General features: G+C 41.9%; 36 protein-coding genes and 1 tRNA gene. 20 read left to right on the top strand and 17 right to left on the bottom strand.

What is annotated here, in order from left to right; translation table 11 throughout:
- Positions 1 to 344: 344 nt before the first annotated feature.
- Positions 345 to 683, bottom strand: coding sequence for a hypothetical protein (locus tag MHN81_RS12030; RefSeq protein ID WP_023401356.1), 339 nt, complete (start codon positions 681 to 683; stop codon positions 345 to 347).
- Positions 684 to 1,090: 407 nt separating this feature from the next.
- Here MHN81_RS12030 and MHN81_RS12025 point away from each other — a divergent pair, with 407 nt between their 5' ends.
- Positions 1,091 to 2,029: a DMT family transporter gene (locus MHN81_RS12025; RefSeq protein ID WP_023401355.1), complete on the top strand. Its 939-nt coding sequence runs from the start codon at positions 1,091 to 1,093 to the stop codon at positions 2,027 to 2,029.
- Here MHN81_RS12025 and MHN81_RS12020 read toward each other — a convergent pair.
- From MHN81_RS12020 to MHN81_RS11980, 9 genes are all read right to left on the bottom strand, one after another.
- Entirely contained in the window at positions 2,022 to 2,327 is a 306-nt protein-coding gene (locus MHN81_RS12020; RefSeq protein WP_023401354.1) for a DUF962 domain-containing protein, read from the bottom strand. The genes MHN81_RS12025 and MHN81_RS12020 overlap by 8 nt on opposite strands.
- A 54-nt stretch (positions 2,328 to 2,381) precedes the next feature.
- On the bottom strand, positions 2,382 to 5,531 hold the full coding sequence (locus tag MHN81_RS12015) for a CusA/CzcA family heavy metal efflux RND transporter (RefSeq protein WP_239425816.1): 3,150 nt from the start codon (positions 5,529 to 5,531) through the stop codon (positions 2,382 to 2,384).
- Positions 5,532 to 5,542: 11 nt separating this feature from the next.
- Positions 5,543 to 6,736 carry an efflux RND transporter periplasmic adaptor subunit gene (locus MHN81_RS12010; RefSeq protein ID WP_239425815.1) on the bottom strand — a complete coding sequence of 398 codons (1,194 nt, stop codon included), beginning with the start codon at positions 6,734 to 6,736 and terminating at the stop codon, positions 5,543 to 5,545.
- A gap of 267 nt (positions 6,737 to 7,003) precedes the next feature.
- Complete coding sequence (locus MHN81_RS12005) at positions 7,004 to 7,357, bottom strand: hypothetical protein (protein ID WP_023401351.1); 354 nt, start codon at positions 7,355 to 7,357, stop codon at positions 7,004 to 7,006.
- Between the two features lie 162 nt (positions 7,358 to 7,519).
- A complete protein-coding gene (locus tag MHN81_RS12000; RefSeq protein WP_023401350.1) occupies positions 7,520 to 7,939 on the bottom strand; it encodes a fosfomycin resistance glutathione transferase in 420 nt (139 codons plus the stop codon).
- Between the two features lie 8 nt (positions 7,940 to 7,947).
- Complete coding sequence (locus MHN81_RS11995; RefSeq protein ID WP_023401349.1) at positions 7,948 to 8,421, bottom strand: GNAT family N-acetyltransferase; 474 nt, start codon at positions 8,419 to 8,421, stop codon at positions 7,948 to 7,950.
- A gap of 19 nt (positions 8,422 to 8,440) precedes the next feature.
- Positions 8,441 to 8,923 (bottom strand): GNAT family N-acetyltransferase, encoded by a 483-nt coding sequence (locus MHN81_RS11990; RefSeq protein WP_023401348.1) that lies wholly within the window; start codon positions 8,921 to 8,923, stop codon positions 8,441 to 8,443.
- 172 nt (positions 8,924 to 9,095) lie between these two features.
- Complete coding sequence (locus tag MHN81_RS11985; protein WP_023401347.1) at positions 9,096 to 9,554, bottom strand: YaiI/YqxD family protein; 459 nt, start codon at positions 9,552 to 9,554, stop codon at positions 9,096 to 9,098.
- An 80-nt stretch (positions 9,555 to 9,634) separates the two neighbouring features.
- On the bottom strand, positions 9,635 to 11,518 hold the full coding sequence (locus tag MHN81_RS11980) for a methyl-accepting chemotaxis protein (protein WP_239425814.1): 1,884 nt from the start codon (positions 11,516 to 11,518) through the stop codon (positions 9,635 to 9,637).
- Positions 11,519 to 11,600: 82 nt separating this feature from the next.
- On the opposite strand from MHN81_RS11980, the gene MHN81_RS11975 reads away from it, so the two are divergent.
- Together MHN81_RS11975 and nfi are read left to right on the top strand one after the other, a co-directional pair.
- Positions 11,601 to 12,743, top strand: coding sequence for a porin (locus MHN81_RS11975; protein WP_239425813.1), 1,143 nt, complete (start codon positions 11,601 to 11,603; stop codon positions 12,741 to 12,743).
- A gap of 142 nt (positions 12,744 to 12,885) precedes the next feature.
- Positions 12,886 to 13,557: a deoxyribonuclease V gene (nfi, locus tag MHN81_RS11970; protein ID WP_023401344.1), complete on the top strand. Its 672-nt coding sequence runs from the start codon at positions 12,886 to 12,888 to the stop codon at positions 13,555 to 13,557.
- A gap of 468 nt (positions 13,558 to 14,025) precedes the next feature.
- On the opposite strand, the gene MHN81_RS28245 is transcribed toward nfi, so the two are convergent.
- The 3 genes from MHN81_RS28245 to MHN81_RS28240 all read right to left on the bottom strand — a co-directional run bounded on the left by MHN81_RS28245 (position 14,026) and on the right by MHN81_RS28240 (position 20,146).
- Entirely contained in the window at positions 14,026 to 18,675 is a 4,650-nt protein-coding gene (locus MHN81_RS28245; RefSeq protein WP_239425812.1) for an RHS repeat-associated core domain-containing protein, read from the bottom strand.
- Positions 18,672 to 19,112 (bottom strand): hypothetical protein, encoded by a 441-nt coding sequence (locus tag MHN81_RS11960; protein WP_239425811.1) that lies wholly within the window; start codon positions 19,110 to 19,112, stop codon positions 18,672 to 18,674. Before MHN81_RS11960 ends, MHN81_RS28245 begins: the two co-directional genes overlap by 4 nt.
- 248 nt (positions 19,113 to 19,360) lie before the next feature.
- Positions 19,361 to 20,146 (bottom strand): AraC family transcriptional regulator, encoded by a 786-nt coding sequence (locus MHN81_RS28240; protein WP_239425810.1) that lies wholly within the window; start codon positions 20,144 to 20,146, stop codon positions 19,361 to 19,363.
- Positions 20,147 to 20,272: 126 nt separating this feature from the next.
- Between MHN81_RS28240 and MHN81_RS11950 the strand changes: the two genes are divergently transcribed.
- The 6 genes from MHN81_RS11950 to MHN81_RS11925 all read left to right on the top strand — a co-directional run bounded on the left by MHN81_RS11950 (position 20,273) and on the right by MHN81_RS11925 (position 27,882).
- A complete protein-coding gene (locus tag MHN81_RS11950) occupies positions 20,273 to 20,677 on the top strand; it encodes a hypothetical protein (protein WP_023401338.1) in 405 nt (134 codons plus the stop codon).
- A gap of 73 nt (positions 20,678 to 20,750) precedes the next feature.
- The gene (locus MHN81_RS11945) at positions 20,751 to 21,260 is read left to right on the top strand and encodes a GNAT family N-acetyltransferase (RefSeq protein ID WP_239425809.1); all 510 of its coding nucleotides are present in this window, start codon (positions 20,751 to 20,753) and stop codon (positions 21,258 to 21,260) included.
- A gap of 74 nt (positions 21,261 to 21,334) precedes the next feature.
- Entirely contained in the window at positions 21,335 to 25,552 is a 4,218-nt protein-coding gene (locus MHN81_RS11940; protein WP_239425808.1) for a DEAD/DEAH box helicase, read from the top strand.
- Positions 25,553 to 25,723: 171 nt separating this feature from the next.
- Positions 25,724 to 26,044 carry a hypothetical protein gene (locus tag MHN81_RS11935; protein WP_063383401.1) on the top strand — a complete coding sequence of 107 codons (321 nt, stop codon included), beginning with the start codon at positions 25,724 to 25,726 and terminating at the stop codon, positions 26,042 to 26,044.
- Complete coding sequence (locus MHN81_RS11930) at positions 26,034 to 26,282, top strand: hypothetical protein (protein WP_023401334.1); 249 nt, start codon at positions 26,034 to 26,036, stop codon at positions 26,280 to 26,282. Before MHN81_RS11935 ends, MHN81_RS11930 begins: the two co-directional genes overlap by 11 nt.
- Before the next feature lie 4 nt (positions 26,283 to 26,286).
- Positions 26,287 to 27,882: a PepSY-associated TM helix domain-containing protein gene (locus MHN81_RS11925; protein WP_239425807.1), complete on the top strand. Its 1,596-nt coding sequence runs from the start codon at positions 26,287 to 26,289 to the stop codon at positions 27,880 to 27,882.
- Between the two features lie 92 nt (positions 27,883 to 27,974).
- Here the strand turns inward: MHN81_RS11925 and MHN81_RS11920 are convergent, their stop codons facing one another.
- Positions 27,975 to 28,511 (bottom strand): hypothetical protein, encoded by a 537-nt coding sequence (locus MHN81_RS11920; protein ID WP_023401332.1) that lies wholly within the window; start codon positions 28,509 to 28,511, stop codon positions 27,975 to 27,977.
- Positions 28,512 to 28,657: 146 nt separating this feature from the next.
- Complete coding sequence (locus MHN81_RS11915) at positions 28,658 to 30,478, bottom strand: cytochrome c peroxidase (protein WP_239425806.1); 1,821 nt, start codon at positions 30,476 to 30,478, stop codon at positions 28,658 to 28,660.
- A 350-nt stretch (positions 30,479 to 30,828) separates the two neighbouring features.
- On the opposite strand from MHN81_RS11915, the gene MHN81_RS11910 reads away from it, so the two are divergent.
- The 8 genes from MHN81_RS11910 to MHN81_RS11875 all read left to right on the top strand — a co-directional run bounded on the left by MHN81_RS11910 (position 30,829) and on the right by MHN81_RS11875 (position 39,925).
- A complete protein-coding gene (locus MHN81_RS11910; protein ID WP_036977152.1) occupies positions 30,829 to 31,173 on the top strand; it encodes a hypothetical protein in 345 nt (114 codons plus the stop codon).
- A gap of 331 nt (positions 31,174 to 31,504) precedes the next feature.
- The gene (locus MHN81_RS11905; RefSeq protein ID WP_023401329.1) at positions 31,505 to 32,773 is read left to right on the top strand and encodes an HlyD family efflux transporter periplasmic adaptor subunit; all 1,269 of its coding nucleotides are present in this window, start codon (positions 31,505 to 31,507) and stop codon (positions 32,771 to 32,773) included.
- A gap of 16 nt (positions 32,774 to 32,789) precedes the next feature.
- Positions 32,790 to 33,485, top strand: a complete 696-nt coding sequence (locus MHN81_RS11900; RefSeq protein WP_023401328.1) for an ABC transporter ATP-binding protein — start codon at positions 32,790 to 32,792, stop codon at positions 33,483 to 33,485.
- An 8-nt stretch (positions 33,486 to 33,493) separates the two neighbouring features.
- The gene (locus tag MHN81_RS11895; RefSeq protein ID WP_239425805.1) at positions 33,494 to 34,861 is read left to right on the top strand and encodes an ABC transporter permease; all 1,368 of its coding nucleotides are present in this window, start codon (positions 33,494 to 33,496) and stop codon (positions 34,859 to 34,861) included.
- Between the two features lie 4 nt (positions 34,862 to 34,865).
- Positions 34,866 to 36,089 (top strand): FtsX-like permease family protein, encoded by a 1,224-nt coding sequence (locus tag MHN81_RS11890; RefSeq protein ID WP_239425804.1) that lies wholly within the window; start codon positions 34,866 to 34,868, stop codon positions 36,087 to 36,089.
- A 45-nt stretch (positions 36,090 to 36,134) separates the two neighbouring features.
- Positions 36,135 to 37,469, top strand: coding sequence for a sigma-54 dependent transcriptional regulator (locus tag MHN81_RS11885; protein ID WP_023401325.1), 1,335 nt, complete (start codon positions 36,135 to 36,137; stop codon positions 37,467 to 37,469).
- The gene (locus MHN81_RS11880; RefSeq protein ID WP_023401324.1) at positions 37,469 to 38,791 is read left to right on the top strand and encodes an ATP-binding protein; all 1,323 of its coding nucleotides are present in this window, start codon (positions 37,469 to 37,471) and stop codon (positions 38,789 to 38,791) included. The genes MHN81_RS11885 and MHN81_RS11880 overlap by 1 nt, the downstream gene beginning before the upstream one ends.
- Positions 38,792 to 38,851: 60 nt before the next feature.
- Positions 38,852 to 39,925: a hypothetical protein gene (locus MHN81_RS11875; RefSeq protein WP_023401323.1), complete on the top strand. Its 1,074-nt coding sequence runs from the start codon at positions 38,852 to 38,854 to the stop codon at positions 39,923 to 39,925.
- Positions 39,926 to 39,998: 73 nt separating this feature from the next.
- On the opposite strand, the gene MHN81_RS11870 is transcribed toward MHN81_RS11875, so the two are convergent.
- A complete protein-coding gene (locus tag MHN81_RS11870; protein ID WP_239425803.1) occupies positions 39,999 to 41,873 on the bottom strand; it encodes a S8 family serine peptidase in 1,875 nt (624 codons plus the stop codon).
- A 728-nt stretch (positions 41,874 to 42,601) separates the two neighbouring features.
- On the opposite strand from MHN81_RS11870, the gene MHN81_RS11865 reads away from it, so the two are divergent.
- The 3 genes from MHN81_RS11865 (at position 42,602) to MHN81_RS11855 (ending at position 47,645) form a co-directional block, all read left to right on the top strand.
- Positions 42,602 to 46,159: a hypothetical protein gene (locus MHN81_RS11865; RefSeq protein WP_239425802.1), complete on the top strand. Its 3,558-nt coding sequence runs from the start codon at positions 42,602 to 42,604 to the stop codon at positions 46,157 to 46,159.
- Positions 46,160 to 46,320: 161 nt separating this feature from the next.
- Complete coding sequence (locus MHN81_RS11860) at positions 46,321 to 47,082, top strand: hypothetical protein (RefSeq protein WP_023401320.1); 762 nt, start codon at positions 46,321 to 46,323, stop codon at positions 47,080 to 47,082.
- Positions 47,079 to 47,645 carry a hypothetical protein gene (locus MHN81_RS11855; RefSeq protein WP_023401319.1) on the top strand — a complete coding sequence of 189 codons (567 nt, stop codon included), beginning with the start codon at positions 47,079 to 47,081 and terminating at the stop codon, positions 47,643 to 47,645. The genes MHN81_RS11860 and MHN81_RS11855 overlap by 4 nt, the downstream gene beginning before the upstream one ends.
- Positions 47,646 to 47,896: 251 nt before the next feature.
- On the opposite strand, the gene MHN81_RS11850 is transcribed toward MHN81_RS11855, so the two are convergent.
- Positions 47,897 to 47,983: transfer RNA gene (locus MHN81_RS11850), tRNA-Leu, on the bottom strand.
- Positions 47,984 to 47,991 lie beyond the last annotated feature (8 nt).

The raw sequence follows: 47,991 nt of genomic DNA, 5'->3' as shown, positions 1-47,991 counted from the left end.
GCTGCGAAGTGGAGCGCCATATTAACTGCTTCACTTTTAAAGTCAACTAGAAAATTTAATTTTTCTTAATTAAGCTTTCCGTTTAACTTTGACCTTCACCTTGGTTTGCGTTTTCTCTCGCAGCCCGCCGTGTCAGTGGATGCGCATTATAGGGAGATCCAAATTTGGATCAAGTGTTTTTTATAAAAAATGTAATTTAATAGATAAATATCAAAAAGAAAGTGGAAAGGTTAAAGAGATATTGATGTTATGCAGTAGGTTCTTTGAACGCAGATAAAGAGTTACTACTTTAATCTACGCTCTACTAAGTAATGGTTTAAAAAAGCTTTTGATATCAAAACTGACTAATGGCCAATTGCCACATCATAGAAATAATGTTTACGCTTTAATTTCAGATCACCGTTTGTAACTATTTCCATTGCTCCTTCACGGTCTAGGGTAACATTAAAGTCGGTTATGCCTCTTTTAACATTTAATTGCATTTCAAGTTCAGCTTCTGACCAAGAATTTCCAAATCCAACTCGTAGGTCATCGAAACAATCAACTTCTTCAGATAATCTATATGCAGAGCCCGGAAAAATCTGCGTAAGGGTCAATGCAAGTATCTGGTTTTCTTGGCATAAGAACGCAAACATTGGTGTATCTGTTTTATTAATAAATGTAACGGTTACCTTAGCAGACATAGCGTTTCCCTCAAACTGGATAATCTATGTGCAACTATAGGGATATTAGGATTAAATGCAATTACGGGGCATTACAGCATGCGTGTAACAAGTGTTTTTATAGTTTTAACGGATATCATTTTCAGTTTATAGAAGTACGTTTTATACAATGTACCTAGCAATCCGATATTTAGTTCTAAATTACTTTAATGGCAAGTTTCCATATCGTACTTAATTAAATAATCATGCGTAGCTAGCATATACTACCAATGCTATTGTTAAATACATTAATTAAATAAAGTATACAATTTCGTCGATTAATGTAAGTTTTTTAGAAAAGCAGTGTTACTCTAGCGCCACATCAATCCTATCAACCTTAAATCAACCGCGAACATTTAAGCCTGATCTTTCGATTTGCGAGGAAAATAATGTCCACAACCGTATTAGACACTTCATCAAAGGACACGAGCGTCATATTTGCCCTGATAACAGCGATGCTGATATGGGGTTCGAGCTGGATATCGGGCAAAATTATTGCAGATATGGCTCCTGCAAAAGTCACTGTTTTTTATCGTATTGCACTTGCCACACTCAGTATGCTGCCCATTCTTTTGTTTGTAAGAAAAGCCAAGTTACAAAAATTATTTTGCTCTAAAAAAGCCATCTTGTGGTCATTACCAGCAGGCACCCTAATGGCGATGTATAACCAGTTTTTCTTCCTCGGCTTGCTCGACGGATTACCTGGTAAAGGCGGCATGCTAGTTACAACTACCAATCCAATATTTACGATTATTCTTAGCACTATGATTTTACGTATTGCTTTATCTACTAAGCAGGTGTTGGGATGTATGTTAGGCTTAGTTGGTGGCTTATTCATGATTGAAGTGTGGCACTTCGATACCGCACAAATACTGGCATCCGGTAATGCTTACTTTTTACTTGCATCATTAACTTGGGCCTTCTTAACGCTTATCAGCAAGCAAGGTACAAAATTTTGCGATTTTCTTACCTTCAGCACGTTAATGTATTTTTGGGCAACTCTGTTAAGTTATATTTTTGCTTATGATCTGTCACCGATACAAAATATCACGAGTTACTCTGCCACCTATTGGTATCATATGTTTTACCTGTCGATTATTGTTGTCAGTATTGCCACCAGCATTTTCTTTTTGGCAACACAGCAACTTGGCCCAAGCCGATCAAGTTCATTTATTTTTATCGTACCAGTAACAGCTATGGGTATGTCCATTTGGTATTTTAACGAGTCACTCAGTTTAACAATGTTTCTTGGTGGGGCCTTCGCACTATGTGCAGTCTATCTTCTTAACCAGCCAGTAAAGACAGAGCCAAATACAATAACTAAATAGTTACTTTTCGGGTGATGATATCTTTAAACATCACCCAATCAGCTAACAAGCTATAAAATGGGTAAGTAAAAGTTGCGGGCCTATTACCTTCGAAAAAAAAGTGCCCAAACCACGCAAAGCCATAACCAAAAAGAGGGAGAAGTATCAGCAACGCCCATAGCTGCAAGATGATGCTCACAAAGAGTGTAACAAGCACTAGAGCTGAGCCGATAAAGTGCATTCGTCGACAGTTTTTATTGCTATGCTCCGTCAGGTAGAATTGATAAAACTCGTTAAAACTCGCAAATTGCCGTACCATTTTAATACACTCCAAATATTAGGCCCTTGAAAGAGCCTAATATATGATTGCATGCTAATTCAATTCAGATTTATCACACCCTCTTTTCGGTGTAAATACAGGATAAAAGCTTGGCAGCACAAATAAAGTCAACAATGTCGAGCTAACTAAACCGCCAACCACTACTATCGCAATGGGTTTTTGCAGCTCCGCTCCAACACCTTGCGACAATATCATAGGTATCAAACCCAATGCAGATGTCGTTGCAGTCATAAGTACCGGTCGTAATCTAGATGTTGCTCCATCTAAAACAGCCAACAGCTGCTTCTGACTATTGCACCTCGCATTGATGCTTTCGATCATCACCACGCCATTTAAAATCGCAACCCCAAATAACGTAATAAAGCCAACAGAGCTGGCAACTGATAAATATAAACCAGAAAAATAGAGCGCAATAATTCCCCCGGCAATCGCTAGTGGAATATTAATTAAGATAAGGACAACTTGCCTCACAGAATTAAATGCTAGGAACAACATCAATGCAATAAGCAATATCGACAAGGGAACTATCACTTGCAAACGGTGCTGCGCACGTTGTTGACTTTCAAATTGTCCTCCTATCGACACGGTATACCCTGCAGGCAGATCGACTTTTGATGCAATTTGCTGTCGAACATTGGCCACAACACTCCCCATATCCTGCCCTTGCACATTCGCTTGTATGACTACACGCCGTTGCACATCATCACGTCTAATTTGTACTGCGCCAGAACTCAGCTCAATATTTGCTACATCACCCAACCTGATCCATTCTCCCTGCGGAGACAGTAAGGTCATCTCGGCAATGGCCTGTGCATTTTTACGAAATTGTGATTCCAACCGTATATAAATATCGTAACGCTCGTTACCATTGACGATCTGGCCGCCCCTCTTCCCTCCAACACCATCATTGATAATTGACATCACATCTGAAACTGACAGACCATATCTTGATAAAGCCTGCCTTTTAGGGGTTATCAATAACTGCGCTTCACCGGTAATTTGTTCCATGGCCACATCAGTAGTCCCCTCCACTTGACTGATTGCTCGTTCGAGTTCAGCTCCTTTTGCAGCCAAAACCTCAAGGTCAGGGCCAAATAGCTTAATTGCCAGCTGTGCTTTAACACCAGAAAGTAATTCATCAACGCGCGTTGCAATTGGTTGTGAGAAATTAAGTAATACCCCAGGGAACACTTCGAGCTTCTCTTTCATCAGAGCCTGTAATTCTGTGCGACTATGAGCACTTTGCCACTGCTCAATTGGCTTTAACCCAATATAAATTTCTATATTATTAACTGGCTCCGGATCCCCACCAATTTCCGCACGCCCTATCCTGCTCAGCGCGTAAGTGACTTCAGGAAATGCCAATAACCTTTCTTCTATTTTGGGCGCCACGCTCAGCGCAGTATCTAAACTAGCAGATGAGGCCAGCGTCACACGTAAATTTATGGTCCCTTCTTCTAGTTCCGGCATAAACTCAGTACCTATCTTTGATGCTAGAAAAGCACTGAGGCCGATTAAAACAACCAAGGCCGCTAACAATACTCGCTTGCTAGACATAACTCCTAACAAACTTGCTCGATAAACTGTCTCTAAACGTGTAAATAATTGATGAGTTCGGGGCTTAAAATTTAGCCGATAAGCAATGCAAGCCAATGCAGGAACAATCATTAAAGCCACTATGATCGCAAAAACAATCGCGAGCATAATGCTCGTGGCCATAGGTTCAAACATTTTAGCTTCAACTCCTTCGAAACTAAATAGAGGCAAAAACACAATTAAAATGACCAAAGACGCAAAAAAGATCGAACGTGCAACTTCCTGAGCAGCATTACTTACCAAGGTAGTTATACTCTCTTGGTTTTCCTTCGCTTTGCCTGCTCGTATATTAAGCTTTCGCACAATATTTTCGATCATGACAACAGATCCATCTACCAACATACCGATTGCAATGGCAACGCCGCCCAGTGACATTAAATTGGCTGACACTCCCATCCAAGTCATGGTCATCATCGCCAACCCAATAGACAATGGGATAGAGATAAGAACCAATAGTGTTGCTCTTATATTCAATAAAAATAGCGACAATATAAATGTGATGAAAACAAACGCTAACCCAAGTGCTTTGACGACAGTTGTTACGGCTTGCTCTACTAAATCAGCTTGATCGTAAAAAGGAATTAGTTTTACCCCCTTGGGCAGCGCTTGCTGTATGTAATCAAGCCTTTGGTGGATCGCGTCTATCGTATCTTTGCTGTTTGCACCACTTCGTTTAAGTACGATGCCAGAGACCACTTCCCCCATAGCACGCATATCTCCAGAGCTATCACGGCGTGTCATGGTAACAGCACCTTGACGTATCTCTGTACCAAACCCAACACTTGCTACATCGGCAATTGTAATCACTGTACCATCGACTACCTTAACGGGTACCTGCTCAATCTGTGCAATACCTTGCTCTCCACTGGCATACCAACCTGCGCCCCTGATCACTAACTGCTCCTGCCCTCGGTTTATATACCAGCCACCCGCATTCACATTGTTTTCATCCAACGCAGTGTTTACATCTGACTGACTCAACTGATATGCCAATAACTTTTTGGGATTTAAATTGACTTGATACTGTCGAACTTCACCACCAAATGACAGTACATCCGTTACACCATCAACTGGCATCAGTAACAATTTTACAAGCCAATCATTGAGACTTCTCAATGCCATTTTGTCAAAGCCAGCCCCCTCTTCTGAAACTAGGAGATACTGAAATACTTGTCCTAAACCAGAAGTATTTGGCCCCATCTTTGGTGTGCCAGCCCCTGTAGGGATCAATTCTTTGGCATCTTGCAGACGTTCAAATACTAATTGTCTGGCGAAATAAATATCCACGCCTTCATTGAACACAACAGTAACCCCAGACAGCCCTGTTTTAGAGATAGATCTCACCTCTTCTACATCTGGCAATGCATACATCACGGCCTCTATCGGAAAGGTGATCAATTGCTCAACTTCTTGCGCGGCAAGCCCTGGGGCTTCTGTATTGACAACAACCTGTGTGCTAGTTACGTCAGGAAAGGCATCTAAGTTTATTTTCTGAACTGAAAAAATACTCGCAACCATGAGTATGATAACCGCAATAAGGACTAGATATCGATTATTGACCGCCCATAAAATAGTATTATTTAGCATCATCTTTACCCTCAATGGTTATGCGGATCAAAGCCACTTTTAGCGAGCTCTGAAGCAATAAAAAATGCGCCCTTAACTGCAATACGGCTACCACTTGGCAAGCCAAACACAATACGCTCTTCATTAATTTGAGAACCTAAACGTATTTCGGTTGGTAAAAACGACGCGTCGGGCTGTTCAACAAAAACAACCCAATTTTGCTCTTCATTGCGCATTACAGCCGATTCAGGCACTAACATTGCTTTTTGCGCAGAGGGAACAAGAAAGTTCACATCGACAAACATGCCTGCATGCAATACATCGTCTTTATTTTCGACTGAAAGCCGAATGATTTTAGTCCGTGTTTTGGTATCTATGGTGTGTGTTTGCTGGATCACTTTGGCAACGTATTCGTAGTTTTTGAAAGAAACTAAAGCAGTCGCTATAGTTTTTGGTTCAAGTTCCGCTTCAACAGACAACTTGGCCTCAACCCAAAGTGTGCTTTCATCCGCCAATAACATCAGTGCGCTTCCAGCAGAAATTCTTTGTCCCTGAGAAAACTCATCCTTCAACACAATGCCTGCTTGTTGCGCAACAAGCGAGTATTGTCCCAGCGTATCACTGGCTGAGGATTGTAGTGACTTTATTGCCAAGTCACTCAGTCCTAATGCAACAAGTTGTCCGTACGCCGCGCTGTATTTGGTTTTCACGGCAACTCGTTCACTCTCACTGATAGCATTACTCGCCAGTTTTTCTACTCGCTGCCAATCACTTTTTGCCAGCAAGTAGTTAGCCTGAGCTTGCGCCATGTCATGGCTAAACAAGGTAACTAACTTTTGCCCTTTTTTAACTTTTTCACCCAATATTACATGACGGCTCACCACCACTGACTCTGTTCTTGGAGACACTATGTAGCTGGTATAGCCATTCGCTTTTACTTCTGCAGGTGCGTAATAACTCTGGTGAAACTCTTTTGGGTAAATATCAGCTACTTCAATGCCAGCTAAAAGACGCTGTGCTTTAGTTAGAGCAACAGTGTTTATTTCATCTTCCAACCTAGTGCCATGTTTATGCGTTTCTTCATGTTGATGATCATTCGTAGCATCACCATGACTATCCACTTGTGCCGAGTGACCATGCTCCGACGACGCGGCTAATATACTTTGGCTGTGTATACCAAAAAGGAAAAGCATGAGTTGCAAGTATCGTTTTGTCTTAATATTCATTAATAAAACCTCCAGTTGCCAACCTCAGGCTAAGTTACATAATTCATGAGCCCGGGTGGCAAAGTCATGCACAAAATAACACCACCTCCATTGACATATGGAAGTGTTGTCGGCATGACAAAACCACGTGAATAAACATTCACGTATTTCTTTACTTAGTCTTTGCTGCCAGATCTGGCTTGGGGTATAGCTCTCACTAAGCGTTTAATTTATACGCTCGCCGTATTTATGCTGTAGGCAACGCTAGACGAGCTAAAAGTTAAAAGCTTATGATAAAATGGGAGGTTTATATTTTGACTCGACTCTTTTACGTATCTGCGCGTCAGGGACTGTAAAAGTACTTAAAGTAGTTTTTAAAATGGTATTTGTCGAAGGTTGAACGGTTACCCAAGAAGTGTGACTTCCTGAACAGTGACCGCAATGGTGGCAATCTTGAATGGCGTGTCCATGCTCATCTAGTTCAACCACAGTAGTTACACGTTCATCATGCTGATGAAGGTGGGTGGTTTGCAAATGCTGTGCGTCAACTAAATGGAGATCTGACAACGAAGCAACCGAAGATACTGACTGCAAAGCAATCACTATCATAAGCATAACGTTGACAATTATTCTGACACTCAAGGTAGCACCTTAGCATTATAAATGAGCTGATAATATAATTAGTGCAAGTCATAATGTCAATTTTAGAATTTGAAAAAACCCTGTAAACCATTGTTATGTAATAACATTAACAACAATCCGTTGCCAAATTTAAAACAGTGCTAACGCTTTATCATGGTTCAATTAATGTTCTTCATACCATACCAACTCGTTGTAGGGATTAGCTTTTAAACTGTTTAAGCGGCTTTGCATTGAGCCCACGTGCACTTCCAATTTATGACCATCAGGGTCAAGAATGTAAAGAGACTCACCTTCACTTCTATTTTGCTGCCAGTGTTGTAATTCCAGACGTTCAACCTTTTGCCGATATTCGATGAAATTCTCTGGCTCAATGTTCAATGCAAAATGTGTATAGTCTTCTTGTGCGTTTAATTTACTACTGGGCTGTTCACAAATACTAAGACACAGCCACAATTCCCCAAAAGATAAATATGCGCCACTTTGCCAACGTACATGTGCAATCGCCCCCAAGTTTTGATAAAACTCTATGGAACGCATCAAATTGCTCACTGACAGCGTAATATGATTAATGCCCGTGATCATCTCACCCCTTATAACTCTTTGCTCATAACCAATACCTGATAGCCTTTTGATTCGGTCTCAAATAGAGGCTTAAACCCCAGCTCACAATACAAACCTCCTTGCAAATGCTCGGTTTGCAAATAAAGCGTCTCGATGTTCGCCATTTTAGCTTTATCCAAAAGATAACTAACCAATGCAGTGGCCAATTGCTTGCCTCTCGCTTCGGGGGCAACATATACCCCACCTAACCAATGTTCGTATTGCGGATACGCTTCCATTTCTCGAAGCTTTAGTTCAGCAGCTGCAACCAGCTCATCATTTTTAAGTGCAATGATACTTAGGGGTAACTCGCTTTTATTTAAAGACTTTTCTAGCTTTTCAGTTAATTCAGATAAGGAATAGCGGCCACTGTGCTCACACCATTCTTTATAGTACCAAGCAGCCACAGTCGGTAAATACTCTGGTTTATCTGCTAAATAGTAAAATGCCAAATCCTTGTTCATATTGACGCCTTTTTATTTTTTACTCTAGCCACTTATACATTATGTAACTGTCAACCAAACCTAAGTGGCGGTGTCGATAAGCTTTGGGGATAGTTCCAATGATCTCGTAACCTAGCTTTTTCCAAAGTGCGACAGCAATTTGATTGCTTGACACCACAGAATTAAACTGCATGGCTCGAAACCCCAGTAATCGTGCCTGTTGTTGTGAATGTTCACATAACTTTCTTGCCACTCCCTTCCCACGCGCCTGCGGCGAGACCATATAGCCGCAATTACAGATGTGGTCACTCGGACCCATCGCATTTGCTTTGAGGTAGTAGCTCCCAATCACTTGTCCATTGTCTTCGTAGATAAAAGCTTTGAGCGGTTCTTCGCACCAAATCTGATATGCAAGGTCTTCATCCATTTTAGGGTCAAAGGCATAGGTTTCTTGCTGTAATATAACATCTTTAAATACTGGCCAGAATTCTCTAAAGTCTTGTTTTGTCATCGCTCTTATCAATTGAATACTCCTTAACGGTTAGACAGCTTTACACCGTCATCTCAAGTTTCAGACAGAATAATAATGTCCATAAACTCGATACAATCGCAAGGGATAAATCAATAAATAATATTTAGCAATAGGTAGGTAAGTGCACAGCCAATTTTGCCGAAGAAGGCTGTGCACATTGAAGTTAAGCTTGATTTGTTTTGTGCTGCTGCAACCATCTATCTAGACAATTTGCAAATTGTTGCTTTTCGCTTTGGCTCAATGGTGGTGGTCCCCCAGTTTGCACGCCACTACTTCTTAGAGTATCCATGAAGTCACGCATATTTAAGCGAGCACGAATATTTTCTGTGGTATACATTTCCCCTCGAGTGCTTAGCGCCAGTCCACCTTTTTCAATAACTTCTGCTGCCAGAGGAATATCACTGGTTATCACCAAATCACCCGCAGACATGCGTTTTACAATTTCATTGTCAGCCACATCAAAACCCGCACTCACTTGCAGTTTACAAATATACGGAGAAGGGGGTGTCTTTAAATACTGATTGGCAACCAAGGTCACAGTAACCTGTGTCCGTACAGCGGCACGAAACAAAATTTCTCTAATTACGACAGGACAGGCATCTGCATCAACCCATATGGCCATAAACTCTTCCTCAAACACAGGTGTTTTCATTAAACTAAAATGATACGTGCTTTTTAATCGACTGAAAACACCTAGCTATGTCAAAGAGTGAACTTTGAAAGTAGTACTTCTTGTTCGTGAGATTGTTGCGCAAGCTCTTGGCTCGCTTCATATTGCTGGCTCGAGAAACTATCTACTTCTACACTGATATCATTAATATTGGCGGTATTTTTATTGATCTCTTCAATGACCACACTTTGTTCTTCAATGGCCGTTGCAATTTGAATATTACGATCCATGATATCTTTCACCGATTCGGAAATCTCGTTCAGCATTTGTGTCGCATGCTCTGTTTGTTCAACACATAGTAACGTTTTGTCCCGACTTGCTCCCATCGCGTTTTGCACTTGGTTTGAAGATACCTGAATTTGCTCAATCATACTTTTGATTTCGGTTGTGGACTCTTGGGTTTTTGTCGCCAAAGACCTAACCTCATCTGCTACCACAGCAAATCCACGCCCCTGCTCACCCGCTCTCGCGGCCTCAATTGCTGCATTTAATGCAAGTAAATTGGTCTGCTCTGCAATCCCATTGATCACCGATAGGATGTTCTCGATGCTATGGCTATATTCGGCTAGCTGCGTACTCATAGCGTGAGATTCATTAATCTCTTCAGACAGTGCCGATATTTCCTTTTTCGTTTCTAAGAAAACCTGCTGCCCATCGCGCGTTTTGTCATTTACTGTTGTAATAGAACTGGCTGCATTTTGCGCACTGCCTGCGATCTCGCTAGAAGTCGTACTCATTTCATGCATGGCGGTTGCCAAACTTTCCACTAAACCAACTTGCTCCTGCAAACGAGAACTAGACTGTGTCGCCAACTCTCTAGCCGCGTCACTACTTGATACCACAATGTCCGTACCATGTTTCACTTGCGATACAAGTTGATGTAATGAGCCTAAGAATATATTAAATTGCTGTGCCACCTTGCCGCACTCATCGTCATTTTTTATCGTCAAACGCTGCGTAAGGTCGCCACTGCCTGAAGCTATATTTGTTATCGCAGCCTCAAGCTCTTTTAATGGTTTCAACAAATGAATAGCCAATGTTCTAATCGTTAAAGAACCTAGCACAATGGCAATGACCGCAATAATAAATGTATTGACCGTCATTTGGTTTAACACTTGATAAACTTTATCTTTATCAAGCATCACCGCCAGATACCACACGTTTCCATATTGATCATCCAAAGGGTAGTAATACACAATATGCTCTTTCCCGCGAACCTCTACCTCAAGCACTGATTGCATTTTGGACAGAGACAAGTTTGGGGAGATATCCCGCAATGTTTTACCATTCAGTTCTGTTTGTTGATGCGAAATAATCTCGCCTTCTTTATCAACTAAAAATGCGAAACCAGTATTGTCAAAATCGACTGCATTGATACTGTTGGCAATCGCCGTCAAACTTAAATCACCGCCAATTACCCCTTTAAATTGCCCTTGATAGTTAACCGGTGACACCACTGAAAGTAGCAATTCGCCCGTCGCGGCATCAACATAAGGGCTAGTAAACACTGTTTTACCTTGCTGTTTAGCCAGCGTGTACCAAGCGCGCTGCCTAAAGTCGACACCAGGTGGATTTTGACGATTTGGATTATTTGATCTGAGTCCAGTTTCTGTTTCAACCGTACCAAATGCCAATAAAAATGAGCTACTAAAATAGGGAGTGTTCAATGCCTTTTGAAAATTTTCTACGCTAAAATCAACGTCTAATTGCGTTTTAACTAAATGTACTTGCGCAGCCTTTTGAGACAGCCAGTTATTAATACTTATTGCGAGCAGTTGCGTCGTATCCGCTACATAAGCTGCTGTTTTTTGCTTCATTGAATTGTTGATAAACCAGTATGTGGAGCCACTGAACACTAGGATAATAATAAACACCACCAGCGCAGAAGCGACTGAAAACTTGGTTCTAATCTTCATAGTTGTTCGCCAAAAAAAATCAGTCATCATCGAAAAGTGTTGTCTATAATTCGCTTTATCGCAACTAATTGGTTTAAACACTATGAAAACAGCGAGCGGCTCTCCTTTTGTTCTTATACTCCTTTGCTCTTCATTTGCTTACCCGGTTTTTGCAAATGATAACCGACCTGTCACAATGGAAGACATTAAAGCGCTAGAAGCCCAGCTGGCTGAGCTGAAACGACGATTTATAAACCAAAATCCCCAACCTAAAGATGTGGCGAAGACTGAGACACCTGCGCCAAAGGTTAACAAAGAGGCCAAAACTCACACCCTTGATGTATATGCAACCATGCGCCCAACGTTTGGCCGAATTGAAGATAGAGGTGAAGAGCAATACGATGTACGTGATGCCCTGTCTCATGCTGGCGTTAAGGCCACCCATAGGTTTAATGATGACTGGGCCGCAGAACTGCATGGCGAATGGAGTATTGATGTTCAAAATACCGGAGAGTTTGGCCGTTCACGCCGTGCTTACACGGCCCTTGTTACGCCTGTAGGACGCTTTGGCATCGGTAAGCAACGCCCTGCGCAATACCTGTTTATTGCCGAGTACGTCGACATATTTAATCATGCAAATAGCCCCTTTGCGTACGATGTTGAAAGCCTCTTTTTTGTCGATAATCTAATTAGTTATCGCCTTGATACAGGTCCTATTACTTTTGTTGCTGTCGGCCAATTTGATGGCGATAACAATGACAATAACAATGACTTATTTAATGCGGGTGTCAGTTATAACAAAGACGGTTTACACGCTGCGATTACCTATCAAATGAATGATGTATACGACCAACAAGTACGACTCGGCGAAAATTCTCTGTGGGCGGGGTCTTTGGCATATGAGTTTACCGATAGGTTTTATGCCGCAGTGTCTTATCAAGATAAAACCTATGAAAGAGAAAATGTTGAAGATAGAGATGGCTCAACGCTAGATTTGTCATTTGCCTACAAATTGAATAAGTACTACAAGCTTAAAACTGGCTACTTTGATTTTGACGATGGTTATAATAATAGCGATCCAAGCAATCAAAGCTATGACGGGTACAACGTAACTTTGGAGTGGCTACCCACCCCACCACTGCGCGTACACTTTGAATACCTAACTAAATCTTACACCAACAACCAAGATTTTGACTCGCTGTCTGTTGGTTTTAGGTATGACTTTAGAACCTCAATCAACTATTGAAATTGCTAGTGCCTTTACACTTTTACGCAATATGTAAAGGTACTTACACTCTCAAACGTGCCCTTTTGAAGCACAATACCATTGAATTTAGATTTTTAATCTCTATTCTATTGGTCACTCTTGTCCATTATTAGTAGTCAGCATGATCCAATACGATGCACCACAAACCGAAGAACAAGCAATAGAGATCCAGACATCCTTCGCCGACAAAGTCATTACCTCTGATAAATTGGCGCATATAGACACAATTGCTGGTGTCGATGTTGCTTATGATGAAGACAGTAACCAAGTTGTCGGTGCCGCTGTACTCTTAGATGCAAAAACGCTTAAAGTGATTGAATCCTGTAGTGTTGTAGAGTCGATAAGTTTTCCTTATATTCCAGGGCTTTTTTCTTTTCGAGAAATACCACCACTTCTCAGTGCTATCAACAGGCTTTCTGTATCGCCCGATTTAATTGTCTGCGATGGTCACGGCATAGCACACCCAAAGCGCTTTGGTATGGCGAGCCATTTAGGCGTTCTACTTGATATACCAACCATAGGGTGTGGTAAAACCAAATTAGTAGGTGAATATCAGATGCCAGATAGCCAAAAAGGCAGCTGCGCGGATCTAATAGATGCTCAAACATGTATTGGAAAAGTGTTGAGAACACAAGACGGTGTTAAGCCTGTATTTGTTTCAATTGGTCACAGGGTAAGCATAGATACAGCGATAGAATGGATAAATAAACTCACTCCCAAATATCGCCTCCCGGAAACCACACGACAAGCCGACCAGCTAGTTAACCGCTGCCTAAAAGATTTGCTTAGCTAAAGCATCAAAAAAGGCCATGATATCATCATGGCCTTAGCGTTTTTGATTATAGCTTTGAGTCTGTTTATTAAGGTTATTGCCAAACGGCGGTTACTCTCACCATAAGTAAATGCCAATAACCCATTGATATATAATTTGTTAGGAAAATCCTAACTTTAAATTAAGCCCACCAAGTTAATAACTTGCCAAGCTCTTCTCCTCTTTGTTTACTGCTTAACTTCGCTAGTTCCTCCAAGCCCTGCTTTCTTTTTACGAGTGGAAAAAGTATCAAAGTAAGCACAGTAAATATAAATAGAAAAATCATAGCTGAAATAACAGACAAATATATTTTCTTAAATAAGAGCTCATCTTTAAAAACAGTACTGCTTGCTGATAGCAGCAAAATAAATAGCCAGAGTTTCACCACGAAATATCTTATCATTGACCCCAAAACAATAGGGTTCAAGACATTAGATTTTAAGTAATTTACTACCATAACTCTCTGAGCCACTCATGAAGCTGATCTGCTACAGGAACAGGTGAAGCGGTATCAATAACATTTTTAACGGCAGTTGTTAACGGATCCTCTTCAGTCAGACCGCCTTTAATTGCACCTGCGTAGCCGGTTTGCGCGGCTCCTGTCACCCCCATGGAAATCCTAGCACCGACCGAATCAATCTTGCCAACACTGTTTGCGCCGGAAATCGCCGTCGCCAACATTTTGGCTCCATTAGCGCCGACCGCCCCTACTAAACCTTCTACTGCAACTTCCGTAAATTTAACTTCACCGTAAATTGCATCGGAGAAAGACATCTCTTGGCTTGCGAGGTTCTTTGCCACTTGCTGACCATAATTAATGGCCGCAGCGCCAAGTCCAGCTCCTACCCAAAGTGGTAGTTCACCATCTGGATCAGTAAATTTATATGGATTGTTGTTTGCATAAGAAAAACGATTAAATCCTTGTACAATATTACCAATACCAAGATGCCCTGCAGCATCTACAGGATCATTAGAATAAAAGCGACCAATCACGGGATCATAGTAGCGAGCTTGTGCATAGTTGAGCCCCAAAGATTTATCGTACATATGACCTGTGTAGCCTACTTCATCCTCTTGCGAGTTCAAGGGTTCACCAAAAGGCATATGACGCTTCACTCCAGATTTAACTTTCGTGAGATCTACGCTGCCATATTTTGCCACCAGTAAATTATCAAAATAAACATAGTTAGTCCCAGCACCATCTAACGAGCCTTTTTCACTAAAAACCAACCTACCGTGAGCATTGTAAAAACTAAAACTTTCTTTACCATTTGCAGTGGTTTTAACACGCTTTCCATGGCCGTCATATACAAAGCTAGTGCCGTTTGCAGTGATCATACGACCAGCCGCATCATAGGTCATATTATATGCGCCGTTATATAGAGTGTTGCCTCTCGAGTCATACCTAAAACTGCCATAGCGGCCGCTCACACCAGTTACCTTAGATAGGCGATTATTTGATGCATATGTGTAATTGAGATTTCGTCGACTACTCGAATAATGAGAAATATTACCTAAGTAGTCATAGTCTACGTCGATATTACCTAGTGCTGAGCCGCCTCGGGCATAAGTCAAGCGGCCTTCGCTGTCATAATTCATACCTGAGATAGTAAAACGACCATCTACATAGTCTTTAATCGACTGAATATTATGCTGATCGTTGTAGCCATATTGATAGCTAACAAGCGCTCGACTTCCCTGCTTATAACTCAAGCCTTTCGGTAAACCAATATCTGTGTGCAAAGACAAGTCGTACTTAACCCCGTTTGCATACTCAAATTGTCTGGGTATACCATTGGCGTGATAGTAGATATTCTTAATTACGGCCTGTTCCAGCTTACCTTGTTGGTCATATATATTGATTGACTTTGGCGAGCCTGTTCCACTTAGAGCGTACTTTACAACCGAACCATCTGGGTATACCAATGACTCTAGATAGCCAGATTTATTATACTCGTAGTCTAAAAATAGTGGCGTTTCACCCTCGATATAAAGTTGCTCATCTTCCGCTAAATGCATTGAATTGTAATTATATCGCTGTGTTACTGAGCCTTGACGAATAGATAGTGTATTGCCTGCAGCATCGCGCTCAAAGTGCACATCATGTGTTCCCGATGGGTAATCGATCAGCTTTAAGTTTCCGGCATTATCGTACTTGTACTGTGTCGCACCAGACGGCATAGCTGTCACACAACTCGTATTAGCAACACCTTTTTTAGACCATAGTTTTTTACCCGTCACATCATATTTTAATAATTCGTTGCCAGTATCTGCTCGACGAATTAAACACAAAGTGCCATCAAAACTGCTGTATAATCTGCGTTCTATAAATGACTTACTACCATGAGACTTTTGAATATAATTAATACGTCCAGCGGCATCCTTGTCAATGTTTGTCGTTGACTCTTTAGTAACAACTTTTAGAAGCTCGTCATAGGAAGGCTTCCCAAACGGCTTATACCAGCGACTAACCTCAAGCTCCGTCCCACCATTCTCGGTAACTTTATTTCCTTGTTCATAAGCAAATAACCTTAGTCCTTCTTGGCGTGTTTTACTAAAATATAAGCGTCCGAGGTGGTCGTATTTAAATACATCTCCATCGTTCTCATTATTAGAGAAGCTAGGCAGGGAAGAGAAGATCTGTCTATTGTCTGAATCATATTTATAGGATTGATAAATATCTTTGGAGCCACCTAACATACTGGGGTCAGTTAGTTTCGTATGTACCAAACGGTCATATGTATCATAGTGCTCTTGCACTTTTAAGCTATAACCACCATTACATTTTTTCGTGTATGTATTCAAATCACAGTTATAAATGGTACGGCTGTTTGAGTTATTGTTCCACGCAATACTCATATCTTGCCAACTGCCATTTATTTGGTCTACTGGAAACTCAATACCTACTACCCTATTTTCACCATCATAGTAATATTTACTAGTATTGCCGTTAAAGTCCGTCGCTGACGTTATATTTCCCATTACATCAGCAGTGTAATGCTCATCAACCAAAGAAGTACTGTATGGCGCATAGCGACTAACTTTTTGAGCGATACCCGATTTATAATCACTTAGCTTTTCAATATATTGACGTCCAGTATAAGAGTTTGATGAATGGGTAACTTGCGTTAAATTGCCTTCATCGTTATAACTGTTAAACCGTTTGACCACGCGGCGATATTTATTTTCGTACGCAGGCAATAGCATGTTTGACCACCTCCCACCGTCTGATGAAAAGCGCCTAAATTCAATATAACTTAGGTTATGATAATTATATCCGTCTTCAGACACTTCATAGCTTTTATGCTGCTTCAAATGCCATTTTGCAATATCATGATTATACAATCGTTTAACATAGTGGGTCTTTTTATTATTCAATAAATACTCTTGCTTTTTTGATGTACCAAAGCTATCAAAATCTGAGTATTGTATTTTATAGATATCAGAGTTAGTTTCAGTTACCTCTTCTTTGATATGTGCCATTCGAGTTGTTTGCTCAAAATTTGCATTGCGATCGTAGTTGATTGAGCCTAGTTGATCTGAGCTCCAATAATCAAATTTTTTGGTACTCAACAAGCGATTATTGGACTTTTTACGCGTCTCAATGGCGAATGTTCTATTTTGAAAGGGACTTTTGTTATCTCGGTTTATAAAGTACTTCTTATAGTAGTCTTCAGGTCCATCCACTCTAGTCCACTTAAAGTAGAGTTTATCAATATTACTAGGCGCTGATCCCTCAAAAATATTCGAACCGTCTCTTGAATTTAAGCCAGAAGCTTCGGAATAGGTGTAGTTCCATACATAATTTTCAATACCTCCATTTAAGTTAGCATTGATAATCTTCACTTCTTTACTTTTAATACTCAGCCGAGAGATACAACGCGGGGTGCTACCTTCGATATTACCAGGTGCATTAAATATAGAGTCACCTCGTTCGCTCATAATAAATTTAGCAGACGATTTATTCGGATGCTGCACTGTCATTACAGTTTCATGAGTAGCGTGGTAACACCCGATTGGTGAAACAGGCGTTCCACCTGCAATGATTAAATCAGCAGCCTCCGCATCTATATAATCTGTTGTATAATGCCATGATCGGCCACTTGGGCGTATCAGCTCAATACTTAACGGGCTATTCCAGTTCTTTTGCTTATAGCGAACAATTGTCCACTTACGCTTGTCGCTCGGATTCTTTTGATTATACCCTTCAATGGTGAAAGCACCACTGTAACCACTGCGCTGATGCCCCCCCAAACCGGACTTTACTTCCAGCACACGCCCATCACTGGCAATGGTTTTACCTTTTTCATATTTCACCCAGTTGCCAAACTTATCGACTATTTTCGATAACCTAAGCTCAACTCGATTTAAATATGCCGGGTAGTCATCTATATTATAAATGGCAGTTCCCCACTCATTTAAGGTCGTCGTATGTTCCACCTGATTAAAATAGTATTTATCGCCATTAGGTGCATGCGCAATAAACCCTTCTTTGCCACTTTCTGTGTAACAAGAGACTAACCAATTATCATTGGTAAAATAGCGATAAGAAGATTTTGCTTCTGCCCAGCCGCCTTTATTCGCTATTAACCTAGACTGTGTGCGACCTGGAACATAGAGTTCAAACGCCCCTGTCATTGAGTGAACAATTCGCTCTTTAGTTTCTGTTCTGTTCTTTACAATATCTTGTGAACAATACTTTCCGTTTTGCCATGATATTGGCATGGTCGTAAAGTCCTTACTGGACATGTAAGTGAAAGATATTCTAGCTACATCTCGGTACCAGCTTCGGTGGTAGGGATAATTGGTATCATATCTATATCGATAATCTACAGGTAAATCAAAGTTGCCGGGCAAGCTAATATCCGTATTGATAAATGACACTGTACCTGCACCCGTGTCAATTTTATCTGTGAACATATCGTGATTTAATTGCTCTACCTTTAAAACATTGCTTAAATCATTACCCGTCATAGCACTGGAGAATTGGCTAAGTCTAACCCCCTGTACTTCAAAAAGATCTTCAGTTGTAAGTGCACTTAACGTTGTTGCTGTAACAATAGAGCCCACAACTAAACTATAATTTATAAATTGCTTCACAGCGTACTCTCCGCAACTGGACTGCCTAATATATCTGGATGAACAAATATAATTGATTTTTTAAACGTTAAGCTTGAGCTGGCAAGGCCTGTATTTTTACAGGAAATATAGTTGCAAGCTGAGATGCGAACTTGATGATACTGCTTAAACTCATTACCTAATATAAGCTCAGTACCTTCAACTATTTTTATGTCAATCCAATCACCTGATGTATTTTTTGCCTGTATTAAAAATTTACTCGCATGCTCTACATCATTCCAAGACACTTTAATACCGCTGCTTAACTGCTGTTTTTTTAAACCTGTTGGCGCTTCAAAAACACCTTTTGGTATCAGAGGAATGACGGTAAAAACTTTACCTGAGTGTATGGGGATCCAAGTTGTTTTCGCATTTACAAATGGACTTAGAAAAAATATTAACAGTAGAAAAAACTTCAACCAATATTACTCCTTAAAATTAAAAAGCGAATAATAATGATTTTTTTCTACGCGTCAAAAAAGCGAAAACTCGTTAAAAAACAAATGTTATAAACAAATTAACAACACTATCAAAACAACTAATATGAATTATCAATTTCATCGAACCACAATTAAACAACTTGATTTTTACGCAGTTTAAAAATAGATAAATAGCGCATTTTAATGTAAATAAAAAATATAAATTAAGTGGTTTTTAAACAATAAAACTACTTTTTATTTTCTTTACGCCACGCGGCTGGCGTTTGACCTAGATGCTTTTTAAACTGGCGAATAAAATGTGTGGTGTCACTCCAGCCTAATGTTTCAGCCAACTGACTTACAGGTAAAGCGGTATGTAATAGCTGAGTACAGGCTTGGGCCAATCGTTTTTCAGTGATCCATTGTCCTACTGTATAGCCTGTTTCTCGCTTAAATAGGGTCGCAAGATATGGCGGGCTAACATGCACAGCTGTACTCACTTCGTTTAACCCAATAGGTTGTAGAAAATTAGCTTGAATATAAACCAGTGCGCTTTCAACCTTTGCATTATATTGGGTTTGGTTTGGCGCCAATGCGCCTGCCTGATTAAGCTCATTTAATAATAGAATGACAAAGCTGCGCTGGACTTCTAAAGTGAGCTTTCGTTGCTGTGCCACCATTAACTCATGAAATAACGTGACAATAAAATCACGTCTATTCTGCTGGGTTTTACGTGCCGGTAGTTCGCCCCTTTTGACACTTTCAAACGGCATCATTAAGTCACTTGATGTTAAATTTAAACAGTCAGGACAAAAACTCAGCCACAAAACCTGCAACCCACTCCCCTCTAGCAAGGAATGAGGGACACCAGGCGGTACAATATTAAACATGCCGGGTAAAACCTGAAAAGGAACACGATGAGCAACGGTCATTTCGCCTGCCACGATATATGTGAGCACACACTCTGCGTGTGAACCATGCTTTTGTTCAACAAGTGTATCTAAAAACGCCTCCCCAACTGAAAGTGCATGCACCTAACATCTCCCAATATCCTAAAACAAAGAATAAGCCGATTATCAATTAAAACTGTCAATTTTTAACGGCTATAAACCTATCTAATATAGTCAGCATATTAAAAAACGCAGATTGATAGGTGTATTATGATTGAATCTACAGAGACAATAAACTTTTCCACAGCCTTGCTTGGCCTCACGTTACATATATTGATTTGGGAAAAGCTTCCTGACTGGGGCACTTGGTTTACTGCCCTAATCCACAAACTACCTAAACCATTAGCCTACCTCTATGAAGCTTGGCAATGTCCCTACTGTTTTGGGTTTTGGATCGCATTGTGTCTCCATGGCATCACACAGCAATTTACGCTACCAGGTTTACAAGTTATGCCGGGCGTTTTAGGTATTGCCGCAGTGCCAATTGCATGGTTTTTAGATGCCCTTGTTACCGCGCTATTCATTTATGTAGGTAGCTTGCTGTTAAAAGCACTTGCAGGTCCCGCACTATCGGGCCATCAGCAACTGATGGCATTTAAACAGTCACAAAAATGAAAAGCTGACTAACATTAACGAATATAGATTTAGTGGGCGGTCAAGGTTGGCTTGCCCATGGAGCGGTTTAATTATGACGCCTTTGTTTCAAACTTCGAGACTAGATTTCTATACCTGCAGCGCCTTACTGGAAACCCCCGAATGCGCTGCATCCATCGTAAAAATACTCACGCCTTCTGTGGTGTCATTTTTGCCACAAGATTGGCAGTCTCCACCACAAGATTGCGACGCGCACCATTGGCTTAACGGCAAATTAAAAGAGGCTGAGATTTACATCGCAGTGCCTAAGTCATCGCCTCTCAATTCAACCTTCCATCCCATAGGACTCGCCATTGTACACAGCGAACAATACAGTGCTCATCTTGGCTATTTAGTTGCCGAGCAAGATTGGGGAAAGGGATATGGCACCGAATTGCTGTCGGGCGTAATGGGTTATTTAAGGCAAAACACACCAATTAAAACAGTGCACGCAGGTGTTGATCCTAATAATCTTGGTTCAATACGTGCCCTTGAAAAATGTCGATTTGAATTAGCACAAACGTCAGTAACTGGAAGAAATGCCTTTTATATCCATCGTTTTTAAACCATGCATAAGACTTGTGACAAACGCTGCCATTTGGTACTTTCCCCCGCAATACCGTATGTTTAGGAATACTTTTGGACGCAATCAATCGCTCGCTTAATTTGACAGCTGATACACACGCCACGATAGAACGGCTCTACCAAAACTATTTGGCACTCGATGATGATTATAAAGCGCTAGTTCAGGTGCTCGCCGTGGTGTTTAAATCAGCTTCGACAATCAAGATTAAACAAATATTGAAGCGATTAGCAGAACAAGGATTCATCGCGCAAGGCAGACCAGCGTCAGCGCTAAGTTCAGAGTTGACAGCGGTGCTTGAAAGCAAGCAGTTGGCACAGTGTGAGCAATTAAACTTACGCATTAATCCACTGGTTGCGAATCTTGTCACACAACATGTTCAGAAGCTCGGGCTATTATTACCAATTTTAAAGTGTGCAGAAGAATATATACCTGTACTCAATGCCTATGAATGGGAACGAGATCCAGAAGATGAAAACCGCCTGACACGTGACTTTTTGTTTCTTGGCCAAATACCCAAAGCAAAAAACCGTCTCGCATTTAACAAGAACCCACAAATGGTCAATGTTCACAACAACGCTGCGTTGGTGCATTTTGTGTTTTTCCCATTTCAGCTAGATACATTTCTCGAACTCCCTGAAGATATGCAATACCAAGCTTTTGCTGCTCTGCTATCTAATCAAAAACAGTTTGGTATGGACCCGAGTGTGACAATTGAGTTGTTAACACAGGCACAAGTGCACAGCCCGAAAAATCGTGATCTACGTTTACTATTGTGTGAAAGTTTGTTACTGATGAACAATACCGAGCAAGCGCAACTGCTCATAAAAGCAAATGACATAACGAGTTACGGCCAACAGCTTAAAGCCTGTTTTTTACTTTTAGACAATCAGTTGAAAGCGGCGTGCGAACAGTTTAATGCGGCATTACAAGCACAACAAAAATACTCTAAAAAGAAAGCGCCTTACCTTCATGGCTTTTTTGGCTGGTTGCACTTACTTGCTTTGATGGCATCTGGCACTAGCCAAAATAACCATATTGAACAAGCAATGACGCTTGCTAGCAATCAGCTCTCAGACAAAAAAGGTACTAAAGCAAATTACTATATCGGACAGCTATTTGAGTGCTTAAGTGAGTCTTTACTTACTTGCGCACCATTTATCACACAGTTTTCAGAGCAGGAACGAGATTTACAAGACAGCCCTCTAAATTTTTATGTATGCCAGCTTTTTTCGCTGTTTGCTTTGTACTGGTGCAAACAACCGATTAATGATTTGCAGTTAGAGCGATTGACGTTATGCCGCGCATTTTTTGATACAGGTCGGCTCAACATCTTGTCTGCTATGGCTAATCAGCTACAAGTAGAGACTAATTCTACGACATACGATACCCATATAGCGCTGAATTTTCCTAGGCTCATCAAGCAGCAATCTGAGTGGGACTTGGCGTTAGACAGATTACTAGCTCTTGCGCCTGCACATATTTCATCGGAGCAAGACAAGGCACAAAGCACAGAGCGGTTAATTTGGCTTCTCGATATAGATAAAGATAATGTGTGTTTCACTGCAAAAATACAAAAGCAACAACAAAGCGGTTGGAGCAAGGGCAAAGCAGTCTCCCTTGAAACCCTGCATTTAACCCATCAAGAGTTATCATATCTAACATCTTCGGACCTTAACATAATTGAAGCCATGAGCGTTGAGCAGCACTGGCAGCACACGCATTATCACTTGCAGAATATCAATGCACTTCGCGCAGCCGTTCACGCCTCAAACATCTATCATGTGAGCGATTTAAATGAACCGATTGAAGTGGCAGAGTCACCCGCTCAACTCGCTATTACCGAGTGCGGTGATCAGCTACTTTTAAGTCTACCGGAACTCCCCAATGACTTTGCAAAACGCAGTACGGTATATTCGATAAAAAAAGACTCTGAATATAAGTATGTATTCACTTACTTTGAAAAACCGCACTTAAAAATCGCCAGTATAATTGGCGAAAACGGACTGCTTATTCCCAAGCAGGCTAAGCAAAAACTCATTTCCAGTATTGCGGCCATTGCGCCATTGTTAAATATTCAATCAGATGTGAGCGATATTGATATCGGTCTTGAGACAGTTGCAGCGCAGCAGCAGCTGGTGATCAATGTCAGTCCGTACCAGCAAGGTTTGGAATTTCACTGCTTGAGTATGCCCTTTGGCGATGCAGGCCCCGCATTTCACCCCGGGGTGGGCAATGCAAGTATCAGCACAGAGATCAATGGCAAACGCATTGCCACAAAGCGAAACCTAGTAATGGAACAAGAGCTACTAGATAGCCTAGATACACAATGCCCCGCTTTTTTAGCCATGGCAGACAACCGGCTTTGCATTGCAGACCTACAAGATGCCCTGTGTGCACTGGAGCAGCTAGAGCTTTCACTGCAAAAAACGCCACCACTGGCGGTCCAAATTCGCTGGCCAAAAGGGAAAAAAATACAGCTCTCTCCCACTTTAGAATCACAGCATTTACAACTGGCTATCTCTAAGAAAAATCAATGGTTTGATCTAAATGGAGAACTGCAAATCAATGATCAACAAGTGCTAGATCTTAAAGAACTACTCAAACTTGTTGAGCAAAGTCATGGCCGATTTGTGGAGTTAGACACACAGCAAGTAATCGCACTGTCTCACGCTCTTCATGAGAAACTTGTTCAGTTAAATCAAAGTACAGAGCAAGGTCGGTTTCACCCCTTAGCCAGCCCAATAGTCTCTGAAGCCACCACAGGCATGCGCATGAAAACACTCCATGCGTGGGAGCAGCAATCACAATTAATGCAGCAGGCGAACACTTTAGAGCTCGCACCGCCAGCTGATTTACAAGCGACGCTTCGCGACTACCAATTGTCAGGATATGATTGGGCCATGCGACTTGCCCATTGGGGCGCAGGAGCCTGCCTCGCCGATGATATGGGACTGGGTAAAACGTTGCAATCTCTCGCAGTCTTGCTATCGAGAGCACGCAAAGGGCCGAGCTTAATCATTGCACCGACATCCGTGTGCTTTAATTGGCAACAAGAAGCACGCAAATTTGCCCCAACTTTAACATTAAAAATGCTTGCGCACTTCCCCTCTGGCGAAAAACGCCACGCGCTATTTTCAGAGCTTCGAGCCCATGATGTTGTCGTTGTCAGCTACGGATTACTGGTGCGCGATATTGCATTGTTGAAAGAAATAAACTGGTCATCTATCGTTGCCGATGAAGCGCAGGCTATTAAAAATCCACTCTCACAACGGGCAAAAGCGGCTTGCGCGCTAAAAGGTGAGTTTAAAATGATCACAACAGGCACACCTATTGAGAACAACCTAGTTGAGTTATGGTCGCTCTTCCGTTTTGTAAATCCAGGGTTACTTGGGAATTTAAAACGCTTTTCAGAGCGTTTTATTCAGCCAATAGACAATAAAGATGAAAAGCCCATCGCAGCGCGCTACGCACAACAAAATTTGAAAACCCTATTGCAGCCGTTTATCTTGCGTAGAATGAAACACCAAGTACTCACCGAGCTTCCTCCGCGTACCGAGATCAACGTCCCGATACAACTCAGTGACGAAGAACAAACCTTGTATGAAGCACTGCGGCAGACGGCGATCGCGAATATTGCTGAAGCCAATGAACAACAAGATACTGGGACTCAGCATCTCGCGATGCTCGCTGAACTGACCAAGTTGCGCCAAGTTTGCTGTAACCCTAATTTAGTCGCGCCAGAGTTAAGTCTCAGCAGCGCAAAATTGGCAAAACTTGATGAGTTACTATTAGAGCTCCGCGACAATGGTCACAAAGCACTGATATTCAGTCAATTTGTTGGCCATCTGAAATTACTCGAAGTACATTTGCAAAACCGCGGGATCAGATATCAATATTTAGATGGCTCAACCACAGCGAAACAAAGGCAAGAAGGTGTCAACGCATTTCAGCGCGGTGATGGAGATGTCTTTTTGATCAGCCTTAAAGCGGGTGGATCCGGATTAAATTTGACCGCAGCAGACTATGTGATTCATATGGACCCTTGGTGGAACCCCGCTGTCGAAGCGCAAGCATCAGATCGCGCACACCGCATTGGTCAATCGCGCCCCGTAACCATTTATCGTCTTATTGCACAGAACACGATTGAGGAGAAAATCTTAGCCATGCATGAGCAAAAGCGTGATTTGGCACACCAATTACTCAGTGGTCATGATGCGATTTCCAAACTATCAGTAAAAGAAGTGTTAGAGCTACTCAAAGATACGCTATAACTCAGATTAAAATGGGCGAAGACATAGAACCAAAGGTTGTCTTTGCCCCTAATTTAGCCACTATTCCAGATACATTTTCACTTAGCATGTAAGATCTTCATACTTTTATTGTTGAAATTTGATTCACTTATTGAAACAATAAACAACAAAATAACAATGATTTTTATTTACATGAGCTTTCTCGCTATTATCCCTATATGGATAGCATCTTTGCTGCTATACCTATCTAGCCCAAAACAGCGTCTGTTGGCTAACCCGATTAATAAGTGGTTAGGCTATTTGGTGGCGCTTGCGCTTTATCTTCTTGCAAATGCCCTTTTCGCACATACATTCCCACTTGTGTCTGCGCTTTTGGCGAGTCTGGTGGTTTTGATGCTAGGGTTGGTCTCTGTGACGATTCTGTCAGGTAAGTCTAGACGTTTATTTATGACAACATCCGTGCTTCTCATTGTCCTTTGCTCAACAGTTGGAGGTTTTGTCTATGTGGCCTAAATCAATACTTGGATTTATTTTTGGCTTACTGATTTCTATCTCTATCGCACTCAATACCAACTTAATTTTGCCGTTTGAGGAAGACACTCGTCTGCTCATAGGCCTTATTTTAGGCTTTCCTATATGGGCTGGGATCATGGTTTGGGTATATGCCTTTGAAACTTCACTTAAGGCGACTAAATATTTGCTATTAGTGCTGCTTCCATCCGCACTCCTCAACGTAATATTAATGGTGTAACACAATGAAAAGCCAAACTTTAAAGTCTCTGACTAATGCACATGCCTGGATTGGCCTGATCATTTCATTTGTTTTATTTATTGTGTTTATTGCCGGTTCTATTAGTTTGTTCCGTGAAAACCTCGATACTTGGGAAAAAGTCGCATTGATTGGGGAGCATGCGCCTCACAGCCAACAAGTGTCTTATGATACTGTTATGGCAAAACTGGACGAGCAGTATCAAGTTGATACACACCATATTTTCTACCTGTACGAGCCAACAGAGCGCAATCCGTTCATGCAGGCTTACTTTGCCGTCGACCTTGAAGAGCCCCATCCTGAAACTGGCGAAGACCACCAAGATATGAGCTTGTTGCTCGACCCGGTAACTGGCGATGTTATTGCCCCCGCGAATAGCTTCCAGTTTGCCAATTTTGTCTACCACCTCCACTATGATTTGGGTATCGGGCGCATAGGTCTCTATTTTGTCGGCATCATCACATTATTCTTTTTTGTCGCCTTACTCAGTGGTGTGGTGATCCACTGGCGCAAACTGTTTAAAAATTTTTACCAATATCGATTTGGTGCCAATAAGGATAAATGGCTCGATGCCCACAACTTAATCGGTACCATGGGACTGCCATTTCATATCATGTATGCATTCACAGGACTGGTTTTTAACTTAGTCATTGTCTATCAAATTTCTTACGCCCTGATCTTGTATCAAGGCAGCCAAGAAAAAGTGCTGCAAGCGGCAGGGTTTAATGAACCCCATATTGAAGAAGCAGACACTCGCATGGCAATGACGGGCATAGACGAATTGTATGTCAGGGCTATGGAGGAACTCGGTGATGTCACACTTAGACGCATGATGATCGAGCATTTTGGTGATGAAAATGCAGTATTGGTTTTTATGGCAAAAAGTAACGATGAGTTTTCCAATGAGGTGGATGTACGTTATACCCTAAAGGATCAGAAACAAATTTACATTACGCACGATAACTACGACAACAATTTGCGTGGGGGCCTTGCCACTATTGCCAGCCTGCACTTTGGCGATTTTGCAGGTTACGGTATGCGTATTGCTTTTTTCATTCTTGGTCTAGCTACCGCCTATGTAATTATCACCGGCAACCTGATGTGGATAAGCAAACGTGCCAAACAAAAAAAACAGAGCCAGCGTAGCCTTGCTTTTGTCACTCGTTTAACATCGGGCGCGTTTATTGGTTGTATGATTGCAATTGCGTTAGGTGCTGTTGCAGCCAAGGTATTGCCGATAGACCTCGAAGATCGTATGGCGAGCATTCATACCATCGTTTATGCAAGCTTCTTTGTCTGTACTGTCATCTCATTGTTTATCAAGCAACAACCTCAATTCTGCCAATATACGCTCAAGTTATCCGGGCTTGTCTATGCACTTGCAGCGTTGGCAAACTTACCGAGCTACTTACAATATGGCAGTGTTTTATCAAACACAGTGCTAGTAGATTTATTTATTGTCGATTTCATGTTCATTACAATCGCGAGTTTGTGTTGGTATAGCGCCCAGAAATTTGCGAAAAAAACAAAGCAAGTCCAACAAGACATCGACCAAGTTCAGGGCGAACTGTCAACTAGCTAGTAACAAACGCCTCACTTCGAAACCATACAAGTCCAGTGTCTATTTATCTGGACTTGTATGGGTAGCCTAAGATAAACACACTGTTATGTGAATCATTTATTACTTGGTATGATGTTACCTGCGTTCAACTCTGCTAACAACTTCCATGAGCTCGTCGTTACCAGCGCCAAAGTCCATATTACTAAACCAACGACCAAATAAAGCGCATTATTTACACCGATAAATAGCAACACAGCCACCACACCAAACATCAGATATGTCAGCAAAGATAACAGGTAAATCTTAATAGCACCCGACACTTGAACACTGTACTTTGACTTGTCTCTTAGCTCTATTTTCAACCCCCGTGCAGTGATCACAAACGCATAAAGCGCAACTAGAAACAGTGGTATGGTTGTACCTAGGAGCCCAGCTTTAGGGATCATGAAAATAAGTGAAAAAACCACCAAATATAGAAATGCTTTGAAAGTATGTTGCGCGAGGTGTTTTACGCGAACACACTCGGGGTGATTTAAGACTTCGTGGCGCAACGAGAGGCTAACAAAGAGCAACCCGGCAAACGTTGCACTTACTTGAGATAGTACGGAATAAAACTCATGCCAAACTTCTATCATTGAATGAAAATCCATCACTACGCTTTCCTTCGATTATGCATACCCGGATAACATCCTAAAACAAAATTAACCCGAAAAAAAGAATATAAATAGAAACAAATTCAATGAGATATAGAGAAAATACAAAAAGCAGGCACATTGCATGCCTGCTTAAACCTCTTTTACAGTGCCTCCCCTTCCCTATTAATGGCATCAAACTGATGACCATCTGGCCCACCATCTCTTGGCGGGATCAAGGCATTGATCTCATTACTGCCTGCAACGGCTTCAGGATCTGTCAAAGCACGTAAAAATGCCGCCAGATAACCTACTTGTTGAGGCGTAAAACCGCGAACAATAGCCTCATCGCTCCGATCGGATGCAGCTCGATTTTGCGCATTTAACGCCAACACATATTCGCCAGCGTCACCAACAACTTGGGCACATTGCTCAGCATTTAAGTGTTGAAATTGCGCCAATCCACATGTTTCATTTTCACCATAAAAGCGTTCTAAAGAGCCTGTAACATCAGAATAGTGCTCAATAACCCGCTCTAAAGTCGTAAATACACCTTTATCTCCATACGGCGCGGTGATCCCCACATTGAGCAAACTTGGCATTCTAAACTGGTTTTTAAAGTTGCCATCTGCAACACCATGAACACCAATTTGTGGGTATAACGGACCTCGCGTACGTTCAGGCGTGAACATCACACCATCATGACAATTGGCACACCCAGCCCCGGTGTAAAAAAACATCGCACCGCGTTTTTCGGCCTCGTTAAGCTTTTGACGTTCACCGTCAATGTAATCAAAAAATGGATTATCGATAAACATAAATGAAGCCTGATAAGCAGACATAGCGCGAGCAATACGTAAAAAGTTTACTTGTTCGTCACCAAATGCGGCATGAAAATAGGGTTTCCACTCCTGTGAAAGCCGCTGTGCAATAAACTCACGATAGGCTTGAGGTGACTCAAACCCTGACGGATCACCCATTTCAGCGGGTGCAGTGATAGGAAAGTGTGCCTGCGCCATCAAAAGGCGTAATGGATCGGTATTTTCCACCTCTTCATTCATCAGACGTGTAACTGTCAGTTCCGGCGTTTGTATATCCGCAGTCGACACGGTACCAACTTCACTGTCACGATTCGCTTCTCGTAATCTCACTCGTTGATCCCAAAACATACTGTCTACCCACAGTGCCGAGTTACATATTTGAGGTGAACTGCGCCCTACTGATGGTACAATCTGGCCATCCGTTCTACCGGGCCCCATCACGTCAGGATCATTGGCATTGACGCCCACTGACAAAGATAGGCCATCACTGCCACAACTTTCTGCAGGATGATGGCAGGATGCACACGATGTATCGAAATTTTGACTCAATGCTTTACTAAAAAAGAGCCTTTTTCCTAACTCAATCAGTTCACTGTCTTCTTGACGACGGTACCGCGCTGCATAAGCTTGCATGTCGGCGAGCCCCTCTCGCAATGTATAGTGTTCGATCAGCTTATCCATACAAGTATCAAGCTCTTGTTCTGGTATCGCATCAATATCATTGGTACCACAGTGGTCCACCAGCCTCGCAATACCCACTCTGATCACAGAGCCATTGCGCATACCTTCGTTGTCATCGCTTTTCAAAGTCCTCACACTGTCGATGTTAGAAGGCAGACTGACTTTTCTGCCCTGACCTTTAGCAACAGCAACCACGTGATAGGCATGCTCCACGTTTGGACTTGCAGAGGTGTCAATAAAAAAGGTCATCTTGGTGCGGCCTACTCGCTTTCCATCGCGAAAAATGCGATATCCGGTGACACCCTCCACATCTTTTGGGGCCTGCCAATTCAGCCCTACTTCAGTGGCTGAATGAACCTTGGCGATCAATTGCTCTGGCGCAGATACTTCTATTGGGATATTTGCTTGCACTGTAAATGCCCCTATAAAAATGGGGATAAGCACAAGTTGATATATCGAGCGACGGTAGTTTTTTCCAAACATTGCAGTTCCTCCATAACGACTACCAAATTCTTGTTGGGGTTATGTCGATGGCCTCACTTTAGACTGAGATGTTATTCATTTTCATCCCTAAAATGAAAACAAATGCATCAAAATCATAGGATTAGATTTAAATCAGGCCACCAAGTCAGAATATGCGTATGAAATAAGGAAAGAATATGAACAAAACCAATTTATTTAGTTTTTTTGTATTAGATACATAAAATAATTTAGTAGTAAAATCCTAATTAATTCTACCAAGTTTACATAGGCGTGCTAACGCGACTAGTAATCACCGTACTTAATGTGAAATAATTACCTTACTTGGAAACTTAACCTTCATAGATTGTTAAATGGAATTAAACTATCAAATTGAGTCTGCTTTCTTAGTGATATCTTTACTGTTTGTGCTGACACTCGCCCCTGCAAAAGCCACTGTGCGCTTTATTGGCGCAGACTATGGCAGCATAATGCGCTGCGCGCTCGCCGTTTTTATTGCTACAATTACGACACTTTATGCACTTAGCACATTGAATAGCCCACTCAGTCTGTCGCTATCTTTTGTATGGCTGGTATTCCTTTTTAATCGCATTTTGGGGCTATCTAAATCATGGAGTAGTATTTTCACTATCTGGTTAGTATTGATCCAACTTGCTGTACTCCATACCTTGAGCCGATATGGAATAAATTGGCAATAATCAAACACCATAGCTTCTCCCTATATTGATATATAGAGACATAACCATCATTTTTACCTTCATGACAACTTATACCCTGTGATTATCAATCATACAACAAAGCGACTCCTCACCAGCAAGTCACCGTTAACTTTGTGCCTTTCATTAAAACCAGTAATTAATTGTCCGGCGTCCGCTTCATTTTACTGTCCGCGTACTGTCCGGTGTCCGTCCGATGCCAAATGCAAACTCACCACAAAACCAATAAAGTATAGAAAAAACAAAGAGATAAAAATTGGCACAATGATTGATATGTAAAAACAAACGACATAGATTCAAGGAGCCGGACGCCATGATCCGCAATACATCACAACAGGATAAAGTAATAACGAAAAAGCCCACCGCGAAAAAGTGGCTGCTAGCAGGGCTTGGAGGCGTAGGGTTGCTCAGCGCTGTCGCACTTTCACTTGAAGACTTTTCGCAACTGCTATCCGCAGAGCAAGTGGTTTCAAGTCAGCAGTTAAAAACAGCACAAGTGGTCAGAGGCGACATGATCCAAGACATCCGGGTAGAAGGACGTACCCTCGCCGCGGTGAGTCCGTCACTCTACGCCATTGCTTCAGGCACAGTGACATTGCATGTCAAAGCTGGTGACACCATCACTACCGGACAAGCGTTGGCAAGTTTAGATAGCCCGGAGCTTCGCAACCAATTGTTGCAAGAAGAAGCCACATTAAGACGCATAGAAATGGAAGTAAAACGCAAGCAAATTGCTATCAAACAGCAACAACTCGACAACACACAAAAAATGGAGTTGGCAAAAGTAGAGCTTGAGGCTGCACAAAGTGAAATGGCCCGCGCAAACGCTAGCATAGAAAAACAAATTATCTCCAAGCTAGAGTTGGAGCAAACCATGGTTGAACTCAAGCGCGCAGAGCTCAATGAACGCCATGCTATCGAGAGCTTGAAGCTATCACAAGAACAGCTCAACTTTGAACTGCAAAGCACCCAATTGGATTTAGATAGGCAGCGCCATCTAGTCGCTGATTTACAGCGCCAAGTGGATGCGTTAACACTCACTTCTCCACTCAACGGTATTGTAGGCAACTTAAACGTTCAGCAAAAACAACATGTACAAAGAGACAGTGAACTGATGTCACTGGTTGATTTAAGTGAATTGGAAGTGGAAGCATATATTCCCGAAAATCTCGCAGATGAACTGGGCATTGGATTGAAGGCCAAAGTGCAAATAAATAACCAGTACTATCTTGCAACACTGATGGCCATTTCACCTGAGGTCGAAAATGGTCGCGTATCAGGTCGTATTCGTTTCGACCAACAACCAGAAAGTTTGCGCCAAAATCAACGCGTCAACGCCCAGATTATCATTTCCCATAAGCAGAATGTACTAAAAGTGGAACGCGGTGCATTTGTCGAAACCGGCTCCGCAAGCACAACCTACAAAATTGCAGATGGCAGCGCAGTTAGGACACGCATCACATTGGGTGCAAAAAGTATCAGAGAAGTAGAAGTAAAAAGCGGCTTGCAGGCTGGTGATACCATAGTAATATCTAGTCTCTCCCCATTTGGGCAAGCTCAACAAGTCATTCTAAGCGAATAAAAATAAAGGAAAAACCATGCTACAAATGAATAATATCAGCAAAATCTATCGTACTGACTTAGTCGAGACACATGCTCTAAGTGGAGTAAACCTCAGTGTTGAAGAAGGTGAATTCATCGCAGTAACTGGTCCATCGGGATCAGGCAAAACCACCTTTTTAAACATTACTGGCCTGTTGGAAACGTTCGAAGAAGGACAATACCTTTTAGACGGAGAAGATGTCAGCCAACTCACGGACAAGCATTTGTCGAAGCTCAGAAATGAGAAAATAGGATTTATTTTCCAAGGTTTTAACCTCATTGCTGACTTAAATTTATACGACAATATTGAAGTGCCACTCATTTTTCGCGGGATTAGCCGACAAGAACGTAAAAAGCGTATTGAAGAGAGTCTAGAGTTGGTTGGTTTAGGTAGCCGCGCAAGCCACTTCCCAGCACAGCTTAGTGGCGGGCAACAACAACGGGTTGCCATTGCCAGAGCGCTGGCGGGCAAACCTAGGTTTTTATTGGCGGATGAACCGACAGGTAACCTAGATACCATGATGGCTCGTCAGGTCATGGAGCTTCTACAAGAAATAAACCGACAAGGCACCACATTGATTATGGTGACCCATGATAATGAATTGGCACAAAGAGCACATCGCAACATTCAGATCTTAGACGGTCAGGTCAGCGACATAGCCAAAAGCCAATTGACTGATTTAGCGGTATAGGTGACCCCATGAAAGATGCACTTCACCTTGCATGGCAAGGATTTAGACAAAAATCAAAACTCACGGCGCTGATGATAGTGAACTTGGTGATCGGCATTACCTTACTGCTCACTATGGGAACCATCATTGACCAAAGTGGTCGCTCAGCGATGTCTCATAAGCTAGATGTACTTCAGCACCTTAGCCTCAATTTCATGGATGCTGAGTTTGATAGACGCCACCCGCTAAGAACGCCACCATTGACCTATCGCGATGCACAAGCCTTGTCTGATGCATATGAGGCAAATGACATCTCACTGCAAAGCTTAAGCTTTAACTACACCACTTCATTTGTTATCGACCTCGATGACAACAGCGCAAGACCTCTAGATGCAACAGGCTCAGCAGTCGACCACCGCTTTTTTGAGATGATGAACACGCCGTTTTTGTTTGGCAGCGCTTGGAATAGCAATATGGATGACGCCAATGTCATCGTGCTTGATAAAAAAGCCAATGATCACTTATTTGCCGGGGCAAACTCTGTTGGTAAGTTTGTGATGATTAATAACCAGCAACTAGAAGTTGTCGGCATTGTTGACTTATCTCAGCACACTCACCGCTTTCAAAATATTAGCTTTAGCAATCGAAATAATGACATGGCATTTGTACCTATGGATTACGCTCTAGCAAATAACTTGCCCAGAGTCGGTTATATGCCATGTATGACCAAAGATGAAGCTCTGCGCCCTGAGCTTCGCCAAACCAATGTCACAGGCTTGAAAAGTGCCGAATGTGGCTTCTTACATGCTTGGGCGCAAGTCTCATCAGACAGCAGACAAGCACAAGTTGACGAGCTGACCCTTTGGATGAGGAATTACACTCAGCAACAATCGACTCTAGGCCGATTTACCCATAGTGAACCTTATTATATTCAATCGTTAAAACTCCTTCACGACACCATTTATAGCTTTATGGATTGGGAACGAGTGTATTTAAATTTTGCTTACTTACTGTTTGCTATCACCTTGGTGAACACGGTTGGCATTTTGCTGGCAAAAAATCAACACAGAGCCAAACTGGTCTCCCTTTACCGAGCACTCGGAGCGAACCGATTGTACATTGTAAAACTACAAATGATTGAGTTACTTATTGGCGCCACCATTGCCATCATATTAGGCCTGATTGGTGCCCAAATTGGCCTTTATGTCATGTATCTTCTGGCCATGTACCAAATGGATTATGTCGGCGTAGCAGAGCAAGTACAGCGACTTTACAGCATGGATATGTGGTTCGCATTTAAAGCAGCAATGGCCATCTATATCACTATTTTAATCGCGGGCTTATTTCCGATTATCGCAGCCAGCCGTATTGCTCCCGCATCTCAGTTAAGAGGATAAGTTCATGGCGATTAAACATATTTTAAAACTCATTTTAAAGCATAAAAGCATTTCGTTGTTGATCACATTACAGATTGCTATAGCGGTCACCATTGTCGGCAATACCAGCTTTATCAGTTATCGTACATTACAAAATTGGCTTGTTCCTTCCCATATCGCGGAAGAACAAATTATCAATGTTTACACCCTTGTATTTGACAAAAACCTTGATACCGGGGCACTCATCGAGCGGGATTTACAACGTCTTAAAGCCTTGCCAGGCGTTGAATCTGCAAGTTATGCGGCCAATGAATTGGTATTAGCAACGGTAAATGGTCGCAACTTTGCAAACAATACGCTTGATACAGACAATCAGGGAGAATATGTTGCGCTTTTTGCCCAAACACAGGGCGGCGTCGAGACTTTGGGTGTCAACATAAGCCAAGGACGCCACTTTTATGATACCGAGTATATCTTTGGCGCCGCAGCTCAAAACCAAAGAGCCAGCGTGGTGATGATAAGTAGTGCCTTAGCAAAGAAGCTTTTCCCGCAACAAAGCGCCCTTGGTCAAACGGTCTATTTGCATAGTGACCGCGCGCCCTACCAAGTCATTGCCATATATGACGATATGATGTTAGGTGAAACCGCAGTCTACACCAATAACTGGTATCACTCAGCAATTTTACCCGAAGCGCATTACGGCCGAAACAGCCAAGTAAACTACTTGGTGAAAGTGACACCAAACACAGATAAAACCGTACTCGAGACCATTGAGGACATACTGTTTGAAGAAGATGGCCGAATAGTACAGCAAGTTGAGTTTGCAGCCCGAGCAAAGAAACGTTTGTGGGATGGTCGCAGTACCTTTGCTTTTATTATGATGGGGATCAGTGGCATTGCTATTTTGGTTACAGGAGTCGGGATCATTGCATTAGTCTCCTTCTCAATATCTGTACGTAAAAAGGAGATTGGTGTGCTACGAGCTTTAGGTGCAAGCCAATCTAGGGTAATGCAGACACTACTCATCGAAAACTCAATATTAGCCATTGTGGGTATTATATTGGGGCTATTTGCTGCGCTGTGGCTAAACCAATATTTTGTCACTAATCTCCGGATCCAAGGGCTTATTGTGCCTTGGCTGGCAGGCTTGGTAGCCTTATGTGTTTGGTTACTTAGCGCCACAGCAGTCTATATCCCTGCTAGAAAAGCAGCTAGAATAGCACCTGCACAGGTTACAAAAACCAGTTAAATAACAAGCCGGTACATTTGTACCGGCATTATAAATGATAAAAATATGCAAAATAAAATACTTGTGATCGACGACAATCAAGATGTAATAAAAGCACTCAAGCTATTATTTTTACTCAATGACATTGACTGTGACGGCGCGACAACACCTGAACAAGGGCTCGAACTATTGAACAGCCAAGCCTATGATTTAGTCATTCAAGATATGAATTTCAGCCAAGACACCACCTCAGGTGCGGAAGGCAAAGTACTCTACCAAGAGATCCGAGCGCTCAACCCTGACTTACCCATTATTTTATTGACCGCTTGGGCTGACCTAGAAACCGCAGTGGAGCTCATCAAAGACGGGGCCGCCGACTATCTAGAAAAACCATGGCGGGAAGAAAAACTACTGGCATCTGTCAATCAATTGCTCGAAATGTACCGGCTTGAAAAAGCACAATTTCAACAGCAAAAACAATCGAGAACACGTACTAATAAACTAAACGAGCAGTTTAACTTAGCAGGTCTTATTTATGCTGATCCTGCGATGCTCAGTTTACTGGAAGTTGCAACACAAGTGGCCCACTCAGACGCCCCCGTCCTCATTACGGGACCTAATGGCGCCGGAAAAGAAAAAATCGCCGAAGTGATTGTCGCCAATAGCGCCTACAGCAACAATGCATTTGTTAAAGTCAATGCAGGTGCGCTGCCAGCAGACCTAATTGAGGCTGAGCTATTTGGCGTAGTCAGTGGTGCATACACGGGGGCAACAAAGAGTCGTATCGGCCGATTTGAAGCGGCCGATGGCGGCACCATCTTTTTGGATGAAATAGGAAACTTACCACTTTCAGGGCAACAAAAGTTGCTGCGCGTGCTGCAGACCGGAGAATATGAACCTGTTGGCAGCAGCCAAACCAAAAAAGTCAATGTCAGGGTACTTAGCGCGACCAATGCTGATTTAACTGCCGCGATTGCCAGTGGCGTATTTAGAGAAGATCTGTATTACCGCCTGAATATGATCGAATTAAAACTCCCTGCACTAGTAGACAGACCCGATGATATTATCCCGCTAGCAGAGCACTTTCTGCAAGGCCATAAACGGTTTAGTTCAGGCGCCATCAATGCACTAAAACGCCATACTTGGCCAGGCAATGTCAGAGAACTGCAAAATGTCGTTGGCCGTGCACAATTGCTGGCTCAGAGCGAACTCATTGAAGCCTCTGATTTAGGTCTCAAACCCAATCAAACGAATTCTTCAGCTAATACAGGACTATCGGCACAGGACATTCAAAGTGCCTTACAGTCACACGATGGTAATGTCACACACGCGGCAAAAAGTTTGGGCTTAAGTCGCCAAGCAATGTATCGCCGTATGGACAAATTCGGGATAGCACGCTAATGAAGTATAATATGGGCTCTTTAGCTGGAAAAATGTCATGTTTTGCAACGATATTCATCCTACTAGCTACAGGCATTCAAGGCACACTATATGTTATTGAAGCGCCTTTTTTAGTCGGTTTGCTTATATCACTGCTTATCACACTGCCACTGGTATTTTTTAGCTGTGAATATATTTTTCAGCAGCATAAGAGAACCATAGATACACTCACGAACGGCCTTAAAAGTATTCATGACAATGACTTTTCAATCCGTATTTCCGAACATCAACAGTCCGATTTAAGTACTGCGGTGAGCATGTACAATAAGCTCACCACGCACCTAAAAAAACAAAGACAAACACTTAATCAGCGAGAAATACTGCTCGATAGCATAGTGCAAGCGTCTCCGATGGGGATAGTGTTACTCGACCCCTTCAAACACATAGTGTATTTTAACAACGAGTCTACACAGCTTTTAAAGTCCTCTAAATTGGATGGTATGACCTTGCATCAATGCTGTGAAAATCTGCACCCCTACTTACAAAAGTCCATTGCTCAAGCTCAGTCTGGCATGATCAGTTTCGAACAGGACGACACCAAACAAAGCTACTATTTGAGCTTTAAAACCGTCACATTCAACCATCAACCACACCAATTAATGATCTTAAAAAATGTCTCCCAAGAGCTCAGCCAAGAAGAGCTCAATATGTGGAAAAACGCTATTCGCTTGATAAGTCATGAGCTAAATAACTCACTAGCTCCTATTAGCTCATTGACATCGTCCGCAAAAACAATGCTAGCGCAAAATAAACACCTCGAATTACTGCCAGATATTTTGCAAACCATAGATCAAAGAACACTGAACCTCAGTGAGTTCATTGCACAATATGCACGCTTTGCACGCTTGCCCAAACCTAACTTACACTATCACCCACTGAAGCCTCTATTTGATCAAGTTAGAACTTTGTACTCTTTTGAACTGCTCGCTCCACTACCTACTGAGCAGGCCTATTTTGACATGACGCAAATAGAGCAGGTATTGATCAATATTTTAAAGAACGCCCATCAGTCAGGTGGCGATATTGCACAGGTAGCAGTTAAAGTGGTTAAAGATTATGACCGATTACGAATTGCAATTGTTGACCGAGGCACAGGCATTGTAAATGGCAACCTCCATCAAGCATTGCTGCCTTTTTACTCAACAAAACAAGATGGTTCAGGTATTGGACTCAGTTTGTGCAATGACATCATTCACGCCCACCAAGGTCAAATAAAGTTGAAAAACCGTGCTCAAGGAGGCCTGATGGTTGAATTTGATATCCCATTGCGAGAGACTAGTTAATACAAAAGGACTTACGCTACTAACACCGATTTTAGGTAGCTTTCTCACTAAGGTTTCAACATGTTATCACATACTAAGTTTTGGATTGGTCTCAGCGTAGTTACCTTGATGGGATGCCAATCTACGCAAACAAACAGCAAGCCGGCCGTGAAAGCAATCGCCCCATGTTGGCTGCAAAATCCAGTTTTTGAAGATCAAATTGGGTTCATTGGCACCGCAGCCCCCTTCAGCGCGACTAAACATGGTTCCATTGTCGCCAGCAGACAGCGAGCAGCTGCCCTGCTTGCTAACTTCCATGGCTTACCTAACCTAGACAATCAAATTGAATCGCTTTCAGTAGAACAAAAGCACCTTGTTTTAGCAAATGGTAGGGAGATCTACTTTTCAGATCCCTATATCACTTCAGACACTTTATACATTTACGCCAGTACGCACCCGATTAAAGCGCGGCAAGCCTGTGAGGCGATAACCTGCAAGTTCACTTTGTGCGAACCTAAGTGGTTATGTAATGACGACAACAGCGTTATTGGAGCCAGCTATTACACTGCATTTGCTCATCAACAACTGCCTATGACAGCAGTCAACGCACAAGCACTAGCTGGATACCTAACGCAAACGCGTGTGAATATGCAAGAGCGTTACGAAGAATCATATTCGCCAGACCATCACCGCACACATTTTTCGCGCCAAGGAGAAGTCAGCGGCAGTGACTACCAACTTCCGCTTATTATGACCAATAGCTGTCAATACGGCTCAACCTTGTTTGCAAATTACCGTATGAGCGACCATCAGCAGGAGAAGGTTACTCGTCAATCATGGCGAGAGATTCACCAATATCAGGGAAGAAGCGTTGTTATGGGCAATTTCGGAGAAGATGGGACTATAGCGCCAGATAACCTGATAAGCAGCGCGATAAAGTACGCCATCCGTGATGCATTGGTTGAACTTGCTAAAAACAAAGGGATCACGGTCTCGGCAACCAGCACGCTACTTAATCAAGATGGACGGTTTTTTCTCAGTGATACCCAATTTGATATTAAGCAAGTTGTTAGTGGGCAGCTACTAGATTTGCAAGTTCAGTATAAAAATGGTTTTCCAGTTGTTTATGTGTGGCTACTAGAAGGTCATTCTTAAAAAAGCACCACACCGAATAGAGATTGCTTTACAAATACAATAAGGGTCATCAGACCCTTATTGTATTGTGAGTTTAGCCACCACACATCAAACTTAATCCTTTACAACTGTATGTTGAACTTTCATTCTCTAAACCAGAAAAGTCTAATATGCTGTAACCGCCGTCACTAGGTGCTGATTGGCTTTGATTAGTGGTATCACACTCTCCTTGCTCACGCCACATATTGGGCGCTAAGATTGGACTGGCCCCTTTGTTCCAATAGTGAGCACTATATATCTTGCCTTGATAAGTCACCTGCTCTCCACCTTCATAGGATTTGTTGTGATACCATTGCATTGGACACGCTGGTGTTTTCCCAGACTGTAAATAGGCAAGTGCTTCTGCAAAATTTGGTAAACCATGGCCGTAGACACTATCTTTACCAGCAGCACCTAAATCATGACTTGTCGATCTTAACGCATTAATAATTTGCGCTCGATCCCAGTTGGGGTTTTGGGACCACAACCTCGCGATACCTCCGGAAATAATTGCCGTTGCTTGCGATGTACCGGCTCCCACAACATAGTCACTATGATAGCTTCTGATAGCCACAGACATATTTGAGCTATCAGTGACCACTGGCCACTGATGTACCAGTAATGTTGGGAATTCAGTATAGTAATCAATTCCTCTTAAACGTCCATTTGGATGTTGAGGGTAGTTAATCAGCAATACTTTACCACCTTCCGCAATACAGTTCGTTTGCGCACTGCTTAAACTCTGACGCGTTTGATAAGACAGGGTGCGCTCGGTCATTTGCTGCTGAACATCTTCTGCTGTTAGCGTATATACACATTGCTGAGGGAGCGAAGTTTGCATCGAATAGCTGCTCAGACCCACGTCGATCTGCGTATACTTTAACGCATCTGATACTGCACCACTGTGTTGAATAACCACATCTTGCACCGCATAATGGCTGCGATTCGCCGTTGAAAGTATTTTGCTGCCAGGGGCTACAAAATCAATATTTGGATTGGTTGGTGAAAAAGCCGCAATATTGCCATCCGTTTCCAAAGCGCCTATCGACAACACATTGTGATATGAAGCCGGGTAATGCAGTGCATCGTTGTACTGACCTTGCAGCTTCTTCTCTCTTGAGCCGTGATTTCCTGCTGCCGCTACAAAAATAAGACCACGATCGTAAGCAAGCCGATCAATGACGGACATGGTCATCGGTGAGAACTGCTCACCACTTAACGACATATTGATGACCTTAGCACCTGAATTTGCACACACTTCAATGGCTTCGATTAGATTCCCACCCCAAATAGCTGAGTTTCTTCCATTGGCGGTTTTGATCAACTTATGGACTTGTAAGCTAGCTCCCCCCTCGCTCAGTGCGCCCTTTACACCGATACCATTATTTTGTGCGGCAATGATCCCTGCCATATGTGTCCCATGGCTCAGTGCATCTTGATCCCAAAAGCCTGCATATACACTATGATAACCATGAATATTGGCTGGCAAGTCTGGGTGACTGCTATCTACACCAGAATCAATAACACAAACAGAGATGTCGTTGGATGCCGAAGGTAGTTTACTTATTGATGTCGCTCGTAACCAATATGGCTCCAGCTCACTGTGTGCCAGCACATCGAGACTATTTGCAGTCGCTTTATAATAATCTAGAGAATTACTACTGAGAGATAAGCCGTAATCAGCTTCAATTGATACTCCGTCTAACTGAATTATCTCACTCACCTGTTGCTGTGATAATACCCCCTGAGCTATGAGTTTTTCACCACTTTGGCCAATTACCTTTAAAGAGCCAAGAACGTTTTGAGAGAGCTGCCCGTGCTTGTATTGTACCAGATATGCGCTGTCATTATTTGATGCGTGTGTGCTCGCACAGAGCCCCAAACCAACCAACACACTCGCAAAAACTGCACTTCTATTAAAAAAACCCATACTAACTCCTAGCTAAGCGATATTTATATTTTTTATATTTTCCCTAACCCATTGTTAATACTGAATTTAACTTTTACATTTCCACGATGCGAACACGTCCTTTAATGCAACATAACTTCTCACACGTACATATATCCAATCACTTAAAGTTAAGCTAAGCCATTACCTATTTTGTAACAGTGCTTCCTTTTGCTTACATTTAAGATAATTGTTAAATTCGAGATATACCTATTCAAGATCTTTCACAAAAATGGATAAATTACGCGTAAAAATCAATCTGTCCTACTTCACTTATACCAGTTTTTTACCCAATTCCAAAGCCAGATCTTGAACAGAAAACAGGCTCCTTTTCAATTTAAACGCCTATTTGATTAAAAAATAACAAAATGAACCACAAAAAACTCATAAAATTTAAAAAAAAGTAGATTTATTAAAAAATTCATAGTAAGCGAACTTAATTTATACGTAGGGTATTAACGTTTTCGAAAAAGTCGTGTAAAGCAAATCAAAAAGTTTCGTAAATATGAATAATATTCATTAGACTTGTACCCTTAGCAGGTGTAAGGATTTTTTTATCGCAATTGTTATTTTTTACTGTGATTTAACGTTTTAATAGGGACAGCGGCGTAGACCATGACATTGTGAGCGTGCTTGACACGATAGGTAAGCAATAACTGAAAATATTGATGATCGTGCGATCAACGATTTACTATAAAGAGCTAATAATAATGCACATTCTTCTATCTGATAAACGCTATACATACAGCCCTAAATTCAGATTTATAAAACCAAAAGATCGCCAAAAAGTAAAAGTCAAATTTGCCAACGATTTGATACTCGCCTTAGGCTACAAGTTCAAAGAACAGCGAAATTATTTTGCCATGGCTGCTGAAGCCGCTTTCATGTCCCTCAATCCGCTCGATAGGCAGCAAAGCCAATTTTTCATCGAACTCGATTTGGTCACCAGCAATCAAGAAACTGTTAATTTACAAGAGGACAGTACTAGCGTCGGTCTGGGGTATGCACTCAGTTGTGCACTGGCTTATCGCACACATTTGGGAAAAAACACTCAACTTACCTCCACTTGTTTCGCAACAGGGGAAGTGTCCCCCAGTGGTAATGTGCACAGCATAGGGCATATAAACAACAAAATTGAAGGTGCGTTATACGCAATGACGCACCGTCACAGTGGCCCATTTGTTATTTTTTACCCTGCACCGAATCATGGCGAAATTGACCACAGCCTTGTTCATGAAGTTGAGCTACTTGGCGGCCAATTATGTCCAATAGAGCACATTAATGAAGCACTTCAAATACTGTTGGGCGATGAGTACGATGGTACACAGCAATCAGGGTCGTTGACTTTTAAAGGCTTGCGTAGCTTCGAGCCTCATGATGCATACTATTTTTTTGGTCGCGACAAACTGACTTCAGATTTACTGACACTACTCGACGAACGACCTAGTTTAATCAAGGTACATGGCGTATCCGGCAGCGGTAAATCTAGCTTAATTAAAGCCGGGTTGCTTCCTGCCGTTGCCAAGCAAGCAGGCAATGTAAAGTGGCAAATTGGCTTACCAAAAGACTTTGAAAGTAGCGCGGCACTGTTGACGCATTTCATCAAGTCTGGTGATGCGGGTTTTGAAACTGTTTTACAAACAATGTCAATCAGCGTCGAACAGTTTGTTGAAGAACTGCTGAAGTTAAACACAACCTACCTAGACGAGCTTTCGCTGCACCTTACCGCTCATAAAACAACCTACATTTGGTATATTGATCAATTCGAAGAAATTTTTGAAATTGAACCAAATAACCGCTTGTTACACAGCCTATCATTATTAGGTGAGCACACCCCCATATCAGTGATCACGAGCATTCGCAGCGAGTACTTACACAATACTGATATGATCGGCAGGGACTTTTATGTACCACATAGTTTAACTGCCGAAGACTGGTTAAAAATCATCAACAACCAAGCGATTGCGCTGGGCATTGAACTAGAAGAAGGGCTTGCCCAAACTATCCAAACTGAGGCCCTCAAACTTTCTCATGCGTTGCCGGCGGTCGAGTATCTATTGGCACAGATGCATGCGCTGGCCATAGACAGCGATCAACCCAAAGTCTTAACCTTCTCTCAATATAACCAACTTAACAAACTAACTGGGGTTATCTATCGACAAGCTGAGTTTATATTGGGGCAGTTTGAGCCGCTAACAGAGCAGTTTTTCGAACTCTTTATTGGGGTCAATATCAATGGTACATGCTATTCGAAGCACGTTGACTTTCTGGCGCTAGAAAAAGAAAATCCGCAATTGTTAGAATTGGTGAATGCCCTCATTGAAAAACAACTTGTTATCCGCCATCAAGTTCATAAATTACCTCCCTATGTTAAGTTAACTCACGATTGCCTAATTACAATTGCGGAAGAACTCTCCTTAGATCAACAGATTTGGCCGCGCTTTTTTATCTGGTTAAGTGCCAGAAAGGAATACCTACAGTGGTTTCATGGTGTTGAGGCAAAATACAAACAGTGGAAGAACTATGCTGCACAACCCGATGAACAAAACAACTTCACGCTGGGCAAACATGAGCTACAAGATGGCACAAAGTACTTAAGCCAACCTGGTACCATCAGCCTACAGGCGGTTAAAAACTATATTCTCGCCTCACAGAGCTTTTACCAAACGGTGCTTGAAACACAAAACAAAGCACAAAAAAGACGTTTATTTACCACCAGTATTTTATTTGTCTGTGCCCTGAGTACCGCTTCTTTTGCTTATTATCAAAAACAGCTTGTTGTTGCCGAGCAGGCCAAAACAACGCAAGCACTCACTCATTTAAAAGACAACGTACTACTAAATATAGATGCAATCGAACCGATACTGGCGCAGTACTTACCCACTTTTCAACGTAAATACTTAAACAACCACATATCGAAGCTGGTATCAAGCGTTGATGATATCCCGTTAGAAGATATCGATAAACTCAGGTTATTACTAATAAAAGTAAAGATTCTACGCCAAGATGACTCGACGCATATCGGCGAACTCACTGAGACCTTAACAAAGTTAGAAAGCAAAATAGCGCAAATTGGAAATGACGATCCTAAAGAGCTGCAAATCGCAATGTCGTTCAATTATGAGTTTGGTGTCCTATTAATAAAACAAGGTAGGAATGACGAAGCCAAACAGTATTTAGACCGTGCACTACAACAAACTGAACTACTTCCAGCAGATCCATCATTGGCACTTGCCAAAGCGAAGATAATTTCACAGCTCGCATTTATGGCGTTGTGGGACGGCGACCTGCAGCTAGCTGCTCAAAAATATAATGAAACCTTGCAACTACTCGATACGCAAGTGCCAACACAAAGTCTCGAGCAAGCTTTTAACGTACTCAGAGTCAACACTTTCAGAAACCTCGCAAAGACCGAGCCTTCGGAGCAGCAAGCCAGCGATTGGCTATTGCGCGCGAAAACAGCCCTTGAAAAGCAGCTTAAGAATGATCCAAATCATCTTGTTTCACAATATAACCTGTTGAGAATTTACATTAACCTTGCTGAAAACAGTAGCAACCTTGTAGATGCCGATAAGTACTATGATCACGCTGATGAATTAGTAAAACTCTACTCTATTAAAGACCCAGATAATGTCCATGTACAAGTTGCTCAACTTTTATTGGCAAGCCGTTTGGGCAGTAGAAAGTTAGCACAAGGGTATCTAGTTGAAGCGCAAGCGCACTTCCTCGAAGGCTTAGATATAACCAGAAAGCTACGTGTATTGAATGAGAATAACATTGATTGGCAAGGACATAGCATCGAACTATATATGGCTTATGCAAATTATTTTTCACAGACCAATCAAACACAGCAAAGTACTCTGTACTACGAAAAAGCCCTTAAAGCAGCTCAAAAGCTCTATAGCCAAAATGAAGACAACCTAGACTTTGTCAGCCTCTTACAAGGCGCACACTCGAAAGTAGCAATACACCTTTACAATCTCGGCGACAAAAAGTCAGCACAAAGTCATTTAGAAAAAGCGAGAGCATTTGCACTTCGTTTAACGCAAGTTCATCCAGACAATGAAAATTACCAAGTCAGCTACAGGAAAAAGCTGTTTAACCTAGGCTACATCGCTTCTGAGGTCGGTGAAATTGACAATGCGTGTGACTACTTTATCAAAGGTAATGAACTGTCAGATAAATTCTTGTCGTCACATACCAGTATTCAGTGGCAAAAAGCAAAAAATAAGTTTGAACATTATATAGAATTATTAAAGTGTAACTAAAATGGCAACAACCCTTGATAACATCAATTAGGAAAACAAACACAATATGCTGAAACTTATGGAAAAGTTGTTATACCGCAATCAGCAGTCAGGCTATTCCTAATAGAGTAATAGAAAATGAATGATGAAAGGGATACAACAACAATTGAAAGGGGGTATGGATGTGGTTTGACAACAAACAAGCCGTACAAGAAGCGTATAAATTTATTAAGTTTTTACTTCGGAAAAAATCGATAACTGATCACAGAATCGACACCGAAGCACTTATTCAAGAGACATTGTTAAAAGTGATTAAAGCAACTAAACAAGAAGCCAGTAATGAGATTGAGCCGGATAAAGACACTCAAAAGCTCAATGCACAAACTGACTTTAACCATGTCTTAAAAGCTTATACATATAAAGCCTTTGAAAGCGTCTATCTCGATATGGGTAGCAATGTAACCTATCGACGGAAGTCGGCATCAGAGCAAGCTAAATCACCTGATGAGGGGCGCTCGGTGCAAATCGTCCACCTTTATGAAAGTAATAATAGCTCTGATGGCTCAAATAATATTTATGAGCTAATGCCAAGCGATCAGCCCTCGCCAGATCAGGTTGCAAAAATGGATAGAAATGCACGGTTGTTTATCAATTTACTACTAGAAACCATAGCCCAAGAAGAAGACAAACAGAAGCAAGCCCTTTTTTACGACTTTTTTACGCTGTCTTTTCGACAGAATGCGCTTACGCAAAAACAGCTTGGTGAACGTCATGGCTTTAAAGGCAACGCTGCAATCACCTACATATCAAGGTTTGTAAATAAATTATCTAAACGTGTTGAAGAGTCAGGTTTAAGCCTAGAGATAGGTAACAACCCACAGACAGACTTCGACATATACTTTCTCACTCACAGCAATAAATTAAACGAGACAATATCAGTATGAATAAGGTTAAGATCACAGACAAGGTATTAGAGTCGCTTGAAGATCACCTCATTGCAAAATCAATTACGGAGTTTGAGCATGAAGAAGAGCGTGCTCTTTCTCCACAGGAAATCGCAATAGTTGAGCGAATCTACAACCAACACAAATCAAAAGAGCTCGAACCTAAGCCATTGAACTTTGAAGTGCAATTGTTGGCCGCAAGCCCTGAGCTCAGCGCATCAGATAAACCATGGTGGGATTTTGACACTATTATCAATGATACGTTTCAGCTTGCGGTGTTTAGCTCATATGGGCAAGATTTGAGTGAAGACGTAGACTTTGAACTTAATCCTTTAAAAGGCAAAGAGCGTGAATTCAATGACTACTTTGATACCTTTAGAGGCACTAAACAGGGGATCCGTATTTACTGGGCTAAAAATAGTCGGCAAGTTGTTATGGAAGGTGAGCTTGTGCACTCTTTTGAAGGGGATTGTGTAAGTGGCCACGGGAAGATCATATCAAGCGAATATTTCGGCTCTGGTCACTTTAAGCTCATGTTAGAATTTTTCTCATTGCCTAATTAAAAGGGATTGTTAGGTAGATATTGCGAAAATACTGACTTAAATATTGTTTTATTATTACTTCTACTGGCTGTGAATTATCCAATCAGCGGGCTAACCCCCGTTGATTCTTCACGCTTCGAATCCCTCGCGTGCCACCAACCTCTTGGCCAAAAATAGCATCAGATAGCAACAGCAGAAATCTCAGCTTATACATAAATCTATAGTGCGATAAGCTTAGCGAAACAACTAAAATAAAAATCGAAATAATAAAATGGTGCCCGGGGCCGGACTTGAACCGGCACGCTGTTACCAGCGAGGGATTTTAAATCCCTTGTGTCTACCAATTCCACCACCCGGGCATCGGATG

It is taken from the genome of Pseudoalteromonas sp. Of7M-16, assembly GCF_022347805.1.
In the GTDB taxonomy this organism is placed as follows: domain Bacteria; phylum Pseudomonadota; class Gammaproteobacteria; order Enterobacterales; family Alteromonadaceae; genus Pseudoalteromonas; species Pseudoalteromonas luteoviolacea_F.
This window is presented reverse-complemented; position numbering and strand designations above follow the sequence as displayed.

What these genes read in the sequence shown, in the direction of transcription:
- MHN81_RS11900 (WP_023401328.1), top strand. Translation starts at nt 32,790, where the DNA reads ATGCTACAAATGAATAATATCAGCAAAATCTATCGTACTGACTTAGTC.
- MHN81_RS11945 (WP_239425809.1), top strand. Translation starts at nt 20,751, where the DNA reads ATGACGCCTTTGTTTCAAACTTCGAGACTAGATTTCTATACCTGCAGC.
- nfi (WP_023401344.1), top strand. Translation starts at nt 12,886, where the DNA reads ATGATCCAATACGATGCACCACAAACCGAAGAACAAGCAATAGAGATC.
- MHN81_RS12020 (WP_023401354.1), bottom strand. Translation starts at nt 2,327, where the DNA reads ATGGTACGGCAATTTGCGAGTTTTAACGAGTTTTATCAATTCTACCTG.
- MHN81_RS11855 (WP_023401319.1), top strand. Translation starts at nt 47,079, where the DNA reads ATGAATAAGGTTAAGATCACAGACAAGGTATTAGAGTCGCTTGAAGAT.
- MHN81_RS11950 (WP_023401338.1), top strand. Translation starts at nt 20,273, where the DNA reads ATGATTGAATCTACAGAGACAATAAACTTTTCCACAGCCTTGCTTGGC.
- MHN81_RS11905 (WP_023401329.1), top strand. Translation starts at nt 31,505, where the DNA reads ATGATCCGCAATACATCACAACAGGATAAAGTAATAACGAAAAAGCCC.
- MHN81_RS11930 (WP_023401334.1), top strand. Translation starts at nt 26,034, where the DNA reads ATGTGGCCTAAATCAATACTTGGATTTATTTTTGGCTTACTGATTTCT.
- MHN81_RS12025 (WP_023401355.1), top strand. Translation starts at nt 1,091, where the DNA reads ATGTCCACAACCGTATTAGACACTTCATCAAAGGACACGAGCGTCATA.
- MHN81_RS11920 (WP_023401332.1), bottom strand. Translation starts at nt 28,511, where the DNA reads ATGGATTTTCATTCAATGATAGAAGTTTGGCATGAGTTTTATTCCGTA.
- MHN81_RS11925 (WP_239425807.1), top strand. Translation starts at nt 26,287, where the DNA reads ATGAAAAGCCAAACTTTAAAGTCTCTGACTAATGCACATGCCTGGATT.
- MHN81_RS11870 (WP_239425803.1), bottom strand. Translation starts at nt 41,873, where the DNA reads ATGGGTTTTTTTAATAGAAGTGCAGTTTTTGCGAGTGTGTTGGTTGGT.
- MHN81_RS11980 (WP_239425814.1), bottom strand. Translation starts at nt 11,518, where the DNA reads ATGAAGATTAGAACCAAGTTTTCAGTCGCTTCTGCGCTGGTGGTGTTT.
- MHN81_RS11895 (WP_239425805.1), top strand. Translation starts at nt 33,494, where the DNA reads ATGAAAGATGCACTTCACCTTGCATGGCAAGGATTTAGACAAAAATCA.
- MHN81_RS11910 (WP_036977152.1), top strand. Translation starts at nt 30,829, where the DNA reads ATGGAATTAAACTATCAAATTGAGTCTGCTTTCTTAGTGATATCTTTA.
- MHN81_RS11865 (WP_239425802.1), top strand. Translation starts at nt 42,602, where the DNA reads ATGCACATTCTTCTATCTGATAAACGCTATACATACAGCCCTAAATTC.
- MHN81_RS12030 (WP_023401356.1), bottom strand. Translation starts at nt 683, where the DNA reads ATGTCTGCTAAGGTAACCGTTACATTTATTAATAAAACAGATACACCA.
- MHN81_RS12015 (WP_239425816.1), bottom strand. Translation starts at nt 5,531, where the DNA reads ATGCTAAATAATACTATTTTATGGGCGGTCAATAATCGATATCTAGTC.
- MHN81_RS11890 (WP_239425804.1), top strand. Translation starts at nt 34,866, where the DNA reads ATGGCGATTAAACATATTTTAAAACTCATTTTAAAGCATAAAAGCATT.
- MHN81_RS11885 (WP_023401325.1), top strand. Translation starts at nt 36,135, where the DNA reads ATGCAAAATAAAATACTTGTGATCGACGACAATCAAGATGTAATAAAA.
- MHN81_RS11880 (WP_023401324.1), top strand. Translation starts at nt 37,469, where the DNA reads ATGAAGTATAATATGGGCTCTTTAGCTGGAAAAATGTCATGTTTTGCA.
- MHN81_RS11875 (WP_023401323.1), top strand. Translation starts at nt 38,852, where the DNA reads ATGTTATCACATACTAAGTTTTGGATTGGTCTCAGCGTAGTTACCTTG.
- MHN81_RS11860 (WP_023401320.1), top strand. Translation starts at nt 46,321, where the DNA reads ATGTGGTTTGACAACAAACAAGCCGTACAAGAAGCGTATAAATTTATT.
- MHN81_RS11915 (WP_239425806.1), bottom strand. Translation starts at nt 30,478, where the DNA reads ATGTTTGGAAAAAACTACCGTCGCTCGATATATCAACTTGTGCTTATC.
- MHN81_RS12010 (WP_239425815.1), bottom strand. Translation starts at nt 6,736, where the DNA reads ATGAATATTAAGACAAAACGATACTTGCAACTCATGCTTTTCCTTTTT.
- MHN81_RS11985 (WP_023401347.1), bottom strand. Translation starts at nt 9,554, where the DNA reads ATGGCCATATGGGTTGATGCAGATGCCTGTCCTGTCGTAATTAGAGAA.
- MHN81_RS11935 (WP_063383401.1), top strand. Translation starts at nt 25,724, where the DNA reads ATGAGCTTTCTCGCTATTATCCCTATATGGATAGCATCTTTGCTGCTA.
- MHN81_RS11975 (WP_239425813.1), top strand. Translation starts at nt 11,601, where the DNA reads ATGAAAACAGCGAGCGGCTCTCCTTTTGTTCTTATACTCCTTTGCTCT.
- MHN81_RS11995 (WP_023401349.1), bottom strand. Translation starts at nt 8,421, where the DNA reads ATGAACAAGGATTTGGCATTTTACTATTTAGCAGATAAACCAGAGTAT.
- MHN81_RS12000 (WP_023401350.1), bottom strand. Translation starts at nt 7,939, where the DNA reads ATGATCACGGGCATTAATCATATTACGCTGTCAGTGAGCAATTTGATG.